Origin of the sequence: Psychrobacter sp. TB55-MNA-CIBAN-0194, from assembly GCF_040309505.1 — a bacterium.
Taxonomy (GTDB): Bacteria; Pseudomonadota; Gammaproteobacteria; order Pseudomonadales; family Moraxellaceae; genus Psychrobacter; species Psychrobacter fozii.
Genome location: NZ_JBEOOW010000010.1, coordinates 1 through 57,671 on the forward strand (window position 1 = coordinate 1; position 57,671 = coordinate 57,671).

A 57,671-nucleotide genomic window follows, 5' to 3' on the forward strand; every position below is an offset into this window, starting at 1 on the left:
ATCGCTATGGACAAAGGTCTTCGCTTCGCTATTCGTGAAGGCGGCCGTACTGTAGGTGCTGGTGTTGTTGCTAACGTAAACGTTTAATACTGACCCTAGTATTTAACGCGTTAGTCAAAAGCCGTTCTCTTTATTGAGAACGGCTTTTTTTATGGGGGTTTGTAAGTAAAGAAAACTGTGGTGATATACCTATAATTGACGATAATATAACGTGTATTTCAAGAAAAGAGACAGAAGAGTGCAGATATTTAATATAAAGACACTAAAGGATGAAGCAGAAGAACGTGCAGCGATTATCCAAGCAGTTGCAACTATCGAGAGTGTTGTCCAGTTGCAAGAGTCATGGACTGAAAAAGCCCTAAGCGATTTACTTGAACAAGATAGTATAGATTTAATGGTCGTTATGAGTACGGAGACTGACGAAGTGGTTGGTTACTGCTTATATCAAGTGGTGTTTGAGCAAGCAGAAATCCTGCGTATTGGCACACGCCCTGATTATCAACGCCAAGGTATTGCGTCGCTACTTTTTGCAGAATTAAACACACATCTGAAAGAGATTCAGGTGGAAAGTTTATTATTAGAAGTGCGTGCAGATAACGCTCCTGCGATAGCGTTATACGAAAGACAAGCGTTTGTCGTTATTCATAAACGCAAAGGCTATTATCAACAGCCGCATCAGCCAGCAGTCGATGCTTTAATTATGCAGCATGTTTATCGGTAGTGACATATGAGTTGAATTGGCTTTATTGTTTTAAGATGTTTGTTCATCAGCTTTTATACGATAAATTTAGTCGCTGTTTGCCTGCATAGATTTAAGCTCTTTAATTCGTTCGCTCAAGAGCTCAATCATGATACTGGTATTGGCTTGCTGTTTTTGAACTTGATCCAGCTTTTTTTGATTAAAACTTAATTGTTCATCGAGGCTAATTTTCCCAGCATAGAAATCATTGAAGCTATCTTTCATTTCGTTGAGAGTGAAGCCTACCGTTTGTGCACTCTTGATTAGCTCGATACGTTCGACACATTCTGGATGAAACTCAGTATACAGTCGCGATCCTGCTTGACGCTTACGTGATTTTAGCAAACCCAATTGGTCATAGTGACGCACAGTATCCTTAGTAGTATTGGCTTTTTTTGCTAGCGCCCCAATTAACAAAAACGATTCATCAAATGCCATAGTGGTCTCATAGGTCTGTAAGTAGATGCTTGTTAATAGCCATCACAATGCTCGTTATAAATTGAGCTGCCAAGGTTCTTCGTTATCGAGTTGCGATACTGGCAACGGTTTGTGGGAGTCATTTTGCCATGTGATGGCATCACCAGCTATCAATGTATTTAACTGAGTGAGAAACTCTACACGTGGCAAGGTAGTTGCGCCTAGGCTCATTAGATGATCATTTGGTAATTGACAGTCGACCAACGCTACATGGCTTTGTTCACATAAGCGCATAAGACCCCAAAAAGCTAACTTTGAGGCATTGGAAGCGCAGTGAAACATCGACTCGCCAAAATAGATATTGCCTATTTTTAATCCATAAAGCCCACCAACCAATTGCCCTTTATCATCCCAAACTTCCACACTATGTGCAAACCCTTGCGCATGCAGCTTGGTGTAGGCTTCAATCATTTCATCATGAATCCAAGTATGTTCTCCTTCAGGCTGATTGTCATTGAGGCCGTCGCTGCGTGGCAAGCTACAGGCATGAATTACGTCATCAAACGCTTGATTAAGGGTCAGTTGCCAACGGGCGCGATTCGCTTGTTTGCGTAGTGACTTGCTTGGCTGATAGTCTGTTGGCACTATTACACATCGTGGTTCAGGGCACCACCAAGCGATCGGCTCATCTTCATTAAACCAAGGGAACAGTCCTTGTGCATAAGCAGAGATGAGGGTTTCTGATGCCAAATCGCCACCCATAGCGACGATGCCAATGCCATCAGGGTCAATAGAAATAGGATCAGGAAAGTCATAACGCCCAAGACTTTTTAAGGTCTCAGGCGTGATGTGTTGATCGTTCTGTTGAGTAAAGTTGCCCATTTAAGCTTCTTTATCTGCAGTTAGTGTTGAGTCGTAAGTATGATCACGAGCAACGGTCTCTCCCAATGCATCCAAGTATTTTTCAGCATCAAGTGCTGCCATACAGCCAGTGCCAGCAGATGTGATGGCTTGACGATAGACATGATCGGCGACATCGCCTGCTGCAAACACCCCTTCGATACTGGTTTGCGTGGCATTACCTACTAAGCCGCTTTGAACAGTAAGATAGCCATCTTTCATATCTAGCTGACCTTTGAACAAGTCCGTATTAGGCTTATGACCGATTGCCACAAACATGCCAAATACATCTAGTTGCTTAGTACTGCCATCGATGGTTGATTTGATAACAACGCCATTGACGCCCATGTCATCACCAACCACTTCTTCAACACTGTGATTCCACTCGATTTTGACGTTACCATTTTTGGCTTTTTCGAACAATTTGTCTTGTAGGATTTTCTCAGAGCGTAAGCTATCACGGCGATGCACTAAGGTTACTTCAGAAGCAATGTTTGATAGATATAGAGCTTCTTCGACAGCCGTATTACCACCACCGATGACGGCGACTTTTTGGTTTTTGTAGAAGAAACCATCACAAGTAGCACAAGCTGAAACGCCAAGGCCTCTGAATTTGGTTTCTGACTCTAGCCCTAGGTACTGAGCAGATGCACCTGTTGAGATGATTAGGGCATCACAAGTGTAGCTACCGTTATTACCCGTTAATTGAAAAGGGCGTACATTCAAATTTACTTCGTTGATATGGTCATAGACCAATTCGGTACCGAAGCGTTCTGCATGGGCTTTCATGCGTTCCATCAATGCAGGGCCTGTTAAGTCATGAGCATCGCCCGGCCAGTTATCGACTTCGGTGGTGGTGGTGAGCTGTCCGCCTACTTCCATACCAGTGACCATGACAGGTTTTAGGTTGGCGCGTGCTGCATAAACGGCAGCAGAATAACCAGCAGGACCTGAGCCTAGGATGATGAGTTTTTCGTGACGTGGCGCTGTATTTTCAGTTGCCATGGGTAATTCCTTGCTAAATATAAAAAGTTAAAAATAGGAGTGATTAATAGATCTCTTGCAAAAGTACCAGTTCATTGATTTTCACTGACGGAGTCACGAGGGCTAGCGATGACTTATGCAAGAAATCTAATATAGTAAATTTTTCAAAATAACGACTAATATGGTTTTTTCATTGCTGTGTGATAATAACATAAGGGCACGGCGGGCAAAGTGCAAGTTTGCTAAAATCAACATGGATATCATTAGAATTAAAGCATATAAACCTTGAAGTATTGTTGCCATAAATGACGACTATTTTATAAGGTCTATATAAGATTGTTAGCCTTATTCTGTGAGCTATATTGCTAAAAGTAGGGTTTTTTATCTAAATCGCATATTAGCTAACTTTCTTGCACTCTTTCTTTAGAAGACTGTCGCCACTATGCCTATGTATTTGTTATTATAAGAAGTTATGCCAAGTGTATTGGGGCGCAGAAAGAAGGCTGTCATGACTCATCTTTATGACAGACAATGCGTTCTAAATACTTTGCCAGAGATATTTATATTCGCACTTCTATATCAGTATCTCTATGTCAGCACTTTATGTCAGCATGATTAAGCTTAGTCATGCGTTGACGACCATTTAGTATTAATAAAAAGGCAGATCTTACGTGATATCAGCACCGCTTATTGAGTATTTAAAAAAGGGAATATTTACCCTCCTTGGGTTAATACTGGCCGTTTATCTCTTTGTCATCTTGATGACGTATACAGGTAACGACCCTAGCTGGTCGCATATCAGTAGTGACATGACCACGATTAATAATGTGGGTGGTGCATCGGGTGCTTGGTTATCGGACTTGCTCTATAGCTTCTTTGGTTTTGGTGCATGGTGGCTGCTAGCATTTTTGGTTTATGAGTCTATCCTTATCTGGTGGGACAACAAGCCAACATTTTGGCTGATGCGTTTGATTGCTTATGTGTTTTTATTATTGAGTGCCAGTGCTTTATTTGCACAATTGGTTGCGTTGGTTCAGCACGTAACGGATCCAACAGCGACAAGGCTAGAAGGGGTTGCTGGCGGTATTATAGGGTTGGAGCTACAGTCTCGATTGGCTCAGCTTTTATCGCAGTGGGGGAGTGTACTCTTCTTAACGGTTTTCGTTATTATCACGGCGACTTTTGCCTTTAATATTCATTGGCTTGCGATTTATCAGAAAGTGACAGCGTTGTCATGGTTAGGTTCAGGGGTCAAACACAAAGGCATGGCGCATGATGATATCTCTGCTCAAGAAGGTATTATCTCAGAGCAAAACGATGAAAGTATAGCAACGAATAAAACAGCTAAAGAAATCTCAGAACAGCAGCAGTTACCGCTTGAGCTACACTCTGAAGATAGTGTAAAAGCAGTAGAGAATAGTGGTCGTTTCAGCAATGTCTTATCAGACTTTTTATCAACGTCAGGGCTTGCTGATAGCGTAAAAGCGTCGATGGCAGCAGCAACGCAAGCGGCTATGTCTAATTCAAGTGCTATATCTAATTCAAGTGCCATGTCTAATAATGAAAATAGCCAACAGCTACAGGCGGCAACAGCGACACCTAGCGGTACAATTGATAATACAGTCAATCATGCTAATACATTGCCGACGTCAAGCTCTGTAATGACACCTGTCCGCAAAGTAGAACCGAGCTTTGCTTGGAATGATGCAAATACCGTTGATGATTTATTGGCCAGTGAGCAATTAGCTTATAACACCAATACTATGAACGGTCATGGTTCAGATTCTGCTGCGCCAGTACCTAATAATACTGAATTTAGTCATACCAATACTGAGTCGCTAGAATCAGCTGTGCCATCAGCTCCGACTATATCAAGCGCAAAAATAGCTGACGTTCAATCGCCAATTGAGGATGTCGTATACGGTGAGACGGTTCTTCAAAATACGGCAGATTCTGGGCTTGATGTGCCAGCGGAGAGCATTGATACATTGGCAGATGCTTGGCTAGCAGAGCATGCAGACATTTCAGTACCTACTACTGAAGCGTCTATAGAAGCACTTAAGTCTAGCAGTGTCGCGGAGCAGCCAGTACGAGAAGCAGTCGTAGAGCCTGTGTCAGATTTAACCAGTAGCGATGCTATTAATAGACAGTCCCCTAATAGCAAGCTTTCTGATAATAAGCCTTCGAATATACCTGTTGCTTCAGCTGTTAGTGATACGAGTCCATCTGTCGATAGACCAACTAGTAATCAAACTGAAATATTGAACAATGCTGCGTCGTCGGCTGCGATGGCAAAGTCAGCTACTCAACTGGCAGCAGAAGCTATTGAGCCAATGTCAGAAATGGCTGATATGACGCCTACTAATACACCGCCTGCCAATCCAACATTACCACCAACTGCTGTCGCTGAGCCGGTTGTTGCTCCTAAATCCAATGTGAGTTTTGATATACCTGAAGGAGATTCTAGCAACCATATTGCTGATATGGTGCCAGATGATACGAGCGCTGATGACGCTGCTCCTGTTATGCCACATATTAGCGATGATGCAGCGTTCAGTACCAAGTCACGCTCAATGCAAACGGCGGCTTATCGTAGTAGTTTGTCGCCTATTCCTGAGATGTCGATTTTAGACAATCCAGATCCAAATCGCCAACCGAGTTATACCGAAGAAAAACTGGTTGAGCTATCAGAATTACTAGAAATCAAACTACAAGAATTCAATGTAAAAGCATCAGTCGTCAATGCGATTCCGGGGCCAGTCGTAACACGTTTTGAGGTCGAGCTGGCGGCAGGGGTAAAGGCTAGCAAGGTCACCGGTATTTCGCGTGATTTAGCACGCTCGCTGTCCATGGCATCTCTGCGTGTGGTTGAGGTGATACCGGGTAAGCCTTATATTGGTATTGAAGTACCCAACCCAAAACGTGAAATGGTACGTTTGATAGAGCTGCTAAATACTGAAAAATTCAAAGACCCAAAAGCGCAAATCAGCATGGCAATGGGCAAAGATATTGGCGGTAAACCTATCATTACTGACCTTGCGCGTGCGCCGCATATGCTGGTCGCTGGTACGACAGGTTCTGGTAAATCGGTTCTAGTTAACTCAATGCTACTGTCGATGCTACTCAAATACACGCCCAATGAGCTGCGTCTGATTCTTATTGATCCCAAGCAGCTTGAGCTTGCCAACTATAATGATATTCCGCATCTGTTAACGCCTGTTGTGACTGATATGACGGAAGCTGCCAGTGCTTTGTCATGGTGTGTGGCAGAGATGGAACGCCGCTATCAACTAATGAGCTTACTGAAAGTTCGCAAGCTTGATGAATTCAATAAAAAAGTTCGGGCTGCCGAACAGTCAGGCAATCCTATGCTTGATCCATTATGGCGACCTAATGATAGCGTGAGTATCAGCCAAGCACCCAAACTCAAAACTTTACCAATGATTGTCATCGTCGCGGATGAATTTGCCGATATGATTATGCAGGTCGGAAAACAAGCCGAAGAACTCATCACGCGTTTGGCACAAAAATCGCGGGCAGCCGGTATTCATTTGATGTTAGCAACACAGCGCCCATCGGTGGATGTCATTACGGGTCTGATTAAAGCCAACATCCCAGTACGTGCGGCATTGCGTGTTAACTCAAAAGTCGATTCGCGGACTATTTTGGATAGTGGTGGTGCTGAGGATATGCTAGGCAATGGTGATATGTTGTTCTTAGGGCCTGGGCAAATTGAGCCTGATCGTGTGCATGGTGCGTATGTCAGCGATGAAGAGGTCAACCGTGTGTGTGATGCTTGGCGTGAGCGCGGTGCGCCCGACTATATTGATAACATGGCAGGGAATTTTGAATTATCTAGTCTAGGCAGTGGTGGTAGTTCAAGCAACGCCTCTGGTGAAGATGATGACTTATACAATGACGCGGTTGCCTTTATTATGGAAACGCGTAAAGTCTCGGCTTCTAGTATCCAACGTAAATTTAGTATTGGCTATAACCGTGCAGCACGTATTGTCGACTCGATGGAGGAAGCCGGACTGGTCAGCTCGATGGGTAAAAGCGGCAAGCGTGAGCTGTTGATGTAGCGTTTAGATTTGATGATATAAGAAGGCGAGTCACGAAAGTGGCTCGCCTTTTTTATTGGGTAAGCCTAAGTATGTTTTTAGTGAGATATTAAGTGCTTAGGAATATAATACTAAAATATTGTCATTAAACACACTGTAATTATCTAAGATTAAATTCATGCATGGATAACAGGCAATTCAGTACCTAAGTGACTAATGAGTCCATTTATCAATCATAAGTAGTGGTTTTTTATACTAAACTGACAGTTATTTATCGATAAATATTTGTTAATTTTAAGAATTTTCCATTCAATTACTCTCCAAGGAAGGTCAGTTATGTTCAAAGAGTATACCCAGTACGATGGTCTCGCATTAGCGGCATTGGTCAATGCCGGCGAGGTCAGCGCCAAAGAGGTGCTCGATGCAGCAGTTCACCAAGCAAACACACTCAATCCCAAATTAAATGCCATCATCCATCGCTTTGATGAGCGTGCTTATAATGCGGCGCAGGCAGGATTGCCCTCTGGCGTATTCAATGGCGTGCCGTATCTATTAAAAGATTTATCGTTTAGCTTCGCGGATGAACCCATCACGATGGGCAGTCGTAGTGTCCATATCATCTCAGAAAAAGACAGCGAAATCGTCAAACGGATGAAAGCCACGGGCGTCAATACCTTTGGTAAAACAAACACTCCTGAGTTTGGTTTGATTATCACGACTGAACCCAAAGCTCATGGCGCGACTCATAATCCATTTAAGAAGTACTACAGCTCTGGTGGATCATCTGGCGGCAGTGCAGCAGCAGTAGCGAGTGGTATCGTACCGATGGCAGGCGCAGGTGATGGCGGTGGCTCGATACGTTTCCCCGCTGCGTGGTGCGGCGCGTTTGGACTCAAACCTAGCCGTGGCCGTAACCCAATGGGCCCGTCATTTGGAGAGGGTTGGGAGGGAGCAGTCGCTGACCATGTGATTACACGTAGCGTGCGTGATAGCGCTGCTATGCTCGATGCGACAAGCGGTGTAGAAATCGGTGCTCCGTATGTCATCGCGCCACCACAGGGTACTTTTTTACAAGCCGCCATGCGAGCGCCAAGACAATTAACCATTGCTTTACATCAGAAGCCGTTGATTGCCAATACTGTGGTGGACAAAGAGGTACTGATGGTCCTTGAGCAGACCGCCAAACAGCTAGAAGCCATGGGTCACCGAGTAGTACCTGCCGAACCTAATATTGATATTGAACAATTTTGGCATGATTTTATGGTGGTGGTTTGTGCTCATACCGCATTTACCATTGATAATCTCGAGCGTGACTTTGGTGTCGAGCATATCCAGAATCTAGAGCCGCAAACGTATAATATGGCACTACTAGGTTGCTCACTATCAGCAGTTGATTTGGCTCATGCCAAACATGGCTGGCATCATAGCCAATATCAGACTGGCTTGTTGCTTGAAACCTACGATATGATTTTGTGCCCGACCGTACCCACCCCTGCGGTCAAGCATGGGATATTGCCACCTAGCCGCACGGATGAAATGCTGATGCGTAGTGCAGAGTTTCTCAATAAAGGCTTTGATATGGGTAAGTATGCTTTTCGCTCTGGCATGATTGAAAAACTGAGCCAACCGATACTAGGCAAAATGGCCTTTACATTATTAGGCAATGTCACAGGCCTACCAGCAATGTCGTTGCCACTCGGCATGAGCAAAAAAGGCTTGCCGATTGGTATGCAGTTGATTGGACGTATGAACGATGAAGCCACGCTATTTAATGTGGCAGGTGAGTTTGAGCGTGCTGGATTATTTACTAAAGCTGCTTTTGAACAGTAGGCGCTATTTCTAGCTCATTCACCATTTACCGTTCAAATTGAGTACATGCCCTAGTATATGTTAATCAAAGCGATAAATATCCATACCCAAACTATGATGTGCCATGCTTTGATGGACGACTGAGACGCGCTGACCAGTACCTAGTGCAAAGAACAGCGGTAGCAAATGCTCGTCACTCGGATGAATGTTTTTATAGTTAGGGTATTGCTGCCAGTCTAGAGCAGTGGGTATGTCTGTCTTAAGCTGCTGTAGTAGCCATAGCTTAAAGTCTTTGGCGGCCTGATCGATACTGTCAGATTGCCAACGCATGGCGCTCAGGTTATGTGTAATGTTGCCTGAGCCAATAATAAGTATTTGCTCATTGCGTAGTTGTGCTAGTTGCGCGCCCAATTGATAACAGGCGACACTATCATAATGCCGCGGTAAAGATAGTTGTACGATAGGTATGTCTGCCTCTGGGTACAGATGTCTGAGAGGTGCCCACACACCATGGTCAGACGCACGTACAGGATTGACGCTACAAGTAATACCGCGTGCGGTGAGCTGCTGTGCAAGTGATTCTGCTAGCACAGGATGACCAGCTGCTGGATATTGTAGCTCATACAACTCAGGCGAAAACCCTGAAAAGTCATGCCACGTCTTCGGTTGTGGATTGCTGCTGATTTCAAGCTTGGATGACTGCCAATGCGCAGACATAATAAGGATGGCACGTGGCTTTGGTAGGTTTTGCCCGATACGTGCTAGCGCGCTGGTCGTAGATGATTGTTCAATAGCAAGCGTAGGGGCTCCATGCGAGATAAACAGTGCTGGCAGCTTTGCAAACTTAGTAGCATTGGGTGCTACCTCAGGTGCATCTGCCCAAACGCCCGCCGCAGTGATAGGCATTGGCGCATTAGGATGGGACTCATCGTGTTGATGGCTTGGATGAGAGGCGTCAGGTGTCGAAGTTTTTGGATATTTCATGCTGCATTTATTAGGGTAAGTACGCATTTTTCAATCTGTTTTAGCAGATATCTTTTTTATAAAGCATTTGCTGTCTAGAAATATTTTAGGAGTTTTCAAATATCAAAGCATTTAAAACATGGTCTTGCCAAATACCATTAATCATCAAATATGATTTTGCATATCCTTCTTGTACAAACCCAAGTTTTTTCAATAAAAATGCACTCTTTTTGTTATCAGGTAAATGATTAGCCATCACTCTATGCAGAGCGTATGTATCTCTTATATAAATTAAGGCAGTTGATAATACTTCATACATAATGCCTTTTCCTTCGTATTTTTCATCAATAGAAAAGCCCAAATAACAAGCTTGAAATACCCCAAAGATAAAGTTTGTGAAATTTATAACGGCAATAATTTCTTGAGAGCCTTTCAATGTCACGACAAAATCAACTCCTTTAGCGTCTTTTTGATCAGATACTGAAGCGTCAATACGTTCTTTTATATTGGCTAATGTATAGTATTCAGAGGCCCTTAATGGCTCAAAAAGCGACAGTCTAGTTTTATTTCTAGTGAGATACTTTTGAACTTCTTTAGCCATATCATGATTAATATAAAAAACGTTCGTTCGTTTTGTCTGAAAAGCTCCATGCGAATTCATATATGACCTGATATTTTTTATTCAAATTGGCCGTATTGGTGGTTCACTTAAAATAATTGTACGGCTATTAATTTCCACGGTGGTAAGGATGATTATTATTGATACTCATCGCTCGATATAACTGTTCCATTAGCACAACACGTACCAACGGATGCGGCAATGTCAGCGCTGATAGTGACAGTTTTACATCGGCTTTGGCCAATACTTCTGGCGAAACACCATCTGCACCGCCGATGACTAGAGCGATATCATCGCCTTGCTGCATGCCATCAGCCAATTTATCAGCCAATCCTTCTGTTGAGATCATCTTACCTTTGACATCCAGTACCCATAATTGCTCACGGCCTGATGCGTTATGAGCGGACAATATCGCCTGACCTTCTTGCTCACGGTACTGTGCCAAATTGGCATCTGAAGGGCTTTTTGCGCGTTTTGCCGCAGCCAGCTCAACAATTTCTGTGCTGAGCATGGGTTGGATACGTTTAAAATATTCATCAAAACCCGTCTGTACCCATTTGGGCATTTTATTACCGACGGTTAAAATTCTTACCTTCATAGTAGTTACCATTTCAATAATTGATAAAACGAAAAGTGTGATGCTCTATAGTCAAAGAACTCTAAAATGGGTACAAGGCAGCCGACTGCAGATTGTACAAGTAGTACATCTAAGGAGGGTAACGCCGTAGCAGTTTAGTAGTTCACCGACTATATATTTTACATTAGCGGTGCAATAGTATCTGAGACAGTTGCTTCTGTCTTTGGGTTATCCTTGCTCGCATCAGTCGTGCTTGGCTTTGGAATAATAGTAAGCTGGGCATCAGACTCAAAGACAATGGCTTCAATATCATCGAAACTGTTTATGCCTTCAGAGCGCATCGCACATTCGATTTCTTGACGGGTCAGCCTTTCATCTCGCATTGCATCTGGCAAAAACTGTCCTTGATAAAAGACGATACGTGGTTCAGACAAAATAAAACTGCTAAAGGGCGTTGAAATAGACGCATATTTGGTGACTAAAAACTGCAACATATAAAGTACTAAAATCGATGAAGCCCCTTCGACAAAAGGAATGTCTTTGAGCAAGATAGTACTAGCACCTAATGAGCCGATCATCACGGTGACGACCCAATCAAAGTTGTTGAGCTGTGACGTCGAGCGCTTGCCAGAGATTTTGGTAATCAGCACGATGAATACGTAAATCATAACGGTCGTTAAGACGATACGTCCAAGTTTGTCTATGTTGTCAAAAAATAACATTTCCATGATGCTCGCTCCTATTCAAAGTAAGTCATTGTCCAAAACTTTACCCATTAACGTTAACGCAATAGAGTTTATAGGCGATACAGCTCAATAACTGAGTCAGTTTTTCGCTGCTTATAGTTTTTCTGTGCTTGCCAATTTCCTATCTAGTCTTGCGTTTGGGGTCAAGTAGGCTGTTGAGCACCCAAAGACTGATTCGAGCACTGACCAATGTGAGCACCAAGATCATGACGAGTGCTGAGAGCAGTGGTAAAGGTTTTTGCATTGCCATATCGACTAAGACTTCACGGCTCACTGTGTCAAATAACCAAAACCATATGGCTACAAAGTAAAGCGCAGTCACCAGCCAGATAACAGCAACTCCGCTCAGCATAATGCGATTAATTTCACTTCTATCCAATGCTCGCTGTTGATGCTTGACGAATTTACTGACGGCGATGTAAGCCCCAATAATGATAGACAGCACCGTGACCAGTTGTGAGCTCAAGGTAAGCTGGGTTTGAATCATCATAAACACTGCGCTGGCAAGTGTATAACCAACTGCAAAAAAACCAACATACTGCGCCAGTTTGGGTTGAGCCAATCCATGATTTTTCGTTAGCCCATCGCGACTCGACTGAGGGCTAGGCTTGCTAAGATTGGTTATCTTGCGTGGCATAATCTGACCTTTATAAGGGTAAAAGCGTAATGTAATTGATATATTATCAATTATTCATTAAAAAGTATTTTTGATAAAAGTAATCAATGCTCAGCGGTCCAATCGAGCATCGCATCCAATACTGGTCTGGCAGTATAAGTGTTTAGAGATTGCTCACTATTGATAAGTCCCACGACGACATAATCCTGCCCTGACAAGCCTTTGACATAACCTGCCATCGAGGTCACGTTATTTAGAGTACCCGTTTTTATCCATGCACGGCCAATGGCTGCTGATTCGGGCAAACGTTCGCCATGCGCGGTGATAGTGCCACTGACACCTGCCACACCTAGTGAATTGACGTAAGCATCGAAGCTTGGACTATTATAGGCGTATGTTAAAAGTTCGCTTAGATTGGCCGCGCTGATGGTGCATTCGCGGCAGAGTCCTGAGCCGTTGGTTAGATGAGGCGGTGGCGTGCTGAGATTGGTTTGCCACCATTGGTTGATGCTCTGTAGTGCCGCTGGATAGTCAGTAGTAATGGGTTTGCCAAATTGGTATAAGCTGCTTTCATTTCTATGGTTCTTTACATATTTTTCGTCATGAGTTTTAACGCCATCGGCATTGCTATATGCTCCTATCGATAGAGCCACTTGTTCCGCCATTACATTATTGGAGAAGTGATTAATATCATAAATTTGCTGAGTGAGATTCAGTGATGGGTAGCTGACAATGGGGAGCGGTGACATAGACAATGCTGTGAGACCATGTGTCGACTTTAGAGACTTTGTCCCAGCATAAGGCACTTCTTGTGTGATGACATCACCACTGAGTGTATTGCCTAGCGCCTGCCATTTTTCGGCGATGATACGTGCAGCAAAGTCTTTGGCATCAGGATACGCAACATAAAAAACATGCTCACCACAGCTGCTTGGCAAGTTGGCATTTAACATCAGTTGTTTGGCTTTCCACTGCGGCGAGAGGCTATAGCTTGCTTGTCCACAGTTCGCTGAGCGTGTATTGATGGTAGTGGGTAATTGATAATTTGCTAATTGCGGCGTATAAATCAGGCTAGCTTGACCATTATCTAATGGGTAGCTTTTGATACCAATAGTGCTGAAGTTAACCAAAAACCCATCGGGACTGGCGTTATAAGGACGTAGCGGCGAGTTATCGAAGGCGGCAGGATCTTTAGTGATATTTTTAAAGACAGCGCTGTCGATAACAATATCTCCGTCGATGTGATGGATACCAGCTGATTGTACTTTATAGAGCAATTGCGCCAAACGCTCATGGGTCATTTTTGGATCGCCACTGCCTTGGATAACCAAGTCGCCGTGTAGACGATCACCGATGATAAGGCCAGTATGGTAGACACGTGTATGCCAGACAAAGCCAGTCCCCAAGGTATCTAAAGCGATAAAGCTGGGAACGAGTTTCATGGTGCTGGCAGGCGTACGAGCGACATCGGGTTGATGACTCAGTAATGGTGAAAATGACATCTTGATAGCAGGTGTACCCGTGTTGCTATCAGCATTATCATTTTCATAGCTATTATGGTCATCAATGACCGTTGTTTTTGATGAGTTACCCAGTACTGTTGGGATACTTTCTAAACTTTGGTAAGTATAAGGGTCATCCGTATAAGCATGCAGTGCTTGCTCACGCTTTTTAATCGTGCGCTGTTCAATCGTAATCAATGTGCTTGGTTGCACTAAATAGTTTTTTTCATCGCGAGTGTCATTCTGCGTTGTTTTCTGGCCACTGTTATTGGTGTCAGAAGTTGCTTTAGTTGTTAATGCTGTTTGCGAATTGTTGTTAGAAGAGCTATCCGATTGGCTGTCAATGACTTGAATAGGAGCAGGCAGGTGACTGGCATTTTTATCACCGACTGGCGTGATGACGATGCTGATATTAGCTTCCGTTAAATCAGCTCGTGATAATGCTGCTTGAATGGCTGCTGGCAATGCTGCCTGTGCATATAATGGCGTTGCGATTAATGCTAATACAGCCAAGCGTTTACTAACCTGATTAAACGGTCGTAGATGGTGAAAAATCGGTGAAAGTTTGGCAACAAGGGCAGGAGTACGAGAGCGTTTGGAAGTAGGTCGCATGAGCATCTTTTAGTCGGTGGTAAAAGCCGACTATACTAACATGAGTTGCTGTTTTCGCGTAGGTTGAGAGGCTTGTTAAAAGCTCGATTTTGTTATCTATAAATGATATTAACGCACGTGCAAAAAGGCCATCGCCGTCATAATGGCATCGTTATAAGCATCGTGAGCGCCCAGATCAGGGATATTATAGTGCGCTAATATATTGGTCAAATGCTGCGATTGGCCAGAGAGGCCTTGGGTGTGACCACTCATACGACGACTGTATAAATGGCGCACATCGATGATTTCATTGGGTAGCGTGGTGCCCATATAGCACTTGACCAAAGGATTCAAAAACCCAGTATCTAGCTGCGTACAAAACCCAATAATAGGTCGGTTATCTATGAACGGTAGCAGTAGCGCCAGCATTTCATCATAGCTCATACCATGCTCGACATCAGCGGTACGCAAGCCGTGAATGACAATGGTATCGCGGTCAGGCATCACCGGTGGTCTACAGACCAAGTGCATGCCATTGCCCGTATCGATGGTATTGCCATTGATATGAATCGCTGCGACAGACAGTACATGATGCTTTTTGGGATTGAGTCCTGTCATCTCACAGTCAATCGCCACCCACTGCTCAGCCATCGGTTGGGTAAACATCGAGGCCAACTCTAGACGCTGTAATTGCGTCTTTTGCCAAGTGCAAGACAACTGTTTTAGCCAACTCATATGCGTGCTCATTTGTTTATGCTATTTCTAATTGATAGTGCTGACGTAGCTGTGTTTTAAAGCTTTTGACCACGGACAGACACTCTTTTAGCAAGTCACGCTCAAGCGCCGTCAGCGTCGTTGGATTCACTTGGCGTGCGTGTCTGTCATCGGTAGACAGAGCAACTGATAGACGTTGTGCCATAAAGAATTCCAAAGCCTCTAACAAGTTGTCTGCACGCTCTTGGGTTAATGCTTGGTTTTTTACCAAAGCCTTTAGGCGATTCTTGGTACTAGGGACTTCTAAGATGTCATTCTCTAATGCTAAAGTGCGAATACCATGAACCAGTGGAAAGATACCAGCTTTTTTTAGGTCGATATCTTGAGAGTCTGATTTACCACCTAGTAATGGAACGAATTTTTGCCACCACTGATTCACATCACCGAACTGTAGCGCGGCGCGTGCGAACAGGCGTACAAACATAGGGTCTGACTGTCGGTGGGCTACTTTTAGATGTTGACGTACTTGAGTCAATAACGACTCGTCACCGCAAACATATTCACCATCGAGGATAGCGGACAAATAAATACCATGCATCGGATCGGTGTTTTTAAACCATAAACTGATTTGCGCATTAAACGCTTTTAGTGGCTGTCGCCACATGGGGTTGGTCATCATGATATTGCCGTCGCACAAAGGATAACCTAGGGTAGCCAAATGGCTATTAAAAGTATCAGCAAACTGTGCTAAATCATCATGGGTGTAACCATCACGCATGATGAGTGCATTATCTTGGTCAGTACGCATGATTTGCTCACCGCGACCCTCTGACCCCATGACGATAAGGCAGGTGTTTTTCATGACTTCATCAGGCACGATGAGTTGCCACAGTTTGGTAAATACCTGTGCGTTGAGCGTCTGTACCATGCGACTGATGTTGCCGATTTTGACACCATTTTGATGTTGCACACGAATATAACGACCGATAAGCTCGACAGCAGTATTTAGGCTTGATAGATCTTTTGCCTGCTCGATTTGAATACTAATGAGTTGTGAATGATGACCAATATGAGCGAGCATATCGCTCTGTCCAAGTACTCCTGCCACGTCACCATTATGATCAATCACTGGCAATCTATGGATACGATAGCGAGTCATGGTCAATAGAGCATCGCCAATTTCATCAGTCGCGTTGATGGTACGCAGGTTAAAGTTAGCATAACGCTGGCAGGCAGTCGTGGCAGGATTCTGCTGCTCACTCACCGCGCGGCAAATATCGGTATCGGTTAAAATCCCCAATAGATGCCCTGTGCCATGATGTTCATTTTCAGTATTGTCTAAAGGATTTGATGGTCGCACCAGTACGTGTTTTAGCCCTACTTGGGTCATGATGCAAGCGGCGTCATATAAGCTGTTACTGGCATCCACAATATGTACGGGCAATAAACTGACATCTATCACTGGTTGCAGCATGATTTGCTGAACTTCTTGCTGATCGTTATAGGCGTTAGGATTGGTTACTTTGTGATTGCGTCGCTGCTGTAAGGCTTTTAATCGTTCAGGGAGTTTGTCAGATAGCATTTGGCGTACTAGATGATTTTGTGCGCTGATTTTATCGACTGCGCTACCAGCGACCTGTAGTAGCAAAGTGTCTTCGGCAGCTGTAAATTGATAGGTTTGTACGGCTTCGGTATTAGGAACGCCGTTTGCCGATGACTCGGGCAGACGACGACTATCGAACCAGTCGTTATTATTGAGATGGTCAGAATGATTGCTACCTAGATAGGAGCCAACGAACTCACCGTCAAGTGACTGCTCAATTTGTCCTTTGATGACCACATACAGACATTGCAGCTCTTCTGCTAGCAGGCTTTCGCTTTTGGCAAGATAGCGGATTTGGGTGTTTTTTCTAATACTTTGACGTTCAGCCATACTTAATACATCAAAGGGCGGCTGGGTAAAATCAAGATGGGCCATGGCATCATCCTTGATGGCATATTGGGCGTGTCTTCATTTTGAAAATGGTGATAAAAATGAGATAAATTGCAGCTAAACGAGGAAAGTAGTGCAGATAATATTGAGATATTAGTAAGCTACTTGACGCAGTTTGGCAAAGATTTAACCATTTTTAGTCCATTTAAAGTTTATTGTTCAGAGTGAGGACACGCCCTAGGTAAAAGATACTTTACTATAGCACTATTGCAGCAAAAAACCTCTAATAACCACATTTATATTGTGGCTATTAGAGGTTGGTATTTTTCTTGAAGATTAATGCATGTAAAGCGACTGCTTATACATTCTATGAATTGTGCACCTTACGCACCAAGTAATTTTCGAATACGGCTTATCGCTTCACGGCTTTCATCGACACTAGCGACCAGAGCAATACGCACATAACCTTGCCCAGGGTTTTTACCATTCACCTCACGTGATAGATAGCGACCTGCTAAAGCATGAATATTGGCTTGCTCATACAGCGCTTTGACAAACAGCTCGTCATTACCATTGAACTGCTTAGGCGCTTTTATCCAAAAGTAAAATCCAGCCTCAGGCATCCGCAACTCTAATAGATCGCCAAGCTCCGACATCCATAAGGAAAATTTTTCTTGATAGAGTGCGCGATTATGCGCTACATGCTTTTCATCTTGCCAAGCAGCGATAGAGGCGAGCTGGTGCGGTATGGGCATGGCACAGCCTTGATAGGTGCGATATTGCAGATACGCCTGCAAAATATTGGCATCACCCGCCACAAATCCTGAGCGTAAACCAGGCAGGTTTGAGCGTTTGGACAAAGAGTGAAAGACGATACAGTTTTTAAATTTATGACGACCGAGTGTCGCGCAAGCTTGCAACAGTCCAATCGGCGCTGTATCAAAATACAGCTCGCTATAGCATTCGTCACTAGCAATGATAAAATCGTACTGATCAGATAGGCGAATGAGGTATTCCCAATCATCTATCGTCATGACGGAACCTGTCGGATTGTTCGGACTACAGACAAACAAAAGCTGCGTGCGTGCCCAAACTTCTTTTGGTACTGCGCGATAATCCCCTTTAAAGTCATTATCTAGTGTGCAAGGTACAAAGTAAGGCGTTGCCTGTGCCAATATGGCCGCACCCTCGTATATTTGATAAAACGGGTTGGGCATGACCACGGTAGGAGGTTGACCAGATACAGACAGCGAATGATTGCCAGTATCGATGACTTTGTGATCGACGACCGCTTGTACCAAACTAAAAATAGCCTCGCGTGTTCCCATCACTGGCAATACTTGTGTATTAGCATCGACATGATTTAAGAAAAACCGCTTCTCTAACCAGTGTGCAATGGTTTGGCGTAGTTCAAACAGGCCATTGGTCGTTGGATAACGGCTTATTTTGTCCAAATTTTCGCGTAGTACGTCCAGTACAAAAGCGGGTGGCTCATGCTTTGGTTCACCAATACCCAGTTTGATTTCACTGTAGTTATGGGCTGGGGTGCTATCGGCCAGTAGTGTAGCCATTTTTGCAAAAGGGTAAAGATGCAGATACGTTAAGTTGTGATTCATAGGTAGGGTAACTATAATAGACAATTAATAATAAAGTTATAAAGAAAATTTACATTTAAGCAGTGTAGCACTTCTCTTGTTTTTTGTCTTTTTCTTCTTTTCATGCTCAGACTGCCAAGCTATTTGACCGTAAATGATGAAACAGACACAGAAGTAATGTACTGAAAAATGCTCAGAAAATCTTATCAATTGATAACTTATAACAATACAAAAATCTCTATCAGTCTTAATGATAGATCATGGTAAGGATAATTTGATATGCCTAGTGTTGCAAAACCCGATAGTCTTGACGCTAAAGATATCAATGATGAAAACTCTAATAGTAGCCTGCCGCGTACTAAATTGTACGAGCGACTCAAGCAACGTGAGCACAGCTGGTGGCAATCGCGTCAGCAACTGATTAACCGTAAAGAAAGAAAAATGTTTTGGTACGGTGAAAACAGCCTGATGATGTGGTTCTTATGGCAATTGGTCAGCTATGTCATCGTGGCAATGCTGCTGATGTTACTTAGCAAGTTGCTGGGTATCATGCTGCCTTTATGGCAATATGTTGCTATGTTTACCTTACAGACAATCATATTTTTGGTCATGTTGGCAGCCAAAGGTCAAATGGCGAATACTTTGCAACGCAAAATTGACAAAGATGAGTTGCTACGTGAAGAAGCTATGAATGAAATGATTATTCTAGCAGAGGACAGTCTCTATCCAGATGTGCATGCCCATGCCCCTCTTTCGCTAAGAGAGATGTATGAATATTTTGATAAAAGCTTCCATTTAGCAAGTTTGCATTGTTTGCTAAAAAGAGAGGTCGATGCTGGGCGTTTAATACTGACGCAAAAGCATATCGAAGCAGAGATTTTGCCGCCAGATCTTGCTGATGATGAGCTTAATGAGCACGCTAGCGAGATGATATACAAAAGCACTTTATAAAAAACAGCTTTGCTATTAGGTATTAATGTAGTGGGGTATCAAGGCAAGTAGATATAAAAAAGCATGCCATCGATAGCGTTATCAATGGCATGCTTTGTACTTTTTAAACAGGGCTTTTTTGACGTGCTTACTTCATTGCATTTGATTTAATAAAGAGGGCAGTCTTTCTGTACACTGAGGCTCGCAATCAACGCTGACTTCAAAGTTTCAAGTCTGTCAGCAGAGAGTGGCTCATCGTTCTGATCGCTGATATAAAACATATCTTCTGCACGCTCACCCAAAGTGGTAATACGAGCCGCATGAACCTCAATCTTCTCTTGCAAGAATACTTGTCCAACTCGTGCGAGTAACCCTGGTTGATCGAGCGTTTCTAAGCTCATTATGTGCTGATCTGAGGCCTCATTAAACTCAAATTTGATGACCGTGGTCACTTCAAAGTTTCTGAGCTGACGCGGAATACGCTTGTTCGTAATCTTTAGCACTGTTGGATCTTTAAAGGCACTGATCAACCGCTGCTTGAGCTCTTGCTGACTCTCTTCATCGATTAATAACGTACCAGTAGGGTCAAGCAGCACATAAGAATCCAAAGCAAAGTCACGCGTGGCAGTAATAATGCGTGCATCTAAAACATCTAGATTCATTTGATCGAATACTGCCATAGTGACGGCAAATAGGTTCATCTGATCTTGGGTATAAACAAAGACTTGCACGGCATCTAGAGCCAGCTCTCTATGCTCACGCAGTACGACCAATGGCGGGCTATCAGCGTTAGACGCAAGACCAATCGGTGGATGATTCAAGATAGCTTCGGTATGCCACAAAATATCCTCAGCGATTTCTCGTAAGAAGTACTCGTCGCCCAAGTCATCCCATAGTCTCAGTACTTCTTCGCGATTCATGTGCTGATTATTCACATTGGCCAGCATATTTAAGGCCTGCGTGCGTGTCGCACTAATCATATCTTGGCGATTGGTTGGAGCATCAATATCAGCGCGCAAAATACGACGAGTTTGTGAGTACAGCTGTTTCATGAGCGTGGCGCGCCAGCTATTCCATAACTGTGGATTGGTGGCGTTCATATCTGCCACGGTGAGCACATATAGATGGTTGAGATGGGTGACATTACCAACGAGATCTGAGAATAACGTGACAACCTCAGGGTCTGAAATATCTTTTTTCTGAGCGGTCATCGACATTAATAGATGATAACGGGTCAGCCAGCCGACCAAGTTGGCATCCGCCAAACTCATGCCATGCGCTAAGCAAAACTCAATAGATTCGGTCTGACCAAGTTCACTATGATTGCCACCGCGACCTTTAGCAATATCATGGAACATCGCTGCCAGTACTAATATCTCTTTGCGTTCGATACGCTGAAAGATAGAGCTAACCAGTGGAAAGTCTTCATAAAAACGCGAATCAGTAAAGCGGTGCAAAATCCGAATCAAAAACAACGTATGCGCATCAACCGTATAACGATGGAATAAATCGTATTGCATGAGCCCAGTCACTTGGGCAAAAGCAGGGATATAATTCCCTAATACGCCATAGCGGTTCATGGTACGTAGACGGTGAAACAGATAGTTCTGTTCTTTTAAATTGGCTAAGAATAGGGCTTGGTGAACAGGATTATCACGATAGACCTGATCGATACCACGTGCGGCGATTTTTAATGCGCGCAGGGTATGCGTACGAACGTTTTTAATATTGTGTTGACCCATCAATAAAAACATCTCCAGAATGGCTTCTGGATGCTGGGCAAATACCCGATGATGCGCCATAGAGATTTGATCGCCAACTTGATTAAAGCGCGCATTGATCGGATGCTTTTTAGGGCGCTCGTCATCTGATAGTTTTGGCTCTATAATCGTTTCGTAATAATGATTGGTGAGCATTTCAGACAGAGTCGATATCTGCATGGCACAGCGATAATAATCCCGCATAAATCGTTCAACAGCGGCATTAGGCTCATCGTCTGGCTGAGTCTCATAGCCCATTAACTGGGCAATCTCACGCTGATAATCAAACAGTAGCTTGTTTTCGTTCCGACCTGTCAATACATGTAGGTAATGACGTATTTGCCATAAATAACCTTCTGCAAAACTCAGCTCATCAAATTCTTTTTCAGTCAAAAAATTCTGTTGTACCAAGTCATATAGCTTGCCCACTCGGAAGTAACGCTTAGTCACCCAGCCGATAATATGAATATCGCGCAAGCCGCCAGGAGCGGTCTTGATATTTGGCTCAAGATTGTATTCGGTAGCATTGTGCTGTAGATGGCGCGCTTTTGCTTCTTCGATTTTTACCTCAAAGAAGCTACGCGGTGACCATTGTTCGTTGACAATTTTGACAGGCATCTCTTGCAGTGCTTCATTGCCAATCAGTAGCCGAGCTTCTAGCTGTGCGCTAGCAATAGTATGATCAAGCGCAGCTTCGAGCGCATCATTGACGGTACGTACCGAAAGCGCAGGCTCCAGTCCGATATCCCATAACAATGCAACCAAGCGATCAATTTTTCCACTGGTCTCAGCGTCAATCTCATCAGGAGATAATAATAAAATATCGATATCTGAATAAAGCGACAGCTCGCCGCGACCATAACCACCCGTGGCGAAGAATGCCAAGTCGGTCTTATCCAGCTCAAACCACTTAAACAAAGCAATCAGTAACTCATCTATCGCACAGGCACGAACGGTCACCAACTGACGAATATTAACACCACGCTCGAGTGCGCGACTGATGTCTTCATTGATTTGAGTCAACCACTTAGGAATACCCAGTAGTGGTTTTTCGGCGTTATCGCTATCTGATAGTGGTGCATTCGTCGCTATGTCAGCTGACAGCAACGGTAATGGCGTTAGGTCAATAGAGGTGATATCACAATTAAACATGAGTGTTATCCAATTAAGAGTTTAGAGATAGCTCGTTAAGATGAAAGCCTATGACAACTATGGTGCTATAGTCAATCCACTATAAATTCGATACGGTGTCAGTCTCGCTTAGTCTACTAACTGTAGTACTTTCACTCGGCTTCCTTGTATCAAAATATATTGAACCGACTATATGTAGCGTACTATAAAAATCAGGATGTGCTAAAACTGTATGGGTATGAAAAGTATAAAGATAAAAGATCAATAAGCATAATACTCAATTCACCCTGATTATAGTCCAAAAAAAAGACCGCCTAGGCGATCTTTTATTGTATTACTGAGTCAAAAAGCTTAAATCTTCTTCAGGGCGGGTGGTAAACACCTCACAACCATTGTCTGTCACGACCATCGTATGCTCCCATTGGGCAGACAGCTTACGGTCTTTGGTAATCGCCGTCCATTCATCCGGCAAGATTTTGGTCTGCCATTTGCCTTCATTAATCATTGGCTCAATGGTGAACGTCATGCCAGTTTTTAGCTCAAAGCCTGTGCCTTTTTTGCCATAATGCATGACTTGTGGCTCGTGATGGAATTCGTTACTGATGCCATGTCCACAGAACTCACGTACGATACTGAAACGCTCAGGCTCGACCACTTCTTGAATTGCGGCACCCACATCGCCTAGACGTGCGCCATTTTTGACAACACTCATACCTGCATAGAGTGCATCCTGTGCCACTTTACAGATGCGCTTGGCCATAATAGAGCCGTTGCCGACAATCCACATTTTTGACGTATCGCCGTAATAGCCATCTTTAATGACGGTCACATCAATATTAATAATATCGCCATCTTTTAGTAGTTTGTTTTCACTCGGAATACCGTGACAAACCACATGGTTGACCGAGGTGCAGATTGATTTTGGAAAGCCATTATAGTTGAGTGGCGCAGGGATAGCGTCTTGTACATTAACGATATAGTCATGAGCAAGACGGTTCAATGCTTCGGTGCTGACACCCACTTTAACGTGTTCGTCTAACATAACCAACAAATCGCTGGCCAGTTTACCGGCGACACGCATTTTTTCTATGGCTTCTGGAGATTGGATCAAGGATTTTTTAGTCATCATAATCGTACTTATAGTTATGGAATTAATAGGGGGGATTATAGCATAAATGCAGGCACGACTGTTTTGAGAGAGTGGCGAGCAAGTCTGGCGCTATATTATCCGTACACTGCTATTAATAGTCCTGTTCTTAGAAATTTCAAGATTTCTATACTGATGAGTATCGTGTTCGGATTAGCTAACAGTTACATACATATCAGGTGCTATCAGCATAGGTCAGTAGAATAATGGTTTTGATAAGGAAGCAATAGCTCGTAGTAGGTATCTAGAAAGCATTAGCAACCAATGCTAAGCACAGCAAGCTAAAGTAGAAAAACTATTAACCCTCACAAGTATTGTTGCAATCAAATACTGAAGCTATGATGACAATCAGGCATTAACTATGCACAATAGAATGCGCTATGCAGATTGATAAGTTTGATAATTATTAATAATAAAAAGCATTGATGGAAAATGCGAGACATCACGTTTACTCGTAATTAAAATTTTGAATTTAATCGATATAGGAGCTTATATGAAGAACACAACTAAAATGATGATGGCCGCAACGCTGGCTATAGCTACGCTTGCTGCTGGTTGCCAAACCACAAATATTACGGCACCTGTCACTCAACCAGTAACTTCTGCTGCTTTACAAGCCTATAACTGGCAGTTGGTCGATGCTAAGCTCACTAGCGGTGATAAAATTAGCCAACTGTTCTTTGATCCTACCAAACCGTTAACGCTAAATTTTATGAATAATAACGGCGGCGATTACGTAGCATTTATGAACACCTGCAACAGTATGAGTGCGGGCTATAGCGTTGTTAATGGCGATGTACAAATCAAAAATGGCATTAGTACCATGATGGCCTGTCCAGAACCGCAAGCAAGCTTCGATACAGCGGCTTTGGTAACGGTAGAAGGTAAGTATAACCTCAATAAAAATGCCAATAATGTTCCTATTTTGACCATCAAGAATGATAGTCAAATCGCACATTTCAAAGCCATTGCTAAATAAAGCTTATTCTACTTAATCCAATGTTTAAGCAATTGAGTCTCTATGCAAGCTGTGTTGCAGTATAAGCTTTCAAAGCAAAGTAGTATTTTGATCAAGCCTCACTTTATAGTGGGGCTTTTTTTGTTCAAAACTAAAGTCCAATTTACGTTACAATAGTGTAACAAGTTGTATTTTATAAACATTGCATCTAGCCCACACTGCGTTTAACCAACACTTTGCGACGTACCTTTCATAGCGTACCTATTGGACTTTACCTTATGCTAAAAACCTCCGTGTTAAAACCAACGATCAGCATGCATATAATAAGCAGCACGGTCGCTATAGCAGCTCTCAGCGCTTTAGCTGGCTGTCAGACGCTGCCTAGCAAACCAGCCAATACGGCTACCAGTACCGTCGATAGTAATCCACTAACTGCGCGTATGCCTGTGATGGACCGTCAAGGGCGCATAGCCTATGTGGATGAGCAGGGTACAGGTGCCGCAAAAATATCGACATTGTATAGCATACGTCCTGATGGTAGCGACCGTCAGTTGATTGATCAGATAAATGGTTATATCTATTCGCCTGCATGGTCTGCGGATGGTCAACGGCTTGCTTATAGTAAACAAGCACCACGTCAAAACCCCAAAATTTATATCTATGACCGAAAAAGTAAAACCCAAAGTCTGATCGTTAATGCTGAAGGCAGTAACATGTCAGCGTCATTCTCACCTGATGGTCAAAAACTCCTCTATAGCTCAACCGTCGGCGGCAACGCAGATATTTATGAGATGCGTCTGAACGATGGTAATACCAAACAGTTGACTACACTATCAAGCACTGAGGTACAGCCAAGCTATGCGTCTGATGGCAAAAGCTTTGTCTATACCAGTGATAAAGTCCGTGCTGGACGCCCAAGCATCTATCGCTATGACTTTGCCACTGGCAATGCGACGTCTATGCCGACTAGTGGCTATGTCGCGAGTCCTCAACTCAGTGCAGATGGTCAGCAGTTAGCGTATCTCAACGGTCGCAAGGCTGCGGTTATGACATTGGCTACCCGTCAAACCATCGATCTTGCAGAAACAGGACTTGATGAGCCTGCACGGTTATCACCGTCTGGACAGTATGCAGTTTATCCAATGCGCAGCTCGCAAGTGAGCAGCCAAGGCACTAGAAATATAGGCAGCCTCGTTATCCGCTCGTTATCTGGCAACACAAGCTACAGTATTAATAGTGACGCTGGCGGGATGGTGCGTTCACCGATTTGGGGACGCTAATGGCGAAATCTATGTATTATAGGGTGAGATGTCTATATAATTAATAAAGAAACATAAGTTGATTCTATGACTTAAGTTTTCATGAACATCACATAAATTTTATAAACGGCTCATCAAGATTCTGCGTATCAAAATACTATATAAACATGCTTTATATAGAGATACTGGATTGGGTGAGCAAAAGGAGAAAGTACGTAATGCAAGAGTCGTTTTTGATATTCATTACCAAAATCAGCTTGTACCCGACGATAGTCTTTACAGGATTGGTGATGTTTGTGACCTTGTATTGGATGGTGTCTCTACTTGGTATGGCAGATATGGATACGGTAGATATTGGTGATGCAAGTGGCGAAGGTAGCAATTTGACCTCATCAGGATTTGTGTCGGGTCTGCTGCTCAAATTCGGTCTGTATGGCGTGCCACTTATCGTTATCCTTAGCCTAATCAGCTTAATTGGTTGGTTATTAAGTTACTTCTATACCAGTTTTTTACATCAAAATTTTGACTCAGGTATTTTATATTATCTATTCGGCACCGGAGCGCTAATCTTTGTATTGGTCATCTCCATGTGGCTGACAGGCATCATCATTTCTCCCATCCGCAACAAAATAGCCAAAATACCTAGACGCAATGCCGCTAGCAATATCGGCAAAATCGCGGTTGTGCGTACCCTTAGTGTCACGGACAAACACGGCGAAGTGGAATTGAATGATGGCGGTGCAGGATTGATACTCAAAATTCGCTCAGACATCAATGATGGCTCGCTGAAACAAGGCGATCGAGTGATGTTGGTGGAGTATTTAGAGGCTGCCAATACTTATCGCGTCGCCCCTGTAAAAGATAAATAACCACTATAGTCACTCCACTATAAAAGTGTTACTGCGTTAACCTCGCTTGAAGTATTTGATATACATCTACACTCGGTTGCCTTGTACTACTTTTAAATTGAATCGACTATATAAATAATTTAGCCACTAGTAAGTAATTTAGTCACGATGATTCGCCATCATTATTTTCAGCACATCATTATCGCTTTTAGCACAGAAAAAACTCATAGAATGAACAGGGATTTAGCCAGAGGTTTTAGAAGAATCTCTGGTTTATGAATAATATTTTTAGCAATGATTTAAACGGTTTTAAATTTGGTTATAGTCGGTTCAGAATAATGCAGATATAAGAATGGTGCGTGATAGGGCTATTAAGGCACACGTGCTATAAACAGTGCTATAAATTGTAGAGTTAGCAGGCCTGATAGCGTATCTGATTTATATAGAATTGATTATGGAATGTTTTAATTAAAGGAATGGATATGGACACACTCATTATCGTCGGCGTGGTTGTAGTGCTGGCGTTTGTTTTTATGATGGTCGCACTACTGATGCTCAAGGCCTTTTATTTTAAGGTCGAGCAGGGCAAAGCACTCATTATCAACGGTGTGAGTAAAATTGCCGTACGTTTTGATGGTGGTTTTGTTTGGCCGGTTATCAACAAAAAAGAGTTGATGAGAATCTCGCTCATCACCTTAGAAGTAGACAGACGCGGTAAAGAAGGTTTGATTTGCGCAGACAACATGCGTGCTGATATCACCGTGGCATTTTATTTACGCGTTAATGAAACCGAAGAGGATGTGCTAAAAGTCGCCAAATCGGTTGGGGTAGAGCGCGCGTCAGATAAAGTCGCTGTCAACGAGCTGTTTAATGCTAAGTTCTCAGAAGCCTTAAAAACAGTTGGTAAGCAGATTGATTTCGTCAAACTGTTTGAAAACCGCAGTGAGTTTCGTGACAGTATCGTCCAAGAAATTGGTAACGATCTGAATGGCTATGTCTTAGAAGATGTGGCGATTGATTATTTAGAGCAAACGCCAAAAGCGTCATTAGATTCAAGTAATATCTTAGATGCTGAAGGTATCAAAAAGATTACTCAATTAACGGCCTTTCAGAACGTCATCACCAACGAGCTTGAGCGTGATGAAGAGCTGGCCGTTAAGAAAAAGAATGTCGAAACCAGAGAGGCGATGCTAGAGCTAGAGCGTCAGCAAGCCGATGCCGAAGCCAAACAACAACGTGAAATCTCGTCAGTGATTGCACGCGAAACTGCTGAAACTCGCAAGATTGAAGAAGAAGAGCGTAAAAAGTCAGAAACTGCCGTTATCTCGGTTGAGCAGGATTTGGCCATTCAGCGTGAGAATCAGCAGCGTGAAATCGAAGTGGCAGGTCAAAATCGTCTGCGTGCGGTCGTCATCGAAGAAGAAAAAGTGACGCGTGCTCGTGATTTAGAAATTGTCTCTCGTGAGCGTGAAGTTGATCTGCAACGTATCGAAGCTGAACGTGCGATTGAGCTTGAGAAAAAAGAAATAGCCAACGTCATTCGTGAACGTATCGCAGTGGACAAAACCGTTGCGCAAGAAGAAGAGCGTATCAAAGAAGTCCGCGAAGTTAGCGAAGCTGAGCGTTCTAAGCAAACACGCGTACTAGCAGCGGAAGCCGATGCAGAAGAAATCAAAGTACGTCAGGTGAAAAAAGCCGAAGCCGAGGAGCTGTCTGCCAAGCATAAAGCCGTCGAAATTACCACGCTTGCTGCTGCCAATCTTGAAGCATCCGCCAAAGATTCAGAAGCCAAAATTAAAATGGCCGAAGGTACCAAAGCAGAAGAGTCAGCACATGGCTTCGCTGAAGCGGCTATCCAAGAAGTCAAAGCGGCTTCTTTGGAAAAAGAAGGCATTGCGAAAGCCAATGTTATCAAAGCAACTGGACAAGCTGAAGCGCAATCAGATCGTGAAAAAGGTATGGCAGATGCTGAGGTTATCGCAGCTCGTGGCGAATCTAAGGCAAAAGCTGAGCGTGATATTGGTATGGTCGATGCAGAAATCATCGCCGCTCGCGGTGAATCTACCGCCAGAGCTGAGCGTGAAAAAGGTATGGCAGATGCTCAAGTCATCGCGGCTCGTGGTGAGTCAAATGCCAAAGCAGAACGCGAAGTTGGATTGGCAAAAGCCGAAGTTACTCGAGCACATTTCCAAGCCGAAGCAGATGGTCTGGTCGAGAAATTCAATGCCATGGGTAGCATGAGCAAAGAGGCACGAGAGCACGAAGAGTTCCGCATGAGCCTTGAGACAGCCTTGCAAGAAGCACTTGCTTCTATTGACGCTGGTAAAGAGATTGCGAAAGAAAATGCTGAAGTATTGGCAGTTGCGTTACAGAAAGCCAAAATCGATATTGTTGGCGGCGAAGCGCATTTCTTTGATAACTTTGCGAAGTCACTGTCTATCGGTAAAGCCATCGATGGCCTAGCGGGTAAGTCAGATACATTGAGCGGTATTATCAACGGTGTGATGGCCAGTCAAGCCATGAAATCAAACCAGCAAAATGATGATAAAGCGGTTTAATGCTATATCAGGTCGAATTGACTGATATTTATATATCCAGCATTAGTAAGCAACATTAATATCAATGAATTATCTGTCGCTTAGGCGGCAGATAGTTTTAGTCAATTTGCTCTACATATCTTAATAGAGCGATAGCCAACTTAATATTAATAATGAGTTGGCTAATCTAAAAAAATAGCAGTGACCACTCGTTTTTTTAGATTAGCCAAGTGCTTCTTTACTTTCAATGATTCTTTATTGCCCAAAATTCTCTTATAGTGGATTCAGTTTAAAAGAGATACAAGGCAACCGAGTGCAGATGTATATGTGATACTTCAAGCGAGGTTAACGCTGTAGCTCTTTTATAAAGGATTGACTATATACGTAAAAACAGAAACGGACGAGCAACGATGGCGGACACGCAAAACTCAACAAATTCAGACAGCAACGATAACGCTAATCAAGCCAACCAAACCGATCAGGCAGTTGCTTCAGGCAATGCTTATGAGCTCATCAAAAAACGTCTGACGGAACAAGGCGGCCGTTTAGAGCAGCAGACGCAGACGCTCAATAATGCGCGTCTCGAAGAGTTCGGCAGCACTCAAATGCAAGTCATCGCTCGTACTCGTATTCGTACCGAGTACAACTGTGTGGCACAAGACATGGTGCAGGTCGGCGATTATTTGCTGTTTGGCTACAACGTCTTTATGGGGCTCAAACGCGCGAGCAATATTAAAGACGTATTGTCGTTATATCGTCTGAACGAGCCAGCTGGTAATGAAGAAGAGTATCAGCTCGAAGAGGTCGACCTAAAAGGCACGTTTTTGGCTCAAGACGCTTTTGTCCAAGACTTTAATGAGCTATATCGATATTACAAGCAAACACGCCTGATTCAAATAACGGTGAAAGACAGCAAGTTGCTGTTGGCGTTTCAGATTGGCGAACGCATCACCGATATTCGAGTGTTTCGTTTTGCGCTAGATTTTAGCCAAGGTACACCAGAGTCGGCGCAAGTCGCTTATGTGGACAATCGAGGCGAGCGTGACATTGAACTGCCGCCTGCTTATGATTTTGACTGGATTGAGACCACACGCGATCAAATGGTGAATGGCAAGTATCCCCATATGAATATCTTAGACACGATATTTGTGGAAACGGTCGGTGGTGATTTGACCATCAAGATTGAGGACAATACGCAATCCGGTCAGGGTATTTATAGCGAACCAGTCAATGACCGTACCCAGTCGCTGACGGATGCTGAGATTGCGTATGCCAAAGTTGGCAGTTTAATACTGCTCAAAATATTGCCCTATCGTGAAGAAGACTACCGTTATTTTGTTTATAACACCTTGACCGAAGCAGTGCTGCGATTGGATGCAATTGGACAGTCGTGTGTCCAGCTACCAGAAGACCATGGCATCATGTTTCCGGGTGGTTATTATTTACAGACGGGTGAGTATAAGCTGTTTGAGGCCAATAATGTTGGTGCTACTGACTTACGGTTTAAGCGTAAAATTGTATCGCCGAATGGGGAAGATGTTTTATTCTTATTTTATGACCGAGACTTGGGCGTCACGGGGCTGTTCCCTTACAACTTGATTAAAAAGCAATTGGCAAATCCTATCTATTGCAACGGCATGGCTTTGGCTGAGAATGGCCGTTTGGTGCTGTTTAGTGATCAAAGTGAGCCGTCGCGCATTCACCCGATGCAAATATGGCACACGCCTTATGCCTCACATGAGTATGTCAGTGAGTTGCCCGAGAGCACGAGTTTTTATGGAAAAATCGGCAATAAAGAGCTAGTACGCGGTATCTCCGACCTATATAGCATTACCCGCCTGATTGATAATCAAAGCGTGTCACAGAAGCTCTATGAAGAGCTTACCAATAATACCAGCCGACTTTTTGACAGCTATTACTGGTTGTCTGAGCCTGAGCTGAGCGAAGTCGCCAGTAGCATTAAAGAAGTGACGGCAACGGCTGAGCTGGTGATTGATGAGTTCGCCAAAGTACAAAGTATCCAAAAGCAAACCCAAACTGCGCTAGCTGATGCTGATACGCAGCAAAGTGAGATTTTGCGGCAGATACGGGTCACTAGCTTTGAGTCGGCCAGTGATTATGTCGATCAGTTGTCAGCGTTAAGACGCCAAAAAGGCCGTTTGGTCAGCTTGGAGGATTTGCGTTATCTAGATGCCGATAAGTTACAAGCATTGCAAAAGCAATTAGAAGAGGCCGAAAGCGAGCTTGCCGAAAAAACGGTGCTGTTTTTAAGTGGTGAAGAGGCACTATCAAGCTACGAAGGCATATTGGTCGATGTCAGTGAGCGCTTAAACACCGCAGAAACCAATGCTGAGCTAAAACCTGTACTGGAAAAAATTGATGAGACCGCGCAAGGGTTAGATTTATTAACCGAGCTGTTAGGTACATTAGATGTGGCCGATGCCACCGTGCGTACGCAAATCATCGATGACATATCGACCATTTATGCCAGCCTGAACCAGAGCAAAGCCAAGCTCAACCACAAACGCAAAAATCTAGGCTCAGCGGAGGCTGTGGCGCAATTTGGTGCGCAGTTTAAGCTGTTCGGTCAGTCCATTGCCAATGCCTTATCCATTGCCAATACGCCTGAGAAATCAGACGAGCAAATGGCAAAATTGCTGGTACAGCTAGAAGAGTTAGAGAGTCAGTTCGCTGATCCAGAAACCAACAGTGGCGATCAGTTTTTAGCAGACATCATCAGCAAGCGTGAAGAGATTTATGAAACCTTTGAAAATCATAAGCAGCAATTGCTTGATGCTCGCAACCGTAAAGCGCAAAACTTAGGTGATGGTGCGCTGCGGATGCTTGAGAGTATTAAAAAACGCACGCAAAGCACTGGCGTCACTGGCTTTACAGAAGAGGAAGCGTTAAATACGTATTTTGCGGCTGATGGTCTGGTGCAAAAAGTCCGCAACATCGCAAAAGAGCTACAAGCGATGGGCTTTAGCGTAAAAGCCGATGACATAGACGCCCGTCTAAAAGCCATCCAAATCGAGAGCTATAAGAGCTTAAAAGACAAGTCGGACTTGTTTGAAGATGGTGGTCAAATCATCAAACTGGGTAAGCATCGTTTTTCGGTCAATACTCAGCCATTGGATTTGACCTTGTTGAGTCGTCAACAGTCAGATGGCAAGCGCGTGCTGAACTTGCATCTAACGGGTACAGATTACTATGAAGTGCTCAATAATGCTGAGCTAAACGCCTTGCGCCCGTATTGGGACATGAATATCGCCTCCGAGTCTGACAAGGTGTACCGCGCCGAGTACTTAGCCTATAGCATTATCGAAAGTGCCAAGAGCAGTCAAGATGGCCTAACCGAAGAACGTCTATATCAAGCATACGATGCGACCATCATTACCCTAGATGTTAATGGCGACATTGATAATGACAGCTCATTGTCTAAACTGGTCAAAGCTTATGCCACCCCTCGCTATCAGCTTGGTTATGACAAAGGCATTCATGACCATGATGCCACGCTATTATTGATGCAAATATTGCCGACACTGCGTGAAGCAGGGCTACTGATTTATACCCCGCAAGTACGTGCGTTGGCGCAATTATTCTATTGGCAACTAAACATTGTACAAGCACTTGGTCTAGACAGCTTGCGTCAATTTGGTTATGACGCTTGGTTAAATGAATCAGTGCTGACACGCGCAAATAACTGGACGGATAGAGCCGCCACCGCCGAGCAACTGCGCCGTGCCTTGGGCAGCGATACTGCGAAGTCTCTATTGGTCGAGGACATGAGCCAAGTGATGCGTCATTTTGTTATGGCTCATAATGATGACAGTGCTAGCGTTGATAAAGAGGGTAGCGTTGATAAAGGCGCCAACATCTTCAAACCAAGCTACGTTCAGCTTGCCTGTGAGTATCTCGTGAGTGTCATGGGGCAGTCGGCTGAATCGAATGCAGGTGCATATAACACAATAAACTGGCAAACCAGCCAACAAGCACAGCAGTTGTGTGAGCAGTTAAGTCAAACGCTAAATAGTACCTCAGGCAGCACACAAAATACGGCCAGTTTTGACCAACTACAATCTTCTATCAGTAAGCTTGGCTTCCAACCCAAATCAGCCTATGAGCTATTAGCCACATGGTTTCATGCACTACTTGATAAGACTTATGGTGGTACTGAATCGGCTGATGGCACGGATGAGGCAGGCGAAGCACTCAGTGAAGAGCAGCTTGCCGAGATTGAAACACAAAACGCGCTACGCAAGCAGCAATTAGAGAGTGGCCGTCATTATGTGCCTGAAGCCATTGCCGTCTTGCTTACCCAATTGAATGATGCCCAGCGTGAAGCTTTGGTGCAACGATTGATTGATTCAGGTGCTACTTTTAATAAAGGGGCTTTTAATAAAGGGCTAAGTGCTAAAGGATTGGGCAATCAAGGTTTAAACAGTACAGGCGCAAGTGGCACACCATCGGCCTTGTCATTTTCCTCAATCACCTCGTCGCCAGTTTCATCGACTACATCATTGACCAGTATTAATAATCCGCTCAATCAAGTGCAAAGCTTTGAACGTAGCACGGGTAAGGTATCGCTTGAGATACAAGTCAATAACCTGCTGGGTGAGCATATACGTATTTATCAGCAGACCTTAACCTTTGCCGTTGATGATTTCTTAAATCGTTTGCATCATCATGATACGCAAGTCATCCCTGCCTACAGACGTTATTTGGCCATGCGCTCAGAGATATTGCATGACTCAAAAGAGACGTTGCGACTGGACGAGTTTATGCCGCGTCCACTGTCCTCATTCGTGCGTAACCGTCTGATTAATGAGAGCTACCTGCCGCTCATCGGTGACAATCTTGCCAAACAGATGGGCACGGTTGGCGAGGATAAGCGTACCGATTTGATGGGTATTCTCATGATGATATCGCCACCAGGATATGGTAAAACCACTTTGATGGAATACGTGGCAAACCGTCTCGGCCTTATCTTTATGAAGATTAACTGTCCGTCACTCGGTCATGACGTCACCTCATTAGACCCCGAAAAAGCACCCAATGCTACCGCCCGAGAAGAGTTGAATAAAATCAATTTGGCCTTTGAGATGGGCAATAACGTCATGCTGTATCTTGATGATATTCAGCATACCCATGCAGAGTTTTTGCAGAAGTTTATCTCATTGGGTGATGGTACACGCCGTATCGATGGTGTCTGGCAAGGCAAGACTAAGACCTATGACATGCGTGGCAAAAAGTTCTGCGTGGTCATGGCAGGTAACCCATATACCGAGAGCGGCGAGGCATTCAAAGTGCCTGACATGCTTGCCAACCGTGCCGATATCTACAACTTAGGCGATATCATGAGCGGCATGGAAGAGGTGTTTGCACTCAGTTATATCGAAAACTCGCTGACCTCTAATACCGTCCTCGCACCAATGGCCAACCGTGACTTAAGCGATGTCCATCGTTTGATTAAAATGGCGAAAACGGATAATGCGAATCTTGCTCAAGCACAAAGCAGCGATCTGACCTATCCGTATAGCACTTCAGAAGTTAACGAGATTATCGCTATTTTGCGTCATATGTTTAGGGTGCAAGAAGTCATTTTGGACGTCAACCAAGCCTATATTGCCTCCGCTTCGCAAGATGATAAATACCGCGTTGAACCGATATTCAAGCTGCAAGGCAGTTATCGTAATATGAACAAGATGACCGAAAAACTGTCGGCGGTCATGAATGAAAGCGAATTGAACCAGCTGATAGATGATCATTATCTGGGCGAGTCGCAACTATTGACCCAAGGCGCAGAGAGCAACTTGCTCAAGCTTGGCGAGATGCGTGGTGTCTTGACCGAAGCAGAAACAGAGCGTTGGGCGCAAATCAAAACTGACTTCTTACGTAACAAAGCCATGGGCGGTGAAGATGGTGATACTGGCGCACGTATCGTTGCCCAGTTGGTCGATTTGGCCAGTGGCTTCAATGCCATCAGTAGCCAGTTTGAGACATACTTAACGAAAAATGACCCAGAGCAAATCGCTCGCTTACGAGAAGCAGGACAACAAGCGCAACTCGATGCCCAGCTAAACGCCCAATTAGAAGCACAGAAAATCCTCGCCGATAGCGTCGTTAATAATGCCAAAGTCGTCAGCGACAGTATTGATAATGGCTTTGAAAAAAGCGTGAGCCAATTGCTGCAAATATATAAGCACGATCATAAGTCAGAAGGCGAGTATCTCAAGCAAAACCAATATGCACAAAAACAGCTCATGGTGCAGCTGGTCAATGCCGTGGAACAACTGGCGCAAAAAATGGCGGATAGCTTGGTTAGCAATAATGATAATCAAACAGCCGATAGCGATATCCCTAATATTCATCAGCAAACGGCACTGATGGCAACTGCCCTCAAGCAAGCGTTAGAGCCACTAACGATGCGGATGGATGAGAAGCTGGCGATTGATACCAGCACCGATCAATCTGGTAAGTTAATCGTCAATAGTCTCAATCGCCTAAATAAAATATTTGACGATTATGATTAATCACTACTGATTAATAGCTGACGATTAACAACTAATGATTGATTATTAACGCTTATGAGCAATGTTGATGACTTGCACTTATGAACATCACTTATGAATAGCACCTATAAATAGGGCTTATGATTAAGAGACAGTGGTAATATAGTCGGTAACAGCTACTTTGGATACGATGACGGCGAGTAAGCGTGCTACAAACAGTAGGCGAAGCAAGACTGACACCGTATCCAATGGTAGTGAATCGACTATATCAAACCAATGAGAAAATTATGGCGCACAAAAAAAAGAACGTCCGCAAAAAACTCTGCCCTGTCTGCGAGCGTGAGTTTAGCTGGACTAAAAAGTTGGATAAAAATTGGGAGAGCATGGTCTATTGCTCAGACCAATGTCGACGGGTGAAAAAGTATGAAGGGCTAGATCATCCAAAAGAAGATAAATAGGCAGTAACAATTAACTATAGATATTAGATACACGGCACAAGGGGGCAGATAATGGCACATAAAAAGGTAAACCTACCGCAAAAAATCTGCCCCGTCTGCCAGCGCCCATTTACGTGGCGTAAAAAGTGGGAGAAAGACTGGGAGCAGGTGATTTATTGTTCTGAGCGGTGTCGGCGGGGGAAAGATAAAGACAAAGTCAATTGATTCAACATCCTAAAGCCAGACAAAAGACAAGAACTAACTGCCAGTTTTTGATCAAAATGTCTTAGTCTATTCAGGTGATTATCGAGTGAGTTGAAGACACAGCCTAGCATAATCAATCTTATTTTATAAATTTGACATAGTGAATTAAATTTATTTCATTATCCTTCCTTTAAAAGCAGCCTCGCATTGAATGTTTTAATCAACAAAGTTTTATAAAATCCTCGAAGTCACCAAGCTTATAATCTATAATGATTTTTTTAAATTTTCCGTTTTTTATTAAAATTGCAAAAATGCATTTAATTTAACTCATTTAAAATAAACATTAACCGAAATTTTATAAGGCTCTAAGGATAGGATGAAACAAATACAATTTAAAGGTGACGGAACAGAGTATTTCAAAATATGGATTGTTAACGTTTTATTGTGCATTGTCACCATAGGGATTTATTACCCATGGGCAAAAGTACGTACGCGTCGATATTTTTATGCGAACACTGAATATGCAAATCGATACTTCGATTACCATGCCACAGGAAAGCAATTATTTCTGGGCTATTTAATCGGTGTGTTTATATTATTTGCTTTACAGATTGTAGGCTCTATTCTGCCTACTATTGGCCTCATTTTACCCGTTGTTTTATTTGCTTTTATCCCTTGGATTATCATGCGCAGCCTAAAGTTTAACATGCGTATGACCAGCTTTAGCAACGTGCGTTTCAGTTTCAAAGGTAATCTAAAACCCGCTTATATTATTTATATGCTTATACCCATATTGGGTTATTTAGCAATTGCATTGCCTGTCTTTGTTAGCCTATTTCCAATGTCAAAACTAGATGAAGGTTTTAACGTAATCTTTGCCTTCATGCTATTTTTAGTAGGTATAATCGCAGCGATAGCGATAGGTATTTTTGTCATAGGACTCTTTACTAAAAAAGCAGCTGAATATCAGATTGGTCAGACAAAATTTGGTCAAGGTGATTTTTTCATCAACATCAATACTTCAAAATTTATAAAAATTCAACTTAAGAAAATACTTATCATTATTGGCTGTTTGATTATCCTCTCAATACTCTCAGGCTTAGTATTCGCAGCTACTATGTCAGGTGGATTTAATCTTGGCAGTATTTCCAATGACATTGAAAGCGCAGAGGCAAATCCGTTATTTGTTGTCGGTTTTTTGGTTGTATATTTTGGTTTTATTGCTACATTCTTATTTGCTACCGCCTATTCATTTAGCCGTCAACGCCAGTATATATTCGAAAATACCACGTTAGATAAAGCCATTACTTTTAGGTCAACCGTTGGTGCTAAACGCTATTTTTATATCTTAGTGACAAATATGCTCTTGGTTCTATTTACTGCTGGCTTAGCATTACCTTGGGCAAAAGTCCGTGTGGCTCGTTATATCGCTGATAACTCTTGGATAGAAGCCTCAGATATAGATATCAATAGTTATTTGACCCAAAAAGAGAAAGAGCAGTCTGCTATCGGTGAAGAGATTGGCGATGTTTTAGATATCGATATAGATATTGCAATCTAAGCCAGACTCTAGTGGATACAGTGAGAAACTTAATGGTAAATTTAATATCAGGCAAATGGTATCCCAAAGACAGCTCGGTTCAATATACCGCGCAACTCACGCTCACTGAGACGAGATATGAGGTAAATATTGTATCTGATGAGACCAGTGATAGCTTGGATAGTAGCCAGAATATTGATGGTCAGTGGTCGCAAGTTGCGATCAGTGATCGACTAGGAAGTACTGAGCGTAAACTTACACTCGCTGATGGATCACTATTTACGACTCACGATAATGATGCTATTGATAACTTCATAAATAGCAGTCAAGGTAGTAGTACAGGTTCAAAATGGAGTTTACGCTTACATCGCCATGAAACAAAAATGACTAGCGTATTAACGATGCTGGTCTTAACGATTGTTTTTGTATTTAGTTTTATTAAATGGGGCATTCCTTGGACGAGTCAAACGGTCGCACATGCCTTGCCACAAGCAACAGGCGACTTTATTGGTAAACAGTCATTAAAGTTTGCAGATGGTTATTTTTTACAGCCCACTAAAATAAGTGACACTGAACAGCAGGATATTCAATCACGATTTGAAACACGCCTTAAACGCTTTAGTGGTGACGATAGAATTCATTATCAGATCCATTTTAGGGATATGAATATCAATGGATTGAGTTTGCCAAATGCTTTTGCATTGCCATCAGGTGATATTGTTCTGACAGATAAATTTATAGAGTTAAGTAAAAATGATGATGAGATAGATGCTGTGCTATTGCACGAGATGGGCCATGTTGTAGAGCGTCATGGCTTAGAGATGCTCACTCAAAACTCATTAACGACTATGATTGTCATACTGGTATTAGGCAACCCAGATGGCATCAGTGAAGTTGCTACAGGGCTAGGAACTGCATTGGTATCAAGCCATTATTCACGTCAGTACGAAACTGAAGCAGATGAGTTTGCTTTTAACAAGATGCTTGAGATTGATGTTAATCCGCAAGCTTTTGTAGATATCCTGAGCCGCATGGAAGATTATTCGACGACAGTAACTGATACAAAAGACGTCGATGACACTACGCATCAGCATGAAGATGAAGATGAAATCGATAATGAAAAAGTTGGAGAGGTTGAAGACGAGAAGTTGTCCGATTTCTTGTCGAGCCATCCTAATACCCAGTTGCGGATTAAAATGGCAGAAAAATATAGCAAGTGCTTTGAGCAAGGGTTAAAGGTTTGTAAGTGAAGAATGTAAAAGTAAGTCATGGCACATAAAAAGGTAAAGCTACCGCAAAAAACCTGCCCCGTCTGCCAGCGCCCGTTTACGTGGCGTAAGAAGTGGGAAAAGGATTGGGAGCAGGTGATTTATTATTCTGAGCGTTGTCGGCGGGAGAAAGATAAATCAGATTGAGTTAACAGTGTATTGTCAATACATTGTATAACCTCGACTATCTCAATTTTAATCAATGAATGAACGCTACTAAAAATTGTAACGGAACATAAAAACTATGTCGCTCTCTTTTACGCACTTTTCTTTTTTTAATCAAGTTATCAAAAGCTGTCTTGCTATCACGCTATTAATAAGCCTGTCCCAAGCTCATGCAAAATTTGATTGTGAGTTAAACCAGGGATATGAGCTACCCGCAGATATTGGCTTTAACTGGCTATGCTCGTTTAGTAATGAGCTTGCCCCTGCGCAGCAGATCTCAACAGAGAAATACGGCGCTGTCAACCGACAGGGCGTTGCGGCAATTCCGTTTGAATATGATTCACCAGTAGAGTTCATCCAAAGTAGAGCGCTGGTAAAAAAAGCGGATAAGTGGGTGCTAATCAATACGGAAAATCATAAAATAGCCGAATTTTATTTTCAAGAAGTATGGAATTTTACCCCAGTAGGGTTAGCACAATTTCAGCAAGATGATAAATGGGGATATATAAACACCAGTGGTGAGGTCGTTATCCAACCTCAGTTCGATAGCATAGTGCATGGCTTTGGTTATCCACTACTCAATGAAAATGTTATCGCCATCTTTGAGTTAGATGGTAAACAAGGTGCTATAAATCAGGCAGGTAAGATTATCATACCAGCGCAATTTGATGATATTCGTCGAGCAAATGATATTTTATTCGTGTCTAATAACGACAAAGTAGGTATTTATGACTATCAGGGCAATATGATACAACCCGTTGAGTTCGAATTTACAATGGTTAATGGCTTTTATTCAGATAATCGCTGGACTAACGAGAACTGGCTATCCATTACCAAAAATGGAAAAGTAGGCGCAATAGATAAAAGAGGTAATATTATAGTCCCTACTGAGTTCGATGATGTAGAAATTATCAGTGAAAATACTTTTAAAGTTTCTAAAAATGGTAAATATGGCATACATGGCATAAATAACCTAATAACGCCGCTAAAATTTGATTATATCGCAAACTCTTTGGAAGGACCTACCCGTGTAAAACTTGATGGTAAATGGGGCTATTTAGATAGGTCTGATTCATTGATGATGGTTGATTACGATGAGGCTTATGATTTTTCGGAAGGGCTGGCGATGGTTGGTAATAATCAAAAGCAGCAGTTCTCTCAAAAAGATGAATCAAAATCATGGGGCTATATTAATACTATAGGAGAGGAAGTTATATCTTTGCATTATGAAGACGCTAGACCTTTCGAAGAAGGGCTTGCTCCTGTTAGGTTGAACGGCAAATGGGGAGTTATTGACTTTCAAGAAAACCAAATTGTGCCTTTTGAGTATGACGCTATTAGTAGCTTTGAAGATGGTTATGCAATAGTAGCTAGAGCGCATCCAAAAATAGTCGAGAGCAGTACCAAACTTGATAAAAAGATATATGAAGGGACCGAGTATTCAATATCAAGTGATTGGGACAATGACGAATTTTATATCAATAACCTATCAGATAGAGATGTCTCTAAAATGAAATTTGGCCTAATCAATAGGCAGGGTGGTATCGTACTAGCTACAGATTATGAAAACGTGACTAGAGTCTCTGAAGGTATGATAGGTATTAAGAATAACAATAAATGGGGTTTCGCCAATCAACAAGGGGAGCTGGTATTCCCTTATCAGTTTGACCAAATATTTCCGCCTTTTAAAGAAGGTACTATTCAAGTTGATAACTGTTTTGACGATAATGAAAATCCTATTTCATGTCAGTCTGATGAGGTTAACAGTCATACGATGCACGTCGATAAACAAGGTAACATCATCAATGAGTTATGGGGTAGTTCAAGCGTAACAGTTGAAATAGAAGAGACGGCTGACTAAATCTACCTACTAGAAAAGACCGAGAATAATGAAAAGGTATAAACAAAGAAAACATCGGAAGCATAATAAGAAGAATCGAAGACAGGTCGCAAATAATTCCAAAGCAAAGTCAAAAAATCATCCTAAAAAAAGAGAGTATCAGACTATACAGTTTGATAATCACCAGGAAATTGTTCAAAAGGGCTGGGTTTATGAAATAAATTTTTCGTACGCTCGCTCGAGTTTAAAACGTATTGTCACTATAGCTGCCTCTGTTTTAACAGTTATTAGTTTTCCGTCTGCGCTCTACTTAATGTTTACTTTTGAAACCCTTATACCTATATTAATTATATTAATAATCACTGTTATATTTTTAGCACAGCTAATTGAGAAGCCTCAGACTATTTTGAAAAATATCAATTGGATAAAGCAAGGTAATGTCCAAATACAAGAGGGTCAATTAGATTTTACGCTAGGTAATAAGTTGTATAGCATATCTTTAGCGGATGTAAAAAGATATCATTTTCACCAATGCGTTGGTAATAGGCCTTTTGCTAAGGCTGTTAAAATTATTATAAAAATGAAAGACAATTCTGAATTTTATCTTTATCAATCTACCAATCTTGATGCAGATGTAGCTCCTTTATTTGATATGGGTCATGTGATTGTCGCTGCTTTACCAGACAGTTTCGCAAAACTTAATAGAGGTGCATGGTTACATACTAAAAAGACAACCCATTATGCAAATATATTAACTGTACTCACGGTGTTATTTCTTATAGCTCTTGTAATCTGTTCTAAGATAGAGGTTGGTATGGCATTTGTATTATTACCCATTGTGACTACGCCCCGTTTAATGCTTTTTGTACTAAAATCTGAAAAAATATTAAACACAAACATTGTCTATGTCAATAAAGATAAATAGTTCTTAGTATTATTAAATTGATTTATCATAATATTTATACTCATAATTTAAATTTACTCCAAAATTACATCGTAACCATAAATCAATTATATAAAGTAAACTATAACTCTATAAAAAATGGCTTACCCATATTAAATGAGTAAGCCAAAGAGTCACTATTAGATTGCTATAATTTAATTAGCCAATCGACTATAAATTCGGATTTAACCACTTCTCAGCCGTTTTCATATCCCAACCTTTACGCTCAGCATAGCTCTCTAGCTGATCACGGCTTATCTTACCAACGTTGAAGTACTCACTATCAGGATGCGAGTAATAGAATCCGCTGACCGATGAAGCAGGCCACATCGCATAGCTTTCGGTTAGCGTTGTACCGATAGCATCTACCGTACCGAGCCAATCAAACAATTTGCCTTTTTCGGTATGCTCAGGACAGGCAGGGTAGCCAGGCGCAGGGCGGATACCGACGTATTTCTCTTTGATCATCTCATCATTGGTGAGTGACTCAGTCGGTTGATAGCCCCAATACTCTTTACGGATGAGTTCATGTAGATGCTCGGCAAAGGCTTCTGCCAAACGGTCAGACAGTGCCTGTACCATGATGGCATTATAGTCATCGCCTGCCGCTTTATATTGTTCAGCGAGTGCTTCTGTACCGACGATTGAGACGGTAAAGCCGCCCAAGTGATCGGTATGGGTGTCCGATGGCGAGATGAAGTCTGCCAAGCTAAAGTTCGGCTTGCCACTGGCTTTATCGCTTTGCTGACGTAAGTGTTCAAACTGATAGGTCGGTTTGCCGCCATCAGCAGGCGCATTGTCATAAACCGTGACCGTATCTGCACCAGTACGGCGCGCTGGCATTAGTTTAAAGACGCCTTTGGCCACGAGTGACTTATCATCGATCATTTTTTGCATCAGCTCATTGGCATTATCAAATAAATCACGTGCCGCTTCGCCGACCACATCGTCTTGTAAGATTTTCGGATACTTACCGACCAGTCCCCAAGAGATAAAGAACGGCGTCCAATCGATATATGGCAGTAGGTTGGTGATAGGGTAATTATCCAATATCACTTGTCCTAACTTATTAGGCACTGGTGGCACATAGCTTTCCCAATCGTACTGAAAGCCAATCTTGACCGAGTTCGCATAAGAGATCTTAGCCGCTTTTGGCTGACGCTTGGCTAGACGCTCACGTACTTTGACGTACTCTTCACGTGTCTCATCGATCAGCGCTTGACGATGCTCTTTTGATAATAGCTTGGTGACCACACCGACGGAGCGTGAGGCATCAGTGACGTAGATGACGCCATCGTTTTGATATTGTGGCTCAACCTTGACGGCGGTATGCGCTTTAGAGGTGGTGGCACCGCCAATCATCAATGGTAGCGTCATGCCGCGCTCTTGCATTTGCTTGGCGACATAGACCATCTCATCAAGGCTTGGGGTAATCAAGCCAGACAGACCGATGATATCGACTTTTTCAGCAATAGCAGTATCGAGGATTTTCTCACAAGGTACCATCACGCCCAAATCGACAATGTCGTAGCCATTACAGCCAAGTACCACGCCGACGATGTTTTTGCCGATATCATGCACGTCGCCTTTGACAGTTGCCATCAGGATTTTACCTTTGACTTCGCCCTCGACTTTTTCCGCTTCGATGTACGGGTTTAGCCACGCAACAGACTGCTTCATCACGCGGGCAGATTTCACGACTTGCGGTAGGAACATTTTACCGGCACCGAATAAATCACCGACGATATTCATACCGTCCATGAGTGGGCCTTCGATGACTTCTAGCGGTTTGGGATATTTCTCCCACGCTTCTTTGGTATCGGCTTCGATAAAGGTGGTAATACCTTTGACCAGCGCATGGGCAATACGGGCTTCGACTGTGCCTTCACGCCAGCTCATATCGACCGTACTTTCTTTTTTCTTACCACCGTCTTGATAGTTTTCAGCAGCTGTCATCAGGCGTTCAGTTGCATCTTGACCTGTTTCGCCTTGATTGCGGTTGAGCATGACATCTTCGATAGCGTCACGAGCTTCCTTTGGAATATCGTCGTATAACTCAAGCATGGCTGGGTTGACGATACCCATTGTCAGGCCATTTGTAATCGCATGAAATAAGAAAACAGAGTTGATGGCTTCACGAATCGGGTTACCACGGAAACTAAACGACACGTTAGACACACCACCCGATACCATGGCGTTTGGCAAGTTATCCGTAATCCACTTAGTGGCGTTGATGAAATCAGCACCGTAGTTGTTGTGCTCAGTGATACCAGTGGCAACCGCAAAAATGTTCGGATCAAAGATAATATCTTCAGAAGGGAAACCGACTTCGTTAACCAACACATCATAGCTGCGCTGACAGATTTGGATTTTACGCTCGTAAGTATCAGCTTGACCATCTTCATCAAATGCCATGACGATAACGGCGGCACCATAACGCATACACAGTTTGGCGCGCTCGACAAACTCAGCATGACCTTCTTTTAAGGAGATAGAGTTGACGACAGATTTACCCTGCGTGCGTTTTAGACCTTCTTCGATGATGTCCCATTTAGAGGAGTCAATCATGAGCGGTACGCGGCTGATATCAGGCTCACCAGACACCAAGTTGATGAAGTGAATCATCGCCTGCTTGGAGTCGAGCATGCCCTCATCCATGTTGATATCGACGATTTGCGCGCCGCCTTCTACCTGATCGCGAGCGACATCGAGCGCTTCGGTATAGGCTTCGGTTTTGATCAAGCGTAAAAACTTTTTGGAGCCTGTCACATTGGTACGTTCACCCACGTTGACGAACAAGCTGTCTGCTGTGATGGTAAATGGCTCAAGTCCAGACAAGCGGCAGGCAGGGGCGATTTCAGGAATCACGCGCGGCGCATAGTTTTTTACCATATTCGCGATTTGGCGGATATGTTCTGGTGTCGTACCACAACAGCCGCCCACGATATTTAAGATGCCCGCTTTCGCAAAGCCTTCTAGCAGTGCAGTGGTTTCATCAGCCGTTTCGTCATATTCACCAAACTCATTGGGTAGACCTGCGTTTGGATGCGCTGACACATAAGTATTGGCGATATTAGATAGCGTTTGAATGTGTGGACGTAGCGCATCCGCACCAAGTGCGCAGTTGAAGCCAACCGATAATGGTTTGGCATGGCGGATTGAGTTATAAAACGCCTCAGCCGTTTGTCCTGATAACGTACGACCTGACGCATCAGTAATCGTACCCGAAATCATAATCGGTAATTCAAAGCCGATATCTTCAAACACGCCAGTAATGGCAAATATCGCCGCTTTCGCATTCAGTGTATCAAAAATAGTTTCGATTAGGATAAGGTCGACACCACCCTCAATCAAGCACAAGGTCGCTTCACGGTAGTTTAATACCAACTCATCAAAGGTAATATTACGAAAGGCTGGATCATTGACATCAGGTGATAGCGAGCAAGTACGCGAAGTAGGGCCTACGACACCAGCGACGAAACGAGGCTTATCTGGGGTTTTGGCAGTGAACGCATCAGCTGCACTGCGGGCAAGTTGAGCGGCTGTCTTATTTAACTCAGGTACCAAATACTCCATATCGTAGTCGGCCATGGATAGACGCGTACCGTTGAAGCTATTGGTCTCGATGATATCCGCACCAGCAGTCAAATGATCGTTATGAATGTCTATAATCATTTGTGGTTGCGAGAGTACGAGCAAATCATTGTTACCGCGCACATCTTGGTCTATATCCGCAAAACGCTCACCGCGATAATCTGCTTCTTCTAATTTATAGGTTTGAATCTGCGTACCCATCGCCCCGTCTAACATCAAAATTCTTGAGGCCATTTGCTCAGTGATACGGGCACGTGCTGTTAGCTGTTGTTCTTTGTACGGAAACACGGCAGGTGGCGTCAGTATAAAGTCATCAGCAGATTGTGATGAGATAGAAGTGGCATCAGTGTTTGAAGTCATTGTTTGGGTCATAGGAGCGCTGCTTATATCGTCAATATTATAAAAGGAGGGGATAACAAATAGGGTGTAAATATATATAAAAGGCGTCGAAAAAGTCGCATTATTTTAGCATGAAAATTACACAGCACGAGGGATAGTACTTATTCCTCTTTGGCAATATCATCCACATATAGTTGATTCAGTTTAAAAGAGATACGAGGCAACCGAGTGTAGAGGTATAGGTGATACTTCAAGAGAGGTTAACGTTGTAAATCTTTTATAGAGGATGGACTATATTGTCTGTTTATTCGATACGAATATTAGAGTCTATTGCATAAAACAGGTAGGCACAAATGAATATCTATTCGCTTATCGATTACATAAAGCTTTGCTTTTGTAAATTAAAGTTAGACATTACTCTCAAAAGTCAGACATTACTCTTAAAAGTAAGACAGAGTTTACAGCGCCGCTACAAAAACAGCGCAAAGGTATCTTGATAAACTTTTTTGAGATGTTAATTTGATTTCAGAAGAACTGGTATTTCGTAAGCAATACTTACTAATGAGTGTTCATCGCTTTTATCAGATATGAATATTTATATCGATGTAATGATAGCCTACGAAATACAAGTTAGTTAATGAGATAAGACTACCATCGTCTAAAAACATTCAATTACTACTATTTAATCGTCAAGGATAGAATTATGAAACTTACTAAAATTGCTGCAATCGGTACATTAGCCCTTTCAGTTGCGGGCTTGAGCGCATGTAACAACATGACACCAAGTGATAGCACAGATGCAGCAACGCAAACGCCTACTAGCAGCCAAGCAATGTCAGACATGAACGTGGTACAAGTCGCACAGAGCAATGCTGACTTCTCATTGCTAGTTGAAGCCGTACAAGCGGCTGGTATTGCAGAGCCACTATCTAATCCTAACGCCAACTTTACGATATTTGCACCAACCAATGAAGCGTTTGCACAAGTGTTGCAAGAAACAGGCATGACTAAAGCGCAACTGTTTGCCAACAAGCCATTGCTAACCAAAATCTTGGGCTACCATGTAATTAATGGTGCTGCGCCAGTATATGCAGCAGATGTGAAACCAGGCAACATTGCCATGCTTAGCAAAGACACGCTAATGGTGACAGCGAAAGGTCAGCTGCAAGACGAAAATGGCCGTACAGCTAACATCCTAAAAACGGATATTGCTGCTACCAATGGTGTTGTACACGTAATAGACAAAGTACTATTACCTAAATAAAGTACGACTATAAACTAGCTTTAGTTAAGATGTGATAACCGTATACCTGTATATGATGAAGCTGGTATGAATACCAGCTTTTATCTGTCATAAGATGGCTGTTTTATTACAAGCGTCCATTTTATTAAAAGCATTCGTTTTATTAAAAGTATCTGTATCTCTAATATCACGGTGACCGATATACAAGTTAATAATGGTGTCGTACACGTGATTGATACAGTGTTGCTACCTAAGTAAGCATTAATTCAAAATTAATCAGTTAGAATCGTAGTTATTGGTATAGCAGATTTGATGTGATCGACTCCAACCAATTGGTATCGCTTGCAATAAATAAGTTGTTAACTGTTATATTCATTAACTGAGAGAACTTATTTGTTCATCAAATAACTTAATTGAACATTCATTGATAAGGAAATACCTATGTTGAAGAAGAACCTACTATCTATCGCTGTTGTTACCGCTGCCATGTCACTCGCTGCTTGTGCTGACAAAGAAGCCACTACTGATCCAGTAGAACCAGAAGCGACTACTGAAGAAGTTGTAGCAGAGCCAATGGCTGAAACTGATGCAATGGGTGAAACCGATCCTATGGCTGAAACTGATGGCATGGAAGACACGATGGCTACACAAACCATCGCTGAAATCGCAGCAGGCAACGAAAACCTAACGATTCTAACCGCGGCACTACAAGCGGCTGGTCTTGATACCATGCTAATGGAAGAAACCAAGCATACAGTATTTGCACCAACTGATGATGCGTTTGCTCCTGTATTAGAGAAGCTAGGCGTAACTAAAGAAGAGCTATTGGCCAACACTGATTTGCTCAAAAAAGTACTTCCTTACCATGTGCTAGCGTCAGAAGTATTGGCTGCTGATATCCCTTATGGTACTGATATCAAAACAGCAAACGGTGCAACTATTTCTATCAGCGAAGACAATGTAATCACTGATGCTACTGGTAACACTGCTAATATCACTGGTACAGATATCATGGCAACGAATGGTGTAGTACACACTATCGATGCAGTATTAATGCCTGAGTAAGTTTTTAATCTATCTGTTTATACTTTATCAATGATATCGAAAAGGCCTAGCTTTTAGCTGGGCTTTTTTGTGCCTAAAGGTTATCTATCGTCAGTTCATCGTAGCACTGCTATAAGTCTACCGTGTGAAACTAACAGCTGATTTAGTGTAACTGTGAGTATAGATAGCTGATTACAAGGGCATAGATATCGAACTTTTCAGCGAGATCAACGTTAGTACTTTTTGATATCGCTATTTTGACAATAGTCTTTACGCATTAAGACTTGCGGTTAGAGTAGTAGAGTGGATGTCTTATGAGTGCGCAGAGGTAAAGATAGAGGCATTCCATATCTGTATAAGTACATAAGAGAGTAGGTACGTATCCTATAACTAGCTCTATTGTGTATAGCTATATTGCATCTAACTATATTTTAGCAGTGCTTGTTTTATATTTATTCATTGAGACTACACAAATAAAAAAGCCCAAGACACTTGTCTTGGGCTTTTTTTAGAGGCTTAAAAAACCACTACTTTAAAGAGTTTCAGTAAACGTATTACTTAGCTTCTTTGTTGAGTGGATTTGCAGCCAATCTTTGTTGCTCTTCTGCATGACGTTCTTCCCAATAAGTCGCATTCTTGATACCAAATTTCTTAGGATCAAAAACGAATCTTTTGGCAGTCGTACCGCCACCAGCTTTAAGCTGTGCTTCGTAATCTCGTAGGATATCGATAGCAGGGCGTGCGACAAAGAAGATCACGATGATACCAACGATGTTCAACCAAGCCATCAGGCCAACACCAACGTCGCCAAGTCCCCAGATATATCCAGAGCTGTTTAGTGCGCCATAAGCAACCATAAACATGATGATAAGCTTAACAACGAACTGACCTGCTTTACTAGCGCCTTTGCCCATAGAGCGGGTAAGGTACGAGATGTTGACTTCAGCGATGTAGTAGTACGCCAAGATAGTCGTAAAGGCAAAGAAGAATACAGCGATGGCAATGAAAGTATTACCAAAAGTACCGTAGACTGATTCCATCGCCATTTGGGTAAATGCAGGCGCGTTAATCTCAACATCTGCAGCGACGTTTTGAACGATGAACTGACCTTCAGGTAGTGTACCTTGGATATTGTACATGCCTGTAGACAAAATCATGAAGGCAGTCGCAGAACAAACAAGTAAGGTATCAACATAAACTGAGAATGCTTGTACCAAACCCTGCTGTGCAGGATGATCAACCGCAGCAGCTGCGGCAGCGTGAGGACCTGTACCCTGGCCAGCTTCGTTTGAGTAAATACCGCGCTTCACACCCCAACCGATAGCAGCACCAAAGCCTGCTTGAGCAGTAAATGCATCACCAATGATTGAACCAAATACGTGAGGGATCATGCTGAAGTTAGAGAACATGATAAGTAGGGCTAAGATAATATAACCTACTGCCATAAATGGTACAGCGTATTCAGTAAAGGTCGCAATACGTTTGATACCACCAAAAATGATAAATCCTAATACCACTAAGATAATACCAAGGGCGATAATACGAGTTGTGCCAGTTTCGATACCCATGAAGTTCATGACTGAACCTTCACCGGCGACCTGAGCCACAGCATTGATAACACCGTTCGCCTGTACACCAGGTAAGAAGATACCACAAGAAACGATAGAAGCAATGGCGAATAAAATACCATACCACTTTTGCCCAAGCGCACGCTCGAAGTAGTAAGCAGGGCCACCGCGGTATTCACCCGTGACAACATCGCGCTCTTTATAAATCTGACCCAAGGTAGATTCAACATAAGCGGTTGAAGCGCCTAAGAAGGCCACAACCCACATCCAGAATACGGCACCTGGACCACCAAAACCAATGGCAGCAGCAACACCAGCGATGTTACCCATACCTACACGACCAGCTAGAGAAACAGCTAATGCCTGAAATGATGAGATACCATCATTATCAGGTTTGCCCTTAAACAGCAATCTAATCATTTCACCGAATAGGCGGACTTGTACAAAACGCGTTAAGATGGAATAAAACAGACCCGCACCTAAGCACAGATAGATCAGCGCAGGGCTCCAGATAATTCCGTTTACTAAGTTAACTAAACCTTCCATATTTATATTCCTAGTACTGTCTCAAAGTGGCTCTGTATGCTAGGAGTAAGCTAACTGGTTAACTTACTTATTTAAGTTAAGCAGTTAAATTAGCTACATCGACTCATGTATATTACTTGAGTCTCATACGTGCTTGGCCACTAAGAATGGACTGTAGTTTTCTGTGTTTATCCGCATATATTAATAGCAATATTGACCGTTTATATAGTGCTTGCTATTGACAATATTAGTATCAACGGATAAAACAGGCAGTTATATAATTAAATACTTATCGTAGTGACAGTATTCAATTTGCTATGAGCCGTTCCGATTGACTACACTATTGGCATGGCTGATTAAGTTTAGCGAGTAACTATCTATAACCACTTACTATAACTACTTAGCTAGTAGTTAACTGATATTTAAATAGAAATCAGAAATTCGCTAATACTAATCATACTATAAGTCCACTACCAAATGTATTCAAACCGTACGGCTACGTAACTGCAATTTGCCATATTTTTGTACCAATTACTAGAATTTTCTTTTTATATAACTATATATATGTATATTTGATAAGTTGAGTACAGTCATAAATAAGCATAAAACATCATATGTTTCATCATTCTGTAAATCTCAAATTTCGGTACACCGATATACTGATGAATTGTAAATAAATAGCCTCTGTGATGGGCTATAAAATCCACAGGAAAGCAAAGTATAAACTCGTAGAAATGTTAGGATTTTGGTGGTGTTTACGGAGAGCTATCGTTCGATAATCAGTAAGAGAAGCAAACGAGCGAAAACATATGGCGGTTGTACTTTGGTAATCATAAATTGCAAAAGTGCCGTGATGGCATCATCATTGTTAGCATACTTTGCAAATGACGATATGACGCTTTATAGATAGAGGTGTATAAGTAGGGGTATGATAACGACTACGCTAGCAATGCCTTTATCAGTCTCTGCAAAGTTATATAAGTAATATAGAACTGTGTAAGCATTCAAAGTCAGTATCCAAAAATTATGAATAAGTATTCAAAAATTATTAAAAAAACGTGTTACTAAGTATTTTATTATTTACCATTATTAGGAGAAACAACGATGAAGCGTCAATCAATTGTAAAACCCATTATGTTGGCAGCCGTATTAGCGACTTCTACCGTTGGTCTAAGCGGCTGTGGCTATAACAACCTGCAGGCGCAAGATGAGCAAGTGACAGCATCGTGGTCAGAAGTGGTCAACCAATACCAGCGCCGTGCTGATTTGGTGCCAAACCTAGTCAAAGTGGTACAGCAGTATGCTGAGCAAGAGCAAGAAGTATTCACTCAGGTGGCAGAAGCTCGCTCACGTGCTGGTGGTATCACGGTAACGGCAGAAGTGCTCAATGACCCAGAAGCGATGGAGCGTTATGCTGCTGCGCAAGAACAGATGACTGGTGCGCTATCACGTCTAATGGCCGTGTCTGAGCGATATCCTGAGCTCAAATCAGATGCGCTGTTCCAAGATTTGCAAGCTCAGCTAGAAGGCACTGAAAACCGTATTACGGTCGCGCGTAACCGTTATATTCAAGAAGTACAATCGTATAATACGACGGTACGCCAGTTCCCAACCAACATCACTGCCAAAGTATTTGGTATGGATACCAAGTCAAACTTTAGCGTGGCGAATGAAGACGCTATCTCAACGGCGCCGACTGTTGATTTTGGTGATGACGATGTAGCGAGTGCTCAATAAAGCGCATTGAATAAAGCTATCGATAGAAACGTGTTAGTGGCTCTATTCGTGTAGAGTAGTCGGCCAGATTTATTTTAAAGGTATTGATAAGTATGAATACCTATCAATTTATAGTTAGTTAAAGGTAATTTGGATATAGAGCAGGCGAGTAACAGTACTACAGATGGTAGACTGAGCACGCCTGACGCCATATCCAATTTATATGGAACTGACTATAGTATAGATGTCATTTGAGGTGGTATAGATTAGATGAATCATTCAAAAGCAATCTTATCAGTATTACTGCTCACACTTAGCGTCAGTGGTGCGCCTATGCTACACGCTGCGCCTAACGATACAGCTGCTGCGACCAATGGCACGTCGAGCTTGCAAGATCGTAGTGTCGAAGATTTGGTGGCGCTTGCCAAAGCAGGTGAGTCCAATGAAGCCATCAACGATGCCGTGTTGGGTAATGACGCTATCAATGATGCCGTCCTTGGCAACGAGGCGATTAATCCTAATGTGGCTAATGATGAAGCGACATCAAGCTCGCAGCCAACCGCTCAAGCACCAATACAGTCAAATGCAGAGAGTGTCGATGCTGATAAGCTGATATTGAATTCGCCCGTGATTGATCAGGCCAATATCTTAAACCCGCAAGAAAAACAGCGGTTAGAAGCACAGCTTAGAAGTATTTATCAGCAAGGCTTTGCCCAAGCCGCAGTGGTGATCGTGCCTACCACGAATGGTGTGCCCATATTTGACTACGCACTAGAAGTGGCTGAAAAGTGGCAGCTAGGTAATGAAGATATCGATGATGGCTTACTGATGGTGGTCGCTGTTAATGACCGTGACATGTATATTTTGACAGGCTACGGATTAGAAGGTGTGTTACCAGATGCTGCGGTCAGCCGAATTATTCGTGAAGATATCACGCCGTTGTTTAAGCAAAACGATTATGGTGCTGGGATACTGGCAGGTGTCGGGGCATTAAAGGCGCGTCTGACTGCTGATCCTGAGGTATTGGCTCGTGCTGATGTGCAAGCAGCCGAGCGTAGTACACAGCAGGACTCTGAAGAAGTGCCGTCGCCTATTTTCTTATTTATCATGGCGATGATATTCGGTAGTTTTATTACTAATATCTTTGGTCGTGTGTTTGGCTCTATCCTGACGACGGGCGGCTTCTTTGCTGGCTCACTCGCATTGGGTGGTGGCTTTTTCATGACTGTGATTATGGCGATATTTTTGTGGCTATTTTTGATTTCACGTGGTGGCGGTGGCGGTAAAGGTGGCTCTGGCGGTGGTCGTAAACGCGGTGGCATGATATTCCTGCCTGGCATGGGCGGTGGTAGTAGCGGCGGCTTTAGCGGTGGTGGTTTTGGCGGCGGCGGATTTGGCGGCGGCGGTGGTGGATTTGGCGGTGGTGGTGCTGGCGGATCATGGTAGACGCTGGCTAGAACTCTTGATAAAACTAGAACTCTTGATAAAACTAGAACTCTTGATAAAACTAGAACTCTTGATAAGAACAGATACTAAATCCCCATTAGCAATGACGTACTTGAGGAAATAATACAATGGCAGAAAACAACACTTCAAATCCCAGTTTTGCCCGCTGGTGGCGTCAAGTTTTGTTTGTCCCTCTTTTGCATAGTAAGTGGCTAACAGAGGATGCCAAAGCTCGTCTCACAGAAAAAGTAACACAGGCAGAGCGTGGGCATCGCGGTGAGGTGTTTTTAATTGTAGAAAACCATCTGCCTATCCAAGATGCTTATCATGTTGGCTGCCGCGCACGTGCGATTGATTTGTTTAGTGAATATCGCGTTTGGGATACTGAAGAAAATACAGGTGTTTTAATCTATGTCAATGTTTGCGAGCATCAGCTAGAGATCGTGGCGGATCGTGGTATCAGTGCTCACGTCAGTCCAACTGTCTGGCGCGCGATGTGCGACAAAGCAGTGTCAGGCATTGCCAATCAAAAAACAGAAGAAAGTCTCGCTGAATTATTGGATGAAGTAGGACAAGTAATGCGCCAGTACTATCATCTTGAGCATGATCCAGCGGGTAATGAGTTGTCTGATACGGTGGTGTTTTTAAAGTGATGTTTATCATCGTATCTGATAGCCGTTGTTTTAGATTTTATCGCTTCTCTATGGTTTCAGCTTCAATTGAAATATAATAGCGTTTCTAGAAAGAGAGCGATTGAGATATAACTTAAGCATATATACAAATACCGCATTTATAAAAGCCTTTCTTGATAACACCCTAATATAAAAAGTCACTACTGGAACACTATGATTGATTTAATACAGAAACTACCGAAAGCTGAACTGCACTTACATATCGAAGGCTCATTAGAGCCTGAGCTGATGTTTAGATTGGCAAAAAAAAACCAGATAGAAATTCCGTATAAAGACATAGAAGATGTGCGTAACGCCTATAACTTCACCAATCTGCAAACATTTTTAGATATCTACTATGCAGGTGCAAACGTCCTTATCACCAAAGATGATTTCTATGATTTAACATGGGAATACATTCTGAAGTGTGTTGAAGACAATGTCATTCACACAGAGATATTCTTTGATCCACAAACCCATACCGAAAGAGGCGTGCCTTTTGAAGCGGTAATTACGGGTATCAAAGAAGCACTCGCGGATGCCAAGGAAAAATACGGCATCACTTCTTGCATTATCATGTGTTTTTTAAGACATTTATCACAAGAAGAAGCTTTTAAAACGCTAGAAGAAGCAATGGCGTTCAAAGATGACATTATCGGTGTCGGTCTTGATTCTTCAGAATTGGGCAACCCTCCTTCAAAGTTCAAAGATGTCTTTAAAACGGCAGAAGAAGCGGGCTTTAAATTGGTCGCACATGCTGGCGAAGAGGCAGATTTTTCCTACATTTACGAAGCATTGGATTTATTGAACATTAATAGAATAGATCATGGCGTGCAGTCTATAAAGAGCCCAGAGCTGATGCAAAGGCTTAAAGATGAGCAAATGCCGCTGACCGTTTGCCCGAACTCTAATATTGAACTCAGGGTCTTCGGGAATTATAAAGAACACAATATAAAAGAGCTGCTAGATTATGGTCTGAATATCAGTGTCAATTCTGATGATCCAGCGTATTTCAAAGGCTATATCAATCAAAACTTTATAAATATCTGTGAAAACTTACCTTTAACAGAAGACGATATCGTTACCTTAGTAAAGAATTCATTTAGATCGTCGTTTATAGATGATGAATTAAAAGCAGAATATCTAGCGAAAGTGGATCTAGCACTACAGTAAATTCAATATGATTAGGTTTTAGTATCCAAGGCTTAACGGTTTATATAAATCGTTAAGCCTTTTTTATTGTGCTGCTAGGACACTTTTATTCAATGGAATCATCATACGACATAATACTTAGCCCTATTTCATATCGGATATCAGTATCTGTCATTCCGTTACGGCTATAGCGCAGTAATCTCTTGTATTAATAGTGGCAGAATGATGCCAGCTTTTTCTGCTAACGTTATATCAACGAGTGTATTCGGTGTCGGGTCTGGGTTTATCTCGATAATTTGGGCGCCATTTTGTTTGGCTAGCTGAGATAGTCCCGCAGCAGGGTAGACGAGGCTTGATGTGCCAATACTAATAAACACCTCGCAGTTAGTCGCAGCATTTTCAGCTGTTTGCCACTCATCTACAGGCAACGCTTCACCAAACCACACGATGTCTGGTCTGATATATCCATCGCAATGTTCACAGGTCATCAGCGTTTCGTCAAAGCTAGGCACATTTTCGCCGCTATATGAGTTCCTTGCTTGGTTTGGGTAGGGCCTCTCGCACTGACTACAACGATTGCACCACAGATTGCCATGTAAATGGGTCACGGTACTACCAGCTTGCTCGTGCAAGTCATCGACATTTTGGGTGATGAGTGTCACTTGCTGATTGGAGGACTGGGCATAATACTGCCACTGTGCTAAGGCATCATGTGCAGGGTTAGGTCTTTTATCGGCGACCACTTGCCGGCGCCATTGATACCATGACCACACTAGCTTTGGATCGCGAATGAACGCATCTGGCGTGGCCAAATCTTCTACGCCATAGTTCTCCCACAACCCTGTTTGTTTGTCTCGAAACGTTGGGATACCGCTTTCTGCAGAAATACCAGCCCCTGTCAAAATGCAAATACGCTGTTTCGATTTCAGTAACTTGGTGGCAAGTTCTACTTCTGCTATTAACGCTGGTGATAATTCTGCTAACATGAGCCAACCCTTGCTAATGATGGATATTTTTTCTTATGATAGATGGAATTTGGTGGCTTGTCATACTGTTTGCCGTTATCGCAGTCTTATGGATGTTGGCAAAGGCGCGTGGTGCTAAAGCGGGCGAAAAACATAGCCACAAACACAGCCACAAAATGAGTGCAAAGGCGAATAAACCTATTAATGATAGCCTACAAAAAACCTCAGCATTATTGAAGCAGTATTTCCCTGATTATCGAGTAAACCGTAAAGCGAATCATTTATTGCTCAGTAAGCAAGACAAAAAAATCGCGATGATTACCATTGATAAAAAAATAGACGTTGGTCAACGTCGTTTGGGAGATGTTCCTGTGATTAATTACCACCGTGTACCCAGCCGTGCTCAATTGACTGCCAATTTGCAAGAGGCAGAGTAAATTTTGTTATTATAGTCAATCCTCTATAAATTGGGTACGGTGTCAGTCTCGCTCAGTCTACTATTTGTAGTACTTTCACTCGGCTTCCTTGTATCCAAATTATACCGAACCGACTATAGGTGAGAGCCTCAGAAGTATACGGGCACAGAAAAACCGCAAACATTTGGACATGTAGGTTTGATGAGTATGGGCAGTTTAGGGTAGTGCTAAGGAAGGGTGGAGCGAGGCTGTAAATATAATGATTGGTGCGCTCGGCGGGAGTCAATCACATAATATAAGTTATTGATATATATGTTTATTTTATTAAAAAATATTTATATGTACAACGATATGTACAACATTTAATATATGCTATCCCTGCCTTTTATTTCTAGTTTACGAGTTAAAAACTGGTTACAAAATAATTATGCTAATGAAAGTGAATTATCTGATTTCAGCAATTAATGTCTCATAAGCTGATTCAACCCATGCTTGCTCACTAATATAACCGTTTAATACTGGGTCGAAGTCAAAGCTGTTACTTTCAAAAATTGTCTCTGCAAGATTATTCTCTAATATATACTCAAGGTCTTGAGCTAAGCTGTTTAATATCTCCATATTTTCATTACTCGCAAAACGAATGATTACATCTGCGTCATTCGCTCTAGGATCAGAGTACTCTGCCTGCCAATCTTGATAGAAGTAGGCATTCATCAGATATACAAACGTATCAATCATCATGTTTCC

Annotated in this window: 43 protein-coding genes; 25 read left to right on the forward strand and 18 right to left on the reverse strand. The window is 42.7% G+C overall.

What is annotated here, in order from left to right; translation table 11 throughout:
• Both AAEY75_RS11720 and rimI read left to right on the forward strand, forming a co-directional pair.
• The coding region (locus AAEY75_RS11720; protein WP_502944405.1) for an EF-Tu C-terminal domain-related protein at positions 1–87 on the forward strand (87 nt) is incomplete at its 5' end.
• A 151-nt stretch (positions 88–238) separates the two neighbouring features.
• Positions 239–721 carry a ribosomal protein S18-alanine N-acetyltransferase gene (gene rimI / locus AAEY75_RS11725; protein WP_352259667.1) on the forward strand — a complete coding sequence of 161 codons (483 nt, stop codon included), beginning with the start codon at positions 239–241 and terminating at the stop codon, positions 719–721.
• Between the two features lie 66 nt (positions 722–787).
• On the opposite strand, the gene AAEY75_RS11730 is transcribed toward rimI, so the two are convergent.
• The 3 genes from AAEY75_RS11730 to trxB are packed head-to-tail and all read right to left on the reverse strand — an operon-like array spanning position 788 to position 3,061.
• Entirely contained in the window at positions 788–1,177 is a 390-nt protein-coding gene (locus AAEY75_RS11730) for a MerR family transcriptional regulator (RefSeq protein ID WP_197217966.1), read from the reverse strand.
• Between the two features lie 54 nt (positions 1,178–1,231).
• Complete coding sequence (gene aat / locus AAEY75_RS11735; protein ID WP_352259668.1) at positions 1,232–2,038, reverse strand: leucyl/phenylalanyl-tRNA--protein transferase; 807 nt, start codon at positions 2,036–2,038, stop codon at positions 1,232–1,234.
• Positions 2,039–3,061, reverse strand: coding sequence for a thioredoxin-disulfide reductase (gene trxB, locus AAEY75_RS11740; RefSeq protein WP_197217962.1), 1,023 nt, complete (start codon positions 3,059–3,061; stop codon positions 2,039–2,041). It abuts the gene before it with no gap.
• Positions 3,062–3,711: 650 nt separating this feature from the next.
• Between trxB and AAEY75_RS11745 the strand changes: the two genes are divergently transcribed.
• Positions 3,712–7,122, forward strand: coding sequence for a DNA translocase FtsK 4TM domain-containing protein (locus AAEY75_RS11745; protein WP_352259669.1), 3,411 nt, complete (start codon positions 3,712–3,714; stop codon positions 7,120–7,122).
• 315 nt (positions 7,123–7,437) lie between these two features.
• A complete protein-coding gene (locus AAEY75_RS11750; protein WP_352259670.1) occupies positions 7,438–8,931 on the forward strand; it encodes an amidase in 1,494 nt (497 codons plus the stop codon).
• A 60-nt stretch (positions 8,932–8,991) separates the two neighbouring features.
• Here the strand turns inward: AAEY75_RS11750 and AAEY75_RS11755 are convergent, their stop codons facing one another.
• From AAEY75_RS11755 to dapC, 9 genes are all read right to left on the reverse strand, one after another.
• Positions 8,992–9,921, reverse strand: coding sequence for a DODA-type extradiol aromatic ring-opening family dioxygenase (locus AAEY75_RS11755; protein ID WP_352259671.1), 930 nt, complete (start codon positions 9,919–9,921; stop codon positions 8,992–8,994).
• A gap of 58 nt (positions 9,922–9,979) precedes the next feature.
• Positions 9,980–10,534 (reverse strand): GNAT family N-acetyltransferase, encoded by a 555-nt coding sequence (locus AAEY75_RS11760; RefSeq protein WP_352259672.1) that lies wholly within the window; start codon positions 10,532–10,534, stop codon positions 9,980–9,982.
• Positions 10,535–10,601: 67 nt separating this feature from the next.
• A complete protein-coding gene (gene rlmH, locus AAEY75_RS11765) occupies positions 10,602–11,090 on the reverse strand; it encodes a 23S rRNA (pseudouridine(1915)-N(3))-methyltransferase RlmH (protein ID WP_352259673.1) in 489 nt (162 codons plus the stop codon).
• A gap of 158 nt (positions 11,091–11,248) precedes the next feature.
• A complete protein-coding gene (locus tag AAEY75_RS11770) occupies positions 11,249–11,797 on the reverse strand; it encodes a DUF421 domain-containing protein (RefSeq protein WP_352259674.1) in 549 nt (182 codons plus the stop codon).
• Positions 11,798–11,936: 139 nt separating this feature from the next.
• Entirely contained in the window at positions 11,937–12,452 is a 516-nt protein-coding gene (locus AAEY75_RS11775; RefSeq protein WP_352259675.1) for an ABZJ_00895 family protein, read from the reverse strand.
• Positions 12,453–12,535: 83 nt separating this feature from the next.
• Positions 12,536–14,545, reverse strand: coding sequence for a D-alanyl-D-alanine carboxypeptidase/D-alanyl-D-alanine endopeptidase (gene dacB, locus AAEY75_RS11780; protein WP_352259676.1), 2,010 nt, complete (start codon positions 14,543–14,545; stop codon positions 12,536–12,538).
• Between the two features lie 108 nt (positions 14,546–14,653).
• Entirely contained in the window at positions 14,654–15,259 is a 606-nt protein-coding gene (locus AAEY75_RS11785; RefSeq protein WP_352259677.1) for a 3'-5' exonuclease, read from the reverse strand.
• Between the two features lie 16 nt (positions 15,260–15,275).
• Positions 15,276–17,216, reverse strand: coding sequence for a DUF294 nucleotidyltransferase-like domain-containing protein (locus AAEY75_RS11790; protein ID WP_352259678.1), 1,941 nt, complete (start codon positions 17,214–17,216; stop codon positions 15,276–15,278).
• Between the two features lie 338 nt (positions 17,217–17,554).
• Complete coding sequence (gene dapC / locus AAEY75_RS11795; protein WP_352259679.1) at positions 17,555–18,787, reverse strand: succinyldiaminopimelate transaminase; 1,233 nt, start codon at positions 18,785–18,787, stop codon at positions 17,555–17,557.
• Positions 18,788–19,045: 258 nt separating this feature from the next.
• On the opposite strand from dapC, the gene AAEY75_RS11800 reads away from it, so the two are divergent.
• Positions 19,046–19,717 (forward strand): hypothetical protein, encoded by a 672-nt coding sequence (locus tag AAEY75_RS11800; RefSeq protein WP_352259680.1) that lies wholly within the window; start codon positions 19,046–19,048, stop codon positions 19,715–19,717.
• Between the two features lie 146 nt (positions 19,718–19,863).
• On the opposite strand, the gene glnD is transcribed toward AAEY75_RS11800, so the two are convergent.
• Positions 19,864–22,608: a [protein-PII] uridylyltransferase gene (gene glnD / locus AAEY75_RS11805; RefSeq protein WP_197217945.1), complete on the reverse strand. Its 2,745-nt coding sequence runs from the start codon at positions 22,606–22,608 to the stop codon at positions 19,864–19,866.
• 313 nt (positions 22,609–22,921) lie between these two features.
• The gene (map, locus tag AAEY75_RS11810; protein ID WP_406947678.1) at positions 22,922–23,713 is read right to left on the reverse strand and encodes a type I methionyl aminopeptidase; all 792 of its coding nucleotides are present in this window, start codon (positions 23,711–23,713) and stop codon (positions 22,922–22,924) included.
• A gap of 514 nt (positions 23,714–24,227) precedes the next feature.
• Here map and AAEY75_RS11815 point away from each other — a divergent pair.
• The 12 genes from AAEY75_RS11815 (at position 24,228) to AAEY75_RS11870 (ending at position 42,227) form a co-directional block, all read left to right on the forward strand.
• Complete coding sequence (locus AAEY75_RS11815) at positions 24,228–24,713, forward strand: META domain-containing protein (RefSeq protein WP_197217944.1); 486 nt, start codon at positions 24,228–24,230, stop codon at positions 24,711–24,713.
• Positions 24,714–24,970: 257 nt separating this feature from the next.
• Positions 24,971–25,972 (forward strand): beta-propeller domain-containing protein, encoded by a 1,002-nt coding sequence (locus AAEY75_RS11820; RefSeq protein WP_352259681.1) that lies wholly within the window; start codon positions 24,971–24,973, stop codon positions 25,970–25,972.
• Positions 25,973–26,169: 197 nt separating this feature from the next.
• Positions 26,170–26,820 (forward strand): DUF1449 domain-containing protein, encoded by a 651-nt coding sequence (locus AAEY75_RS11825; protein ID WP_194365112.1) that lies wholly within the window; start codon positions 26,170–26,172, stop codon positions 26,818–26,820.
• 461 nt (positions 26,821–27,281) lie between these two features.
• On the forward strand, positions 27,282–29,357 hold the full coding sequence (locus tag AAEY75_RS11830) for a flotillin family protein (RefSeq protein WP_352259682.1): 2,076 nt from the start codon (positions 27,282–27,284) through the stop codon (positions 29,355–29,357).
• Between the two features lie 389 nt (positions 29,358–29,746).
• Entirely contained in the window at positions 29,747–35,869 is a 6,123-nt protein-coding gene (locus tag AAEY75_RS11835) for a DNA repair ATPase (protein WP_352259683.1), read from the forward strand.
• Between the two features lie 185 nt (positions 35,870–36,054).
• A complete protein-coding gene (locus AAEY75_RS11840; RefSeq protein ID WP_352259684.1) occupies positions 36,055–36,306 on the forward strand; it encodes a DUF2256 domain-containing protein in 252 nt (83 codons plus the stop codon).
• Positions 36,307–36,357: 51 nt separating this feature from the next.
• Positions 36,358–36,510, forward strand: a complete 153-nt coding sequence (locus tag AAEY75_RS11845; RefSeq protein ID WP_010196549.1) for a DUF2256 domain-containing protein — start codon at positions 36,358–36,360, stop codon at positions 36,508–36,510.
• Positions 36,511–36,865: 355 nt separating this feature from the next.
• Positions 36,866–38,050, forward strand: a complete 1,185-nt coding sequence (locus AAEY75_RS11850; protein ID WP_352259685.1) for a YjgN family protein — start codon at positions 36,866–36,868, stop codon at positions 38,048–38,050.
• A 32-nt stretch (positions 38,051–38,082) separates the two neighbouring features.
• The gene (locus AAEY75_RS11855; protein ID WP_352259686.1) at positions 38,083–39,279 is read left to right on the forward strand and encodes a M48 family metallopeptidase; all 1,197 of its coding nucleotides are present in this window, start codon (positions 38,083–38,085) and stop codon (positions 39,277–39,279) included.
• 18 nt (positions 39,280–39,297) lie between these two features.
• Positions 39,298–39,444, forward strand: a complete 147-nt coding sequence (locus AAEY75_RS11860) for a DUF2256 domain-containing protein (RefSeq protein WP_352259687.1) — start codon at positions 39,298–39,300, stop codon at positions 39,442–39,444.
• A gap of 97 nt (positions 39,445–39,541) precedes the next feature.
• Positions 39,542–41,323, forward strand: a complete 1,782-nt coding sequence (locus AAEY75_RS11865) for a WG repeat-containing protein (protein WP_352259688.1) — start codon at positions 39,542–39,544, stop codon at positions 41,321–41,323.
• Positions 41,324–41,351: 28 nt separating this feature from the next.
• Positions 41,352–42,227 (forward strand): hypothetical protein, encoded by an 876-nt coding sequence (locus tag AAEY75_RS11870; RefSeq protein WP_201548855.1) that lies wholly within the window; start codon positions 41,352–41,354, stop codon positions 42,225–42,227.
• Between the two features lie 189 nt (positions 42,228–42,416).
• Here the strand turns inward: AAEY75_RS11870 and metH are convergent, their stop codons facing one another.
• Positions 42,417–46,211 (reverse strand): methionine synthase, encoded by a 3,795-nt coding sequence (gene metH / locus AAEY75_RS11875; RefSeq protein WP_352259689.1) that lies wholly within the window; start codon positions 46,209–46,211, stop codon positions 42,417–42,419.
• Positions 46,212–46,881: 670 nt separating this feature from the next.
• Between metH and AAEY75_RS11880 the strand changes: the two genes are divergently transcribed.
• The 3 genes from AAEY75_RS11880 to AAEY75_RS11890 all read left to right on the forward strand — a co-directional run bounded on the left by AAEY75_RS11880 (position 46,882) and on the right by AAEY75_RS11890 (position 48,486).
• Complete coding sequence (locus AAEY75_RS11880; protein WP_110923895.1) at positions 46,882–47,442, forward strand: fasciclin domain-containing protein; 561 nt, start codon at positions 46,882–46,884, stop codon at positions 47,440–47,442.
• Between the two features lie 156 nt (positions 47,443–47,598).
• The gene (locus AAEY75_RS11885) at positions 47,599–47,679 is read left to right on the forward strand and encodes a fasciclin domain-containing protein (RefSeq protein ID WP_281269560.1); all 81 of its coding nucleotides are present in this window, start codon (positions 47,599–47,601) and stop codon (positions 47,677–47,679) included.
• A 183-nt stretch (positions 47,680–47,862) separates the two neighbouring features.
• The gene (locus AAEY75_RS11890) at positions 47,863–48,486 is read left to right on the forward strand and encodes a fasciclin domain-containing protein (RefSeq protein ID WP_110923896.1); all 624 of its coding nucleotides are present in this window, start codon (positions 47,863–47,865) and stop codon (positions 48,484–48,486) included.
• Positions 48,487–49,019: 533 nt separating this feature from the next.
• Here AAEY75_RS11890 and AAEY75_RS11895 read toward each other — a convergent pair.
• Positions 49,020–50,579, reverse strand: a complete 1,560-nt coding sequence (locus tag AAEY75_RS11895; protein WP_352259690.1) for an alanine/glycine:cation symporter family protein — start codon at positions 50,577–50,579, stop codon at positions 49,020–49,022.
• A 1,083-nt stretch (positions 50,580–51,662) separates the two neighbouring features.
• On the opposite strand from AAEY75_RS11895, the gene AAEY75_RS11900 reads away from it, so the two are divergent.
• From AAEY75_RS11900 to AAEY75_RS11915, 4 genes are all read left to right on the forward strand, one after another.
• On the forward strand, positions 51,663–52,295 hold the full coding sequence (locus tag AAEY75_RS11900) for a LemA family protein (protein ID WP_197217933.1): 633 nt from the start codon (positions 51,663–51,665) through the stop codon (positions 52,293–52,295).
• A 249-nt stretch (positions 52,296–52,544) separates the two neighbouring features.
• The gene (locus AAEY75_RS11905) at positions 52,545–53,720 is read left to right on the forward strand and encodes a TPM domain-containing protein (protein WP_352259691.1); all 1,176 of its coding nucleotides are present in this window, start codon (positions 52,545–52,547) and stop codon (positions 53,718–53,720) included.
• Positions 53,721–53,848: 128 nt separating this feature from the next.
• Positions 53,849–54,373, forward strand: a complete 525-nt coding sequence (locus AAEY75_RS11910; protein WP_197217931.1) for a TPM domain-containing protein — start codon at positions 53,849–53,851, stop codon at positions 54,371–54,373.
• Positions 54,374–54,565: 192 nt separating this feature from the next.
• Positions 54,566–55,564 carry an adenosine deaminase gene (locus tag AAEY75_RS11915; RefSeq protein ID WP_197217929.1) on the forward strand — a complete coding sequence of 333 codons (999 nt, stop codon included), beginning with the start codon at positions 54,566–54,568 and terminating at the stop codon, positions 55,562–55,564.
• A 164-nt stretch (positions 55,565–55,728) separates the two neighbouring features.
• On the opposite strand, the gene AAEY75_RS11920 is transcribed toward AAEY75_RS11915, so the two are convergent.
• A complete protein-coding gene (locus tag AAEY75_RS11920) occupies positions 55,729–56,529 on the reverse strand; it encodes an SIR2 family NAD-dependent protein deacylase (RefSeq protein WP_197217927.1) in 801 nt (266 codons plus the stop codon).
• 35 nt (positions 56,530–56,564) lie between these two features.
• Between AAEY75_RS11920 and AAEY75_RS11925 the strand changes: the two genes are divergently transcribed.
• The gene (locus AAEY75_RS11925; protein WP_197217926.1) at positions 56,565–56,945 is read left to right on the forward strand and encodes a hypothetical protein; all 381 of its coding nucleotides are present in this window, start codon (positions 56,565–56,567) and stop codon (positions 56,943–56,945) included.
• Between the two features lie 423 nt (positions 56,946–57,368).
• Here the strand turns inward: AAEY75_RS11925 and AAEY75_RS11930 are convergent, their stop codons facing one another.
• Positions 57,369–57,665 carry a contact-dependent growth inhibition system immunity protein gene (locus AAEY75_RS11930; protein ID WP_352259692.1) on the reverse strand — a complete coding sequence of 99 codons (297 nt, stop codon included), beginning with the start codon at positions 57,663–57,665 and terminating at the stop codon, positions 57,369–57,371.
• Positions 57,666–57,671 lie beyond the last annotated feature (6 nt).

Excerpts from the sequence above, each read along its gene's own strand:
- AAEY75_RS11730 (WP_197217966.1), bottom strand. The coding sequence starts at position 1,177 with ATGGCATTTGATGAATCGTTTTTGTTAATTGGGGCGCTAGCAAAAAAA.
- aat (WP_352259668.1), bottom strand. The coding sequence starts at position 2,038 with ATGGGCAACTTTACTCAACAGAACGATCAACACATCACGCCTGAGACC.
- trxB (WP_197217962.1), bottom strand. The coding sequence starts at position 3,061 with ATGGCAACTGAAAATACAGCGCCACGTCACGAAAAACTCATCATCCTA.
- AAEY75_RS11750 (WP_352259670.1), top strand. The coding sequence starts at position 7,438 with ATGTTCAAAGAGTATACCCAGTACGATGGTCTCGCATTAGCGGCATTG.
- AAEY75_RS11755 (WP_352259671.1), bottom strand. The coding sequence starts at position 9,921 with ATGCGTACTTACCCTAATAAATGCAGCATGAAATATCCAAAAACTTCG.
- AAEY75_RS11760 (WP_352259672.1), bottom strand. The coding sequence starts at position 10,534 with ATGAATTCGCATGGAGCTTTTCAGACAAAACGAACGAACGTTTTTTAT.
- rlmH (WP_352259673.1), bottom strand. The coding sequence starts at position 11,090 with ATGAAGGTAAGAATTTTAACCGTCGGTAATAAAATGCCCAAATGGGTA.
- AAEY75_RS11770 (WP_352259674.1), bottom strand. The coding sequence starts at position 11,797 with ATGGAAATGTTATTTTTTGACAACATAGACAAACTTGGACGTATCGTC.
- AAEY75_RS11775 (WP_352259675.1), bottom strand. The coding sequence starts at position 12,452 with ATGCCACGCAAGATAACCAATCTTAGCAAGCCTAGCCCTCAGTCGAGT.
- dacB (WP_352259676.1), bottom strand. The coding sequence starts at position 14,545 with ATGCGACCTACTTCCAAACGCTCTCGTACTCCTGCCCTTGTTGCCAAA.
- AAEY75_RS11785 (WP_352259677.1), bottom strand. The coding sequence starts at position 15,259 with ATGAGTTGGCTAAAACAGTTGTCTTGCACTTGGCAAAAGACGCAATTA.
- AAEY75_RS11790 (WP_352259678.1), bottom strand. The coding sequence starts at position 17,216 with ATGGCCCATCTTGATTTTACCCAGCCGCCCTTTGATGTATTAAGTATG.
- dapC (WP_352259679.1), bottom strand. The coding sequence starts at position 18,787 with ATGAATCACAACTTAACGTATCTGCATCTTTACCCTTTTGCAAAAATG.
- AAEY75_RS11800 (WP_352259680.1), top strand. The coding sequence starts at position 19,046 with ATGCCTAGTGTTGCAAAACCCGATAGTCTTGACGCTAAAGATATCAAT.
- glnD (WP_197217945.1), bottom strand. The coding sequence starts at position 22,608 with ATGTTTAATTGTGATATCACCTCTATTGACCTAACGCCATTACCGTTG.
- map (WP_406947678.1), bottom strand. The coding sequence starts at position 23,713 with ATGACTAAAAAATCCTTGATCCAATCTCCAGAAGCCATAGAAAAAATG.
- AAEY75_RS11815 (WP_197217944.1), top strand. The coding sequence starts at position 24,228 with ATGAAGAACACAACTAAAATGATGATGGCCGCAACGCTGGCTATAGCT.
- AAEY75_RS11820 (WP_352259681.1), top strand. The coding sequence starts at position 24,971 with ATGCTAAAAACCTCCGTGTTAAAACCAACGATCAGCATGCATATAATA.
- AAEY75_RS11825 (WP_194365112.1), top strand. The coding sequence starts at position 26,170 with ATGCAAGAGTCGTTTTTGATATTCATTACCAAAATCAGCTTGTACCCG.
- AAEY75_RS11830 (WP_352259682.1), top strand. The coding sequence starts at position 27,282 with ATGGACACACTCATTATCGTCGGCGTGGTTGTAGTGCTGGCGTTTGTT.
- AAEY75_RS11835 (WP_352259683.1), top strand. The coding sequence starts at position 29,747 with ATGGCGGACACGCAAAACTCAACAAATTCAGACAGCAACGATAACGCT.
- AAEY75_RS11845 (WP_010196549.1), top strand. The coding sequence starts at position 36,358 with ATGGCACATAAAAAGGTAAACCTACCGCAAAAAATCTGCCCCGTCTGC.
- AAEY75_RS11850 (WP_352259685.1), top strand. The coding sequence starts at position 36,866 with ATGAAACAAATACAATTTAAAGGTGACGGAACAGAGTATTTCAAAATA.
- AAEY75_RS11855 (WP_352259686.1), top strand. The coding sequence starts at position 38,083 with ATGGTAAATTTAATATCAGGCAAATGGTATCCCAAAGACAGCTCGGTT.
- AAEY75_RS11860 (WP_352259687.1), top strand. The coding sequence starts at position 39,298 with ATGGCACATAAAAAGGTAAAGCTACCGCAAAAAACCTGCCCCGTCTGC.
- AAEY75_RS11865 (WP_352259688.1), top strand. The coding sequence starts at position 39,542 with ATGTCGCTCTCTTTTACGCACTTTTCTTTTTTTAATCAAGTTATCAAA.
- AAEY75_RS11870 (WP_201548855.1), top strand. The coding sequence starts at position 41,352 with ATGAAAAGGTATAAACAAAGAAAACATCGGAAGCATAATAAGAAGAAT.
- metH (WP_352259689.1), bottom strand. The coding sequence starts at position 46,211 with ATGACCCAAACAATGACTTCAAACACTGATGCCACTTCTATCTCATCA.
- AAEY75_RS11880 (WP_110923895.1), top strand. The coding sequence starts at position 46,882 with ATGAAACTTACTAAAATTGCTGCAATCGGTACATTAGCCCTTTCAGTT.
- AAEY75_RS11890 (WP_110923896.1), top strand. The coding sequence starts at position 47,863 with ATGTTGAAGAAGAACCTACTATCTATCGCTGTTGTTACCGCTGCCATG.
- AAEY75_RS11895 (WP_352259690.1), bottom strand. The coding sequence starts at position 50,579 with ATGGAAGGTTTAGTTAACTTAGTAAACGGAATTATCTGGAGCCCTGCG.
- AAEY75_RS11900 (WP_197217933.1), top strand. The coding sequence starts at position 51,663 with ATGAAGCGTCAATCAATTGTAAAACCCATTATGTTGGCAGCCGTATTA.
- AAEY75_RS11905 (WP_352259691.1), top strand. The coding sequence starts at position 52,545 with ATGAATCATTCAAAAGCAATCTTATCAGTATTACTGCTCACACTTAGC.
- AAEY75_RS11910 (WP_197217931.1), top strand. The coding sequence starts at position 53,849 with ATGGCAGAAAACAACACTTCAAATCCCAGTTTTGCCCGCTGGTGGCGT.
- AAEY75_RS11915 (WP_197217929.1), top strand. The coding sequence starts at position 54,566 with ATGATTGATTTAATACAGAAACTACCGAAAGCTGAACTGCACTTACAT.
- AAEY75_RS11920 (WP_197217927.1), bottom strand. The coding sequence starts at position 56,529 with ATGTTAGCAGAATTATCACCAGCGTTAATAGCAGAAGTAGAACTTGCC.
- AAEY75_RS11925 (WP_197217926.1), top strand. The coding sequence starts at position 56,565 with ATGATAGATGGAATTTGGTGGCTTGTCATACTGTTTGCCGTTATCGCA.
- AAEY75_RS11930 (WP_352259692.1), bottom strand. The coding sequence starts at position 57,665 with ATGATGATTGATACGTTTGTATATCTGATGAATGCCTACTTCTATCAA.